General features: G+C 60.5%; 57 protein-coding genes (2 of these 57 only partly in view). 31 read left to right on the top strand and 26 right to left on the bottom strand.

Annotation, left to right across the window (positions count from 1 at the left end; genetic code table 11):
- Positions 1-340 carry the 5' portion of a TetR/AcrR family transcriptional regulator gene (locus ACFRFQ_RS14265; RefSeq protein ID WP_378658488.1) on the bottom strand. 257 nt of this gene lie to the left of the window's left edge, so 340 of the gene's 597 nt are visible here — the first part of the coding sequence; its start codon is at positions 338-340; its stop codon lies off the left edge, out of view.
- 68 nt (positions 341-408) lie between these two features.
- Here ACFRFQ_RS14265 and ACFRFQ_RS14260 point away from each other — a divergent pair, with 68 nt between their 5' ends.
- The 6 genes from ACFRFQ_RS14260 to ACFRFQ_RS14235 all read left to right on the top strand — a co-directional run bounded on the left by ACFRFQ_RS14260 (position 409) and on the right by ACFRFQ_RS14235 (position 6281).
- Positions 409-1095, top strand: a complete 687-nt coding sequence (locus ACFRFQ_RS14260) for an SDR family oxidoreductase (protein ID WP_378658486.1) — start codon at positions 409-411, stop codon at positions 1093-1095.
- A 136-nt stretch (positions 1096-1231) separates the two neighbouring features.
- Entirely contained in the window at positions 1232-3067 is a 1836-nt protein-coding gene (locus tag ACFRFQ_RS14255) for an acyl-CoA dehydrogenase (RefSeq protein WP_378658483.1), read from the top strand.
- Positions 3068-3120: 53 nt separating this feature from the next.
- A complete protein-coding gene (locus tag ACFRFQ_RS14250) occupies positions 3121-3495 on the top strand; it encodes a VOC family protein (protein WP_378658481.1) in 375 nt (124 codons plus the stop codon).
- A 42-nt stretch (positions 3496-3537) separates the two neighbouring features.
- Positions 3538-4014 carry a hypothetical protein gene (locus ACFRFQ_RS14245; RefSeq protein WP_378658478.1) on the top strand — a complete coding sequence of 159 codons (477 nt, stop codon included), beginning with the start codon at positions 3538-3540 and terminating at the stop codon, positions 4012-4014.
- Positions 4015-4204: 190 nt separating this feature from the next.
- Entirely contained in the window at positions 4205-5731 is a 1527-nt protein-coding gene (locus tag ACFRFQ_RS14240; protein WP_378658475.1) for an MFS transporter, read from the top strand.
- Positions 5718-6281, top strand: a complete 564-nt coding sequence (locus tag ACFRFQ_RS14235; protein WP_378658473.1) for a TetR/AcrR family transcriptional regulator — start codon at positions 5718-5720, stop codon at positions 6279-6281. The genes ACFRFQ_RS14240 and ACFRFQ_RS14235 overlap by 14 nt, the downstream gene beginning before the upstream one ends.
- Positions 6282-6419: 138 nt before the next feature.
- On the opposite strand, the gene ACFRFQ_RS14230 is transcribed toward ACFRFQ_RS14235, so the two are convergent.
- On the bottom strand, positions 6420-7103 hold the full coding sequence (locus ACFRFQ_RS14230) for a TetR/AcrR family transcriptional regulator C-terminal domain-containing protein (protein ID WP_378658470.1): 684 nt from the start codon (positions 7101-7103) through the stop codon (positions 6420-6422).
- A gap of 52 nt (positions 7104-7155) precedes the next feature.
- Here ACFRFQ_RS14230 and ACFRFQ_RS14225 point away from each other — a divergent pair, with 52 nt between their 5' ends.
- From ACFRFQ_RS14225 to ACFRFQ_RS14210, 4 genes are read left to right on the top strand one after another with little or no spacing between them, the layout of a single operon-like run.
- Positions 7156-8295 carry a hypothetical protein gene (locus tag ACFRFQ_RS14225; protein WP_378658467.1) on the top strand — a complete coding sequence of 380 codons (1140 nt, stop codon included), beginning with the start codon at positions 7156-7158 and terminating at the stop codon, positions 8293-8295.
- Positions 8296-8308: 13 nt separating this feature from the next.
- Positions 8309-8869, top strand: coding sequence for an ester cyclase (locus ACFRFQ_RS14220; RefSeq protein ID WP_138871037.1), 561 nt, complete (start codon positions 8309-8311; stop codon positions 8867-8869).
- 27 nt (positions 8870-8896) lie between these two features.
- Positions 8897-10453, top strand: coding sequence for a zinc-binding dehydrogenase (locus ACFRFQ_RS14215; protein ID WP_378658463.1), 1557 nt, complete (start codon positions 8897-8899; stop codon positions 10451-10453).
- Positions 10453-11253, top strand: a complete 801-nt coding sequence (locus ACFRFQ_RS14210; RefSeq protein ID WP_378658460.1) for an MBL fold metallo-hydrolase — start codon at positions 10453-10455, stop codon at positions 11251-11253. Before ACFRFQ_RS14215 ends, ACFRFQ_RS14210 begins: the two co-directional genes overlap by 1 nt.
- Positions 11254-11284: 31 nt before the next feature.
- Here the strand turns inward: ACFRFQ_RS14210 and ACFRFQ_RS14205 are convergent, their stop codons facing one another.
- Together ACFRFQ_RS14205 and ACFRFQ_RS14200 are read right to left on the bottom strand one after the other, a co-directional pair.
- Entirely contained in the window at positions 11285-12313 is a 1029-nt protein-coding gene (locus ACFRFQ_RS14205; protein WP_378658457.1) for an NAD(P)H-dependent flavin oxidoreductase, read from the bottom strand.
- 71 nt (positions 12314-12384) lie between these two features.
- Positions 12385-12693: a hypothetical protein gene (locus ACFRFQ_RS14200; RefSeq protein WP_378658454.1), complete on the bottom strand. Its 309-nt coding sequence runs from the start codon at positions 12691-12693 to the stop codon at positions 12385-12387.
- A 47-nt stretch (positions 12694-12740) separates the two neighbouring features.
- Here ACFRFQ_RS14200 and ACFRFQ_RS14195 point away from each other — a divergent pair, with 47 nt between their 5' ends.
- Entirely contained in the window at positions 12741-13439 is a 699-nt protein-coding gene (locus tag ACFRFQ_RS14195; RefSeq protein WP_378658451.1) for a hypothetical protein, read from the top strand.
- A gap of 19 nt (positions 13440-13458) precedes the next feature.
- Here ACFRFQ_RS14195 and ACFRFQ_RS14190 read toward each other — a convergent pair whose 3' ends face one another.
- Positions 13459-14088, bottom strand: coding sequence for a class I SAM-dependent methyltransferase (locus ACFRFQ_RS14190; RefSeq protein ID WP_378658586.1), 630 nt, complete (start codon positions 14086-14088; stop codon positions 13459-13461).
- A 112-nt stretch (positions 14089-14200) separates the two neighbouring features.
- Positions 14201-14665, bottom strand: coding sequence for a hypothetical protein (locus ACFRFQ_RS14185; protein ID WP_378658448.1), 465 nt, complete (start codon positions 14663-14665; stop codon positions 14201-14203).
- Between the two features lie 288 nt (positions 14666-14953).
- Here ACFRFQ_RS14185 and ACFRFQ_RS14180 point away from each other — a divergent pair, with 288 nt between their 5' ends.
- The 8 genes from ACFRFQ_RS14180 to ACFRFQ_RS14145 all read left to right on the top strand — a co-directional run bounded on the left by ACFRFQ_RS14180 (position 14954) and on the right by ACFRFQ_RS14145 (position 24435).
- Positions 14954-15802: a mycofactocin-coupled SDR family oxidoreductase gene (locus tag ACFRFQ_RS14180; RefSeq protein ID WP_378658445.1), complete on the top strand. Its 849-nt coding sequence runs from the start codon at positions 14954-14956 to the stop codon at positions 15800-15802.
- A gap of 64 nt (positions 15803-15866) precedes the next feature.
- Positions 15867-17039, top strand: coding sequence for a sensor histidine kinase (locus ACFRFQ_RS14175; protein WP_378658442.1), 1173 nt, complete (start codon positions 15867-15869; stop codon positions 17037-17039).
- Entirely contained in the window at positions 17036-17695 is a 660-nt protein-coding gene (locus ACFRFQ_RS14170; RefSeq protein WP_378658440.1) for a response regulator, read from the top strand. The genes ACFRFQ_RS14175 and ACFRFQ_RS14170 overlap by 4 nt, the downstream gene beginning before the upstream one ends.
- A gap of 154 nt (positions 17696-17849) precedes the next feature.
- Positions 17850-20078, top strand: a complete 2229-nt coding sequence (locus tag ACFRFQ_RS14165) for an MMPL family transporter (protein WP_378658437.1) — start codon at positions 17850-17852, stop codon at positions 20076-20078.
- Positions 20079-20163: 85 nt separating this feature from the next.
- On the top strand, positions 20164-20355 hold the full coding sequence (locus tag ACFRFQ_RS14160; RefSeq protein ID WP_378658434.1) for a hypothetical protein: 192 nt from the start codon (positions 20164-20166) through the stop codon (positions 20353-20355).
- Positions 20356-20564: 209 nt separating this feature from the next.
- Positions 20565-21806, top strand: a complete 1242-nt coding sequence (locus tag ACFRFQ_RS14155) for a M23 family metallopeptidase (protein ID WP_378658431.1) — start codon at positions 20565-20567, stop codon at positions 21804-21806.
- A gap of 11 nt (positions 21807-21817) precedes the next feature.
- Positions 21818-23101, top strand: coding sequence for a M23 family metallopeptidase (locus ACFRFQ_RS14150; protein WP_378658429.1), 1284 nt, complete (start codon positions 21818-21820; stop codon positions 23099-23101).
- Positions 23102-23274: 173 nt separating this feature from the next.
- On the top strand, positions 23275-24435 hold the full coding sequence (locus ACFRFQ_RS14145) for a serine hydrolase domain-containing protein (protein ID WP_378658426.1): 1161 nt from the start codon (positions 23275-23277) through the stop codon (positions 24433-24435).
- Positions 24436-24463: 28 nt separating this feature from the next.
- On the opposite strand, the gene ACFRFQ_RS14140 is transcribed toward ACFRFQ_RS14145, so the two are convergent.
- Positions 24464-24868 (bottom strand): SRPBCC family protein, encoded by a 405-nt coding sequence (locus tag ACFRFQ_RS14140; protein WP_378658423.1) that lies wholly within the window; start codon positions 24866-24868, stop codon positions 24464-24466.
- Positions 24869-24918: 50 nt separating this feature from the next.
- Positions 24919-26061: an epoxide hydrolase family protein gene (locus ACFRFQ_RS14135; protein WP_378658420.1), complete on the bottom strand. Its 1143-nt coding sequence runs from the start codon at positions 26059-26061 to the stop codon at positions 24919-24921.
- Between the two features lie 62 nt (positions 26062-26123).
- Here ACFRFQ_RS14135 and ACFRFQ_RS14130 point away from each other — a divergent pair, with 62 nt between their 5' ends.
- Together ACFRFQ_RS14130 and ACFRFQ_RS14125 are read left to right on the top strand one after the other, a co-directional pair.
- Entirely contained in the window at positions 26124-27089 is a 966-nt protein-coding gene (locus tag ACFRFQ_RS14130) for a helix-turn-helix transcriptional regulator (protein ID WP_378658417.1), read from the top strand.
- A 147-nt stretch (positions 27090-27236) separates the two neighbouring features.
- A complete protein-coding gene (locus tag ACFRFQ_RS14125) occupies positions 27237-27536 on the top strand; it encodes a hypothetical protein (protein WP_378658415.1) in 300 nt (99 codons plus the stop codon).
- A 181-nt stretch (positions 27537-27717) separates the two neighbouring features.
- Here the strand turns inward: ACFRFQ_RS14125 and ACFRFQ_RS14120 are convergent, their stop codons facing one another.
- From ACFRFQ_RS14120 to ACFRFQ_RS14075, 10 genes are all read right to left on the bottom strand, one after another.
- Complete coding sequence (locus ACFRFQ_RS14120) at positions 27718-28050, bottom strand: ScnB (protein WP_378658412.1); 333 nt, start codon at positions 28048-28050, stop codon at positions 27718-27720.
- Positions 28047-28742, bottom strand: coding sequence for a thiocyanate hydrolase subunit gamma (gene scnC, locus ACFRFQ_RS14115; RefSeq protein ID WP_378658409.1), 696 nt, complete (start codon positions 28740-28742; stop codon positions 28047-28049). The genes ACFRFQ_RS14120 and scnC overlap by 4 nt, the downstream gene beginning before the upstream one ends.
- 11 nt (positions 28743-28753) lie before the next feature.
- Positions 28754-29050 (bottom strand): SH3-like domain-containing protein, encoded by a 297-nt coding sequence (locus tag ACFRFQ_RS14110; RefSeq protein WP_378658406.1) that lies wholly within the window; start codon positions 29048-29050, stop codon positions 28754-28756.
- Complete coding sequence (locus tag ACFRFQ_RS14105) at positions 29050-29478, bottom strand: hypothetical protein (RefSeq protein WP_378658404.1); 429 nt, start codon at positions 29476-29478, stop codon at positions 29050-29052. The genes ACFRFQ_RS14110 and ACFRFQ_RS14105 overlap by 1 nt, the downstream gene beginning before the upstream one ends.
- A gap of 55 nt (positions 29479-29533) precedes the next feature.
- Positions 29534-30391, bottom strand: a complete 858-nt coding sequence (locus ACFRFQ_RS14100) for a CbtA family protein (protein WP_378658401.1) — start codon at positions 30389-30391, stop codon at positions 29534-29536.
- Positions 30382-30576, bottom strand: coding sequence for a CbtB-domain containing protein (locus ACFRFQ_RS14095; RefSeq protein ID WP_378658398.1), 195 nt, complete (start codon positions 30574-30576; stop codon positions 30382-30384). Before ACFRFQ_RS14095 ends, ACFRFQ_RS14100 begins: the two co-directional genes overlap by 10 nt.
- Positions 30577-31182: 606 nt before the next feature.
- Complete coding sequence (locus ACFRFQ_RS14090) at positions 31183-31557, bottom strand: DUF4259 domain-containing protein (RefSeq protein WP_378658396.1); 375 nt, start codon at positions 31555-31557, stop codon at positions 31183-31185.
- Positions 31558-31947: 390 nt separating this feature from the next.
- On the bottom strand, positions 31948-33432 hold the full coding sequence (locus tag ACFRFQ_RS14085; protein WP_378658393.1) for an AMP-binding protein: 1485 nt from the start codon (positions 33430-33432) through the stop codon (positions 31948-31950).
- The gene (locus ACFRFQ_RS14080; protein WP_378658390.1) at positions 33425-34750 is read right to left on the bottom strand and encodes an MFS transporter; all 1326 of its coding nucleotides are present in this window, start codon (positions 34748-34750) and stop codon (positions 33425-33427) included. The genes ACFRFQ_RS14085 and ACFRFQ_RS14080 overlap by 8 nt, the downstream gene beginning before the upstream one ends.
- Before the next feature lie 257 nt (positions 34751-35007).
- Positions 35008-36291, bottom strand: a complete 1284-nt coding sequence (locus tag ACFRFQ_RS14075; protein ID WP_378658387.1) for a PucR family transcriptional regulator — start codon at positions 36289-36291, stop codon at positions 35008-35010.
- Positions 36292-36527: 236 nt separating this feature from the next.
- On the opposite strand from ACFRFQ_RS14075, the gene ACFRFQ_RS14070 reads away from it, so the two are divergent.
- Together ACFRFQ_RS14070 and ACFRFQ_RS14065 are read left to right on the top strand one after the other, a co-directional pair.
- Entirely contained in the window at positions 36528-37184 is a 657-nt protein-coding gene (locus tag ACFRFQ_RS14070; RefSeq protein ID WP_378658385.1) for a TetR/AcrR family transcriptional regulator, read from the top strand.
- Complete coding sequence (locus tag ACFRFQ_RS14065) at positions 37181-38689, top strand: carboxylesterase/lipase family protein (protein ID WP_378658382.1); 1509 nt, start codon at positions 37181-37183, stop codon at positions 38687-38689. Before ACFRFQ_RS14070 ends, ACFRFQ_RS14065 begins: the two co-directional genes overlap by 4 nt.
- A gap of 103 nt (positions 38690-38792) precedes the next feature.
- Here ACFRFQ_RS14065 and ACFRFQ_RS14060 read toward each other — a convergent pair whose 3' ends face one another.
- On the bottom strand, positions 38793-39653 hold the full coding sequence (locus tag ACFRFQ_RS14060) for an alpha/beta hydrolase family protein (protein ID WP_378658379.1): 861 nt from the start codon (positions 39651-39653) through the stop codon (positions 38793-38795).
- A gap of 6 nt (positions 39654-39659) precedes the next feature.
- Positions 39660-39806: a hypothetical protein gene (locus ACFRFQ_RS14055; RefSeq protein WP_378658377.1), complete on the bottom strand. Its 147-nt coding sequence runs from the start codon at positions 39804-39806 to the stop codon at positions 39660-39662.
- A gap of 111 nt (positions 39807-39917) precedes the next feature.
- On the opposite strand from ACFRFQ_RS14055, the gene ACFRFQ_RS14050 reads away from it, so the two are divergent.
- Positions 39918-41300 carry a PucR family transcriptional regulator gene (locus ACFRFQ_RS14050; RefSeq protein ID WP_378658375.1) on the top strand — a complete coding sequence of 461 codons (1383 nt, stop codon included), beginning with the start codon at positions 39918-39920 and terminating at the stop codon, positions 41298-41300.
- A 34-nt stretch (positions 41301-41334) separates the two neighbouring features.
- On the opposite strand, the gene ACFRFQ_RS14045 is transcribed toward ACFRFQ_RS14050, so the two are convergent.
- Entirely contained in the window at positions 41335-41703 is a 369-nt protein-coding gene (locus tag ACFRFQ_RS14045; protein WP_378658372.1) for a hypothetical protein, read from the bottom strand.
- A 411-nt stretch (positions 41704-42114) separates the two neighbouring features.
- Here ACFRFQ_RS14045 and ACFRFQ_RS14040 point away from each other — a divergent pair, with 411 nt between their 5' ends.
- The 3 genes from ACFRFQ_RS14040 (at position 42115) to ACFRFQ_RS14030 (ending at position 46034) form a co-directional block, all read left to right on the top strand.
- Entirely contained in the window at positions 42115-43179 is a 1065-nt protein-coding gene (locus ACFRFQ_RS14040; RefSeq protein WP_378658369.1) for an ABC transporter ATP-binding protein, read from the top strand.
- A gap of 151 nt (positions 43180-43330) precedes the next feature.
- Positions 43331-44959, top strand: a complete 1629-nt coding sequence (locus ACFRFQ_RS14035) for an ABC transporter permease (protein WP_378658366.1) — start codon at positions 43331-43333, stop codon at positions 44957-44959.
- Between the two features lie 34 nt (positions 44960-44993).
- A complete protein-coding gene (locus ACFRFQ_RS14030) occupies positions 44994-46034 on the top strand; it encodes an ABC transporter substrate-binding protein (RefSeq protein ID WP_378658363.1) in 1041 nt (346 codons plus the stop codon).
- 108 nt (positions 46035-46142) lie between these two features.
- Here ACFRFQ_RS14030 and ACFRFQ_RS14025 read toward each other — a convergent pair whose 3' ends face one another.
- The 4 genes from ACFRFQ_RS14025 to ACFRFQ_RS14010 all read right to left on the bottom strand — a co-directional run bounded on the left by ACFRFQ_RS14025 (position 46143) and on the right by ACFRFQ_RS14010 (position 51996).
- Positions 46143-46991 carry a 3-hydroxybutyryl-CoA dehydrogenase gene (locus ACFRFQ_RS14025; RefSeq protein ID WP_378658361.1) on the bottom strand — a complete coding sequence of 283 codons (849 nt, stop codon included), beginning with the start codon at positions 46989-46991 and terminating at the stop codon, positions 46143-46145.
- A 58-nt stretch (positions 46992-47049) separates the two neighbouring features.
- Entirely contained in the window at positions 47050-49290 is a 2241-nt protein-coding gene (locus tag ACFRFQ_RS14020) for a malate synthase G (protein WP_378658358.1), read from the bottom strand.
- Between the two features lie 346 nt (positions 49291-49636).
- The gene (locus ACFRFQ_RS14015; RefSeq protein WP_378658355.1) at positions 49637-50485 is read right to left on the bottom strand and encodes an aldo/keto reductase; all 849 of its coding nucleotides are present in this window, start codon (positions 50483-50485) and stop codon (positions 49637-49639) included.
- Positions 50486-50574: 89 nt separating this feature from the next.
- Complete coding sequence (locus ACFRFQ_RS14010; protein ID WP_378658352.1) at positions 50575-51996, bottom strand: MFS transporter; 1422 nt, start codon at positions 51994-51996, stop codon at positions 50575-50577.
- Between the two features lie 366 nt (positions 51997-52362).
- On the opposite strand from ACFRFQ_RS14010, the gene ACFRFQ_RS14005 reads away from it, so the two are divergent.
- The 3 genes from ACFRFQ_RS14005 (at position 52363) to ACFRFQ_RS13995 (ending at position 55529) form a co-directional block, all read left to right on the top strand.
- Positions 52363-53391, top strand: a complete 1029-nt coding sequence (locus ACFRFQ_RS14005; protein WP_378658350.1) for a zinc-binding dehydrogenase — start codon at positions 52363-52365, stop codon at positions 53389-53391.
- Positions 53392-53620: 229 nt separating this feature from the next.
- Positions 53621-55087 carry an aldehyde dehydrogenase gene (locus tag ACFRFQ_RS14000; protein WP_378658347.1) on the top strand — a complete coding sequence of 489 codons (1467 nt, stop codon included), beginning with the start codon at positions 53621-53623 and terminating at the stop codon, positions 55085-55087.
- A 43-nt stretch (positions 55088-55130) separates the two neighbouring features.
- Positions 55131-55529 (top strand): cupin domain-containing protein, encoded by a 399-nt coding sequence (locus ACFRFQ_RS13995; RefSeq protein ID WP_378658345.1) that lies wholly within the window; start codon positions 55131-55133, stop codon positions 55527-55529.
- A gap of 133 nt (positions 55530-55662) precedes the next feature.
- Here ACFRFQ_RS13995 and ACFRFQ_RS13990 read toward each other — a convergent pair whose 3' ends face one another.
- Positions 55663-56424 (bottom strand): IclR family transcriptional regulator, encoded by a 762-nt coding sequence (locus ACFRFQ_RS13990; RefSeq protein ID WP_378658342.1) that lies wholly within the window; start codon positions 56422-56424, stop codon positions 55663-55665.
- Between the two features lie 326 nt (positions 56425-56750).
- Between ACFRFQ_RS13990 and ACFRFQ_RS13985 the strand changes: the two genes are divergently transcribed.
- A protein-coding gene (locus ACFRFQ_RS13985; RefSeq protein WP_378658339.1) for a CoA transferase crosses the window boundary here: on the top strand, positions 56751-57671 show its beginning. 1092 nt of this gene lie beyond the right edge of the window; only the first 921 of its 2013 coding nucleotides appear in the window; it begins with the start codon at positions 56751-56753; its stop codon lies off the right edge, out of view.

Here is a 57671-nt window from a genome sequence, read left to right as displayed (position 1 = left end):
TATCGCGATGCTCGACGGACAGATAGGTGTCGATCACAGACTGCTGGGCGGACTCACGTCGTTCCGCATCCTGTTCCAACCCGGATTTGTAGGTCTGCGCCAGTTCGGCAAATGCGTAGGCGGTGGCCTCGTCGATGAGCGCCTCCTTCGAGGCAAACTGCTTGTAGAAGCCACCATGGGTCAATCCGGACGCTTTCATCAGGTCGGCGACGCTGAGCTGAGTGCCCTGCTCTCGGAACAGGCGCGCGGCGGTTTTCACGACACGTCGACGGTTCTCTTCCGCTTGTTGTTGCGATACGCGGCCCATCAACCACACTTCCGTTTGGATTTCATTTGACATCTATCTTAGCGTGACTTTAGATTACATTCATAATCTAAATTACGACGTGCCTCAAACTGGGAGACATCATGAATCTGAACAATGCAGTTGCTGTCGTAACCGGCGCTAATCGAGGACTCGGACGGCACCTGGCCGCCGGACTCGTGGAGCGGGGAGCCAAGGTGTACGCAGCGGCGCGCAATCCGGAAACAGTCGATCTGCCCGGCGCCATCCCCCTACAGCTTGACGTGACCGACCAGGAGTCGATCAAGGCTGCCGCCCGCACCGCATCGGATGCGAATCTGCTCGTCAACAACGCAGGCATCTCCACCTCGACCCCGCTGGTTGCCGGCAGTATGGATGAAGTGCGCCGCGAGATGGACGTGAATTTCTACGGCCCACTCGCCGTGACCCGCGCCTTCGCGCCTGTCATCGAAAACAACAGCGGGGGAACGGTTCTCAACGTGCTCTCCGTACTGTCCTGGCTGCACCCCGCGGCACTCGGATCCTATGCCGCAGCCAAAGCAGCAGCGTGGGCGATGACGGACGCCGCTCGAGAAGAACTGGCGCCGCGCGGGATAGCCGTCTCGGCACTGCACGTTGCATACATGGACACCGACATGGCGGCCGGCGTGCCCGCCGAGCAGAAGATCGACCCAGCCGATGTGGCCGCGCAGGCGTTGGACGGCATCGAGAAAGACCTACTCGAGATCCTTGCAGACGACACCACTCGGTACATCAAGCGAAATCTTGCGTTTGCACCGAATTCGGAGTAGCCGTCGCGCGCTATTGTGCAGCAATGCCAGCTCCGTCGACTCTCGCATGGTCACATGTTCAACCTACGGTTGCGTACTGAAATCTTTGTGGGGCAGGCTTTCTTGTGTACTGATGACGAGCCGAGGTCGGAGAATCATGAGTCACTACAAGAGCAATGTCCGCGACATCGAGTTCAACTTGTTCGAAGTACTCGGGATCGGTGAACTGCTGGACGGTGGCGCCTACGGCGACCTCGATACCGATACCGTGCGCGACATCCTCGCCGAAGTCGCACGGCTGGCGGAGGGCCCCGTCGCCGCGTCCTTTGCCGATGCGGATCGGCACCCCGTCGAGTTCGATGCAGCGAACCACGCGGTCGTGGTCCCGGAACCACTCCGCAAAACCGTCCAGGCCGTGAACGAGGCAGGTTGGTCGAGGCTCGGACTCTCGGAGGGCATCGGTGGTGTACCGGCTCCCGCGCCGTTGGTCTGGGCGATCGGCGAGATGTTGATCGCGGCAAACGGATCGGCGAGCTTTTTCAACATGGGTCCACTGATGGCGAGCGTCCTCTACACCATCGGAAACGACCAGCAAAAGCATTGGGCGAAAGAAGGATTCGAGCGCGGCTGGGCCGCCACCATGGTACTGACCGAACCTGACGCCGGATCTGACGTAGGCGCGGGCCGGACGAAGGCCATCGCACAGGACGACGGGACCTGGCACATCGAGGGCGTCAAGCGGTTCATCTCCGGCGGCGACGTCGGTGACACTGCCGAGAACCTCTTCCACCTGGTGCTGGCCCGCCCTGAGGGCGCCGGTCCCGGAACCAAGGGCTTGAGTCTGTTCTACGTCCCGAAGTTCCATTTCCATCCGGAGACACTCGAACTCGGCGACCGCAACGGCGCGTATGTCACCGGCGTCGAGCACAAGATGGGCCTCAAGTCGTCCCCGACGTGCGAGATCACGTTCGGGGCCAGCGACGTTCCCGCGGTGGGTTGGCTCGTCGGCGATGTACACAACGGCATTGCTCAGATGTTCCAAGTGATTGAAAATGCCCGAATGATGGTGGGCACCAAGGCCGCCGGGACGCTGTCTACCGGATATCTCAACGCCCTCGCCTACGCCAAGGAACGCGTGCAAGGTGCAGACCTCACCGAACTGACAAACAAAACCGCACCCCGCGTGACCATCACCCACCACCCCGACGTGCGACGCAGCCTGGCGATGCAGAAGGCATACGCCGAGGGGCTCCGAGCCGTCTACCTGTACACCGCAGCACACCAGAATGCCGATGTCGCCGAACTGGTTTCCGGTGCCGACGCCGAATTGGCGGCGCGAGTGAACGACCTACTGCTGCCGATCGTCAAAGGCGTCGGCTCAGAGAAAGCCTACGAGCTGCTCACCGAGAGCCTGCAAACCCTCGGCGGTTCCGGTTATCTGCAGGATTATCCAATCGAGCAGTACATCCGCGATGCAAAGATCGACACGCTCTACGAGGGCACAACAGCAATCCAGGCGCAGGACTTCTTCTTTCGGAAGATCGCCCGCGACCGTGGCGTTGCGCTCGCACATGTAGCCGGTCAGGTGCGCCAGTTCATCGACAGCGGCGCAGGCAACGGAAGACTCAAGGCCGATCGGGTATTGCTCGAAACCGCCCTGAACGACGTGCAGGCGATGGCGGGGACACTGACCAGCTATCTGATGGCTTCCCAGGAACAGCCGTCCGAGTTGTACAAAGTGGGCCTTGCCTCGGTTCGCTTCCTGTACGCGGTGGGCGACTTGCTGATCGCCTGGCGACTACTCGTCCAAGCAGAGGTGGCGCTGACGGCGTTGGATCATGGAGCGTCGGCAAAAGAGCGGTCGTTCTATCGGGGCAAGGTCGTCATCGCGTCGTACTTCACCAAGAACATCCTGCCTATCCTGTCCTCGACGAAGGAAATCCTCGGCGCGATCGACAACGAGATCATGGAACTCGAGGAGGAGGCGTTCTAACAGAACGCTCCGAAACCACCGCGGTGTCGGGGACCGTCAGTAGTGTGGCGGACATGGTGGAACAGCAGATCAGTCTTGGATCCGTGAACATCGAGGCCGAGAATCCGGGCGAACTGGCCGAATTCTGGTCCGTGGTCATCGGGTCCGCTCCTTCCAGAAGTGGCGAGAGCGTCTACTTGCCGCCATCGAGCACAAGCGGATTCGCGATGTTCTTTCAGCCCTCGACGCGGCCGCGGGAGCACCAGGGCATCCATCTGGACCTCACAGTCCCGTGGGGCTCACGGCAAGCGGAGGTCGAGCGATTGGTAGCCCTCGGCGCAACTCATCGCTGGGACGTGCTCGACGAGGTGCCTCATGTTCAGTGGACAACCTTGGCCGACCCGGAAGGCAATCTCTTCTGCATTGCAGAACACCCGCCAACTACCTGACGTTGAGCGTTCCTGCTTTCAGGCGCTACAGGGGAGTGAAGCATGTACCTGCCCGAAATCGATTACGTCGACGTCTGGAGCTTCCCCATCATGGGACCGGACGCCGTAGACGACGTCCCTGCGAAATTCGTTGACGCCTGCCAAGCCGTGGGCCGAGATCTGCAGTGCCGCTGGCACGGCCCTTCTACCTACATGCAGAACTGCGTGTGGACGGTGTCGACGCTCGACGACGGCTACTGCCACCTCGCACTCGACGCCGGCCCGCGGCCACGGCATAAGACCGCGGGAACCAGCCCGCTGATGGGCTTCGGGTTCGGAGTGCCACACATCGAACAGACGCAAGAGCTGACAGCCCTGATCGCCGGAGAAGTCCAGGATCAGCTGGCCGGCGGACCTTCCTATGTGCAGTGGCCCATTGAAAAAAACCGATTGTTGATGCCGTCATTTCGAGACGGCCGCGCAGTGTGGGTGGTTCGCAGCTCGGATCGAGTAGTCGCCGAAATCGGCGCACTTGTTTGAGATGAGCACGCTGGCTGCGTGATTCAGGCCCGATCATACAAATGCGGCGGAATCGTGTTGGCGCCACGGCAAAACGACCGAACGTGTCAGGGAAGGGCACTCCGCCCCCTTGGGTAGTCGAGTTCTCCATGCTTACCCCTACAAACCACATGGATTATTTAACAGTTCAAATGGACTGTTAGGGTGAGGCATGCCAGAAACACATACGTCAGCATCTCCACGCGCCGGACGGCGCGAATGGTCAGCCTTGGCCGTACTCGTGCTGATCGTGGTGATGCTCACCGTCGACGGCACGGTGCTCTACCTGGCGGTTCCGTCACTGTCCGCCGATATCGAACCGAGCGCGACGCAGTTGCTGTGGATCGGCGACATCTACTCCTTTGTCCTCGCAGGCTTGCTGATCACGATGGGCAACCTCGCCGATCGAATCGGCCGCAAACGTTTGCTGCTCATCGGCGCCGCAGCATTCGGCCTTGCGTCGGTACTGGCTGCGTTCGCGCCGAATGCCGAAACACTCATCGCGGCCCGAGCCCTTCTCGGCGTCGCGGGCGCGACCTTGATGCCGTCGACCCTGTCGATCGTCCGAGCCATGTTCTCCGATGCCAAGCAACGCACAACGGCGATCGCAATCTGGGCTACCGGAGCCACCGCCGGCGCAGCCATCGGCCCGTTGGTGGGCGGTGTGTTGCTCGAGAACTTCTGGTGGGGTTCCGTCTTCCTGATCAATGTGCCCATCATGGTGCTGGTTCTGATCGCAGGACCAATTCTCATTCCCGAGTCTCGTGGAAATTCCACCAACCCAATCGATCTCGCCTCATCGGCGTTGTCGATTCTCGCGATCGTCACCCTCGTCTACGCCGTCAAGCACTGGGTGGGCAGCGGACTGGACTGGAGCGTCCCGGCCATCGCTCTCGCCGGCCTGATCGCCGGTTGGATCTTCGTGCGTCGACAGCTGCAACTCGAGTACCCACTCCTTGATGTCTCGTTGTTCCGCATGCCCGCATTCGCCGGCTCGGTGGCCGCCAACGGATTGTCGATCTTCGCGTTCATGGGATTATTGTTCTTCTTCTCCCAGTACCTCCAACTCGTCCGCGAGTACGGCCCGCTACAGGCCGGAATCGCCGAACTTCCGTCGACCATCGCATCGATGGCTGTGATCGCGTTCATCGGCGTGCTGGTCGCGCGACTCGGCGCCGGCAGAGCGATCGGTCTCGGACTGGCCACAGCCGCAGTGGGCCTCGCCGGCCTCGGCCTGACGGTCACTCAGTCCAGCTTCTGGGGAATCGGCATCTTCCTGGCAGTTCTAGGGCTCGGAATCGGTGTGTCGATGACTCTGTCCACCGACGCCGTAGTCTCCTCGGTTCCCAAGGAACGTGCAGGCGCCGCATCGTCGATCGCCGAAACCGCCTACGAACTGGGCGGCGCCCTCGGCATCGCAGTGCTCGGATCGATTCACTTGGCGATGTATCGCTCCAATCTCGATCTGCCGACCGGCACCGACCCGTCGGATGCCGCAGCGGCCGACGAATCCCTCGCTACCGTAGTCGCAACCGTCGACAGCACCGCCGTCATCACGCAGGCCCAATCCGCATTCACCACCGCAGTGCAGACGACCTCTTTCATCGCTGCGACCATCCTCGCACTTGCGGCCGCAGTGGCATGGCTGGTGATCCCTTCCCCGAAGGATGCCAAAATGGAATCTCATGAAGCTCACTGAGCGGGCCTCGACCCGCGACAAAGAACGAACACGCCGTGCAATTCTCGACGCAGCCGAGCGGACATTCTCCGAGCGGGGAGCAAATGTCAGCCTGGGTGACATCGCGACCGGTGCCGGTATCACCAAAGGTGGTCTCATGCACCACTTTCCCAGCCGTGAAGCCTTGGTATACGGCGTCATCGAACACAGCATCAGCCGAATGTGGGAAGAAGTTCACGCCAACATCGACCTGTCAGAGAACAGACCGGGAAAGTTTGCCCGCGGATACGTTCGAGCCCTCACCGGTGACAGCGACTATCTGACGAACGTCTTCAACCCGACTGCACTGATGGCCGTTCTCGGCAACACACCGGAAGTCGAGGAGCTGTACAGACGTGACGCTGAAAAATGGACCGCTGCCTTCACTGCTGACGGATTGCCCACCCCCAAGATGCTGGTAATCCGCTACGCCGCCGAAGGTCTCGCCATGGCGCAACCTAGTCAGTACCTCACAAACGAGGATCTGACGCTCACGCGCGCGGAATTGTTGGCACTTACCGAGGTGTCCTGACGCGACTCCTCGCAGGACAGGGAGACAGTCCACCCGGCCCGAAGTCCGTCACGGGAACGCTGACCGTTGCTCCGTCGACGGTACCTCCGGCATCGCGCCGCAACGACAGTGAACGCCGCCGCGGGCTCCCATCGTTGTTTACCGCGCCAGACGCGCTTCGAAGGCCGCCACCAACAGAGTCAATCCGTACTCGAACTCACGTTTGTGATCGATATCGGCAAGATACTGTGCCGCAGCACGGACATTCGGCAATCCGCCGTTTGCCAGAGCCTCACTACGCGCGGCCGCGGTCGAGCCACTTCGCGAAGCGAGTGTCATAGCCGAATCAACCTCACGCAGAAGCGTTCCGGTCATGAATGCCAGCATCGTACGAACTGCGTGGACAGCATCCTCGGGTGATGCGCCCGCGTTCATCAGCACCGACAACGCGGCATCGAGTGGCTCGAGCGTGGACAACGCTTCGATTGGTCTGGCAAGAATCAAACTCGCCGCTCGTGGGTGGTTCGACAGCACAGCATGACGAAACTCCCTTGCGATAGCAAGGATGTCATCCCCAAGCACACCCGTCGGCACCGGAACGACCATTCGCGCCAGAACACGCTCGACAACTGCGTCGAGCAGCGCCTCCTTGCCCGGGACATGGTTGTACAGACTCTTGGGATCAACACCGAGCTCGCGCGCAACCGTCCGCATGCTCACCGCTTCCGGACCACCGTCGTCGATTACTGACATCGCGGCATCGACGATGACGGAACGCGACAACCTCTCCCGCCCCGCAGGTGGCCTTCCACGCCGAATCGGCGAAACCGTCGCATCGCTCATAGTCGCCAGTATTGCACCTCTTGACATTTATACCCACGTCGTGGATAAAGGTGTGACGCACGATACCCACACTGTGGGTTTCACGATGCACGGCGGAGGCGACATGACGATCCAAGGCATAACAGCAACGGCGACCGACATCGGACGAAGAATCGATGTGCTGGAGTTCGACGGACCTGGCGATCCAGGATCAAACCTCGAACTGGCGCGCGTCCGGGGCGCCGACTTCCGAAAAGAGTTCGCTGCAACGGGAACGCCGACGCAGGTCGACACATGTGACCTTGTCTCACTCCCCTACCCGACACGATTCGGGTTGTTTCGCGCATCACGCGCCGTCGCCCCTCTTCTCTCGATCACCAACCGCATGTTGGTAATTCGCTGGAATGACAGCGACGGCCGGCCGCGAGTTCTGCTCTTCGAACCCAGCGATGTCGAACTCGGACGCAACACCGCGTACTTCGCGGAACTTACCCGCCGCACGCCCACCATGATCGGCAACCGCATGGTGACCGAGCATGGGCGCGTCGTCGATCACCTCGCCCGCCTCGGTATCGATCCGAGCGAGGTCGATTACCTCGTATTCGATCACTTGCACACACAAGACCTGCGCCGATGGGTCGGAACTTCCACCTTCCAAACAGATCTGGGCTGCCGCCCACCGGCGATGTTCCCCAACGCGAAAGTCATCGTGCAACGGGACGAGCTTCTGGCGATGTCCAATCTGCACCCGCTCCAGAAGCCGTGGTACCAAGCCGAGTCCTACACGGATCTGAATCCGAACGTATTCGCGCCGATCGACGGCTCAGTCCTGATCGGCCCGGGTGTCGCGTTGATCAAGACCCCTGGCCACGTCTTCGGGAATCAATCGCTGGTACTCAACACATCCACCGGCATCTGGGCCAGCAGCGAGAACGTCATCGCCGCCGAATGTCTGACCCCCGAACATTCGACGATGCCGGGGATCGCGCGATGGTCCACGCGCTGGCAACAAGAAGTCGTGCTCAACGCGAACACCATCGAAACGACTGCCCATCAGTACAACTCGGTCATCCTCGAGAAGGCGATCGTCGATCGCAGCCAGAAAGATTCACGCTTTCTTCAGTTCTTCCCCTCGAGCGAACTCACCCCGACGTGGACCGCTCCGGGAACGAAGCCGACCTTCTCGCACCAATCCATTACGCATCGCGCCTGAAACAGGAGATCTCATGTCACGCTTCACGCTCCCTCCCGAAGACGTACTCCGCGCACGAGAAAAATTGGTGCTGGACCACTTCCACGACGAGGTCCGCCAAGACTGGGACGACGTCCTCGAGACGTTCCCTCACCCCCACTACGAACTGATCGCCGGCATGATCGTGCATGACGGTGACGCCGAAGTGCGCGGCTACTACAACGACACGCGCGTGGCATTCCCCGACCAGGATCACGAAATCATTGCCTTCCGCCACAGCGTTGACGCCGTAATCGTCGAATTCTGGCTTTTGGGAACACAATTGGGCCCATATGGAAAGATCCCACCCACGGGAGGCAAACACCGTACCCGCATGAATGCCTACTTCATCTTCGACGAGGACGAAAACCTCGTGATCGAACGAATCTACTTCGACCGGCTCACCGTGTTGTCACAACTCCTCGGCACGTTGGACAAGAAGAACCCCAAAGACCTACTGACACTGGGACGGGCAGCGGTCGGCCTGCTGTCCATGTCAGGCGACGCCCCGGATCCTCGCCTGACGAATACCACCGCCCCCGACCTGTCCCACTGACACGCTCACAACACAGGAGAACCAGACATGCGCGCACTCATCGGCGGACTCGACGACAACTGGGTTATGAAGAAGGACAGTGATACTCCGGAGATGAAACTCGGCGCCCTTCGCGTCCGAGTGATGACGGCGGCCTTGAACCGGGCCGATCTGTACATGCTCGAAGGAACATACAACCCGAACATGAAGCAGGGCGACGTCTACCCGGCAGGGATGGAGTACGCCGGCGTCGTCGAAACCTCCAGTCCACTCGCTCCGCACCTCCCCGTCGGCACCCGCGTCATGGGAGTCACCATGGGCGCCTTCGCCGACTACGCACTCTGCGACCCGCGCATGGTCCTCCCTATCCCCGAACACCTGTCGTTCGAAGATGCCGCCGCTCTACCGGTCGCGCTTGCAACCGAGAATGACGCCCTCACCCGGGCAGGATTCTCGGCAGGCAAAAGTGTTCTGGTTGTTGGCGGAACGACGGCGATCGGGCTCAGCGCGATTCAACTCGCCAAGGCTCTCGGAGCCGCCACTGTCATCGCAACCACGACACGTTCGGACAAAAAACAACTTCTGCTGGATCTGGGATCCGACGTTGCAATCGACACGGCCACCGAAGATCTCACCCAACACGTACTCGACGCTACCGAGGGCGCGGGAGTCGACATCGTTCTGGACCACGTCGGCGGCGAACTGTTCGCGCGCCTCCCCGCCGCCACCAAGGTCGGCGGATCAATCGTCAATATCGGCCGTCTGGCTGGACCTGCGACCGCCCTCGATCTCGATCAGGTCGCGCTACGACGGATCAACATCATCGGAACCACTTTCAGCGTCCGTACCCAGGACGAACTCGCCGAAGTCTGCAGTGCGCTGAACGCAGAAGTCATGCCGGCCGTGGCTGCCGGAAAAATCACCCCTCACATCGACCGTGTCTATGCGGCGGAGGACGCGCACGACGCCGCAGAACGGCTGCGCGCCAACGCCGCCCTGGGCAAGATCGTGCTGTCCTTCGCGGAAAATGGGCCAAACGACGAATCGCAGCGAGCACCGGTCGCAAACTTTTTCGGAAGCATTGCGCAGCTCGGCTACGTTGTTCGCGACATCGATGCATCCCTGGAAGGGTTTGTTGCATCAGGTATCGGACCGTGGTTCCTCCTTCGAGGTGTGCAACCGGAAAACTTCACGTACAAAGGAGTTTCGTCGGCAATGGCAATGGATGTCGCGGTCGCCAACAGCGGCGACATCCAGATCGAGGTCATCTGCCCCGTCAACGACGAGCCGTCGATGTACCGGGACTTCCTCGACGCCGGCAACGAAGGCCTCCAGCACTTTGCCTACTGGACATCGGACTTCCAGACGCTGTACGACAAAGCCGTCGCCGCAGGCTTCACCGTCGGACAAGAAGGCCAACTCGGTGGTCCGACAGGACGATTCGCCTACCTCAACACCGAACACCATCCCGGCACCTGCGTCGAGATCTCCGACCTCGGTGGAGCAAAAGCCCAACTGTTCGACTACGTCAAGCTCGCGGCAGCTCACTGGGACGGATCCAATCCCGTACAGGTCATCGACCCCAACATGCTAGCGGCACACTGATGCGAGTCCACCACATCAACTGCGGCACAATGCATCCACGACGCACACCCGACGGTCTCGTGTGTCACGTGATCGTCGTGGAGACCGATAACGGCCTTGTTCTCGTCGATTCCGGCTTCGGACTGCAAGATGCCGTCGACCCGAAGAACCGCTTCGGACCCGCGCGGTTCTACGTCCGCCCCATCTTCGATCCCGAAGAGACAGCTCTCCGGCAGCTACCCCGCCTCGGCCTCGATCCCGCTGACGTCCGACACATTGTGTTGACTCACTTCGACGCAGACCACGTCGGAGGACTATCGGACTTCCCCGATGCTCACGTGCACCTCACCACCGCCGAAGCGACCGCGGCGCTGCACCCACTCACAGCCACCGAGAAACGACGATACCTCCCTGCCTTACGGGCGCACCATCCACGACTGACCGAGCACTCGTCGCTGCGAACCGACACGTGGAAAGGCTTCGCCGGTGCGACCGAACTGACCGACATCTCACCCGGCATCGTCCTCGTCAACCTGCCCGGACACAGTCGCGGGCACGCCGGCGTCGCCGTGGATGCAGGCGACCGTTGGATACTGCACGCCGGCGATTCCTTCTACCATCACGGCCAAGTCGACGGCACAGTCACGCCGCCCTTGGCCTTACGGATGATGGAACGCATCATTGCCCAAGATTGGGAACGAGTACAGGCCAATCACCAACGCCTCGAGGAGATATGGACGGCAAACGACCCCAACCTGGTCCTGGTCAACGCCCACGACCCCACACTCCTGAAGACTGCCCAATTACGCAACGGTCACTAGTCGACGGGAGTCCAGGAACGGAGTGAAGATATCAGTAGTTGGCCAATCGCGTGAGCACAGCCGCTGCTGGTTCCAGAGTGGCGTGGCGGTAGCCGGTGCCGGCCCACAGGTGCATTCGCTCCGGATCACTCTGGGCCACCGCGGCTTTACGCATCTGGTTGGTCAGGTGATGGATGGCCGGATATCCGATCGGCGCCTGTGCGTCGTAGCGGTCGATGAACTCGTTCCGGAGAGCACGAGCGGGACGACCCGTGAAAGCGCGTGTGACTACGGTGTTTCCGCGAGAAGTGTCGGCCAGAGCTGCCTTGTGAGCAGCCGAAGCGCCGCTCTCCTCGGTACGCAGCAGCACAGTACCGACTACCGCAGCCTCTGCTCCGGCGCGTAATGCCGCTGCGACGTCGGCGGAGGTCGCCAATCCACCAGCCGCCAACAACGGAACAGCCGTGCGATGGCGGATCTGTGCGATCAAGTCAGCGATCGGTACGTCAGCCGGAATCTGCTGGGGCGTCAGCGTTCCGGAGTGGCCACCGGCGGCAGACGCTTGGACAACAAGGAGATCAGCACCTGCGTCGACGGCAAGGTCGGCCTCGTCCGCAGAGGTTACTGACAGTACGACAAGCGAACCGGCAGCATGCAGCGCCTTGATCACTCCGGGCCCAGGAATGCCGAAGGTGAAGCTGACCACCGGAACCGGGTTGGCCAGGAGCAGATCGATCTTGTCCTCGAAATAGTCGTCGTCCTCGACCGGTTCGCCCTCGGCAAGTGTGACGCCGTAGCGATCCGCTTCGACCTGGATCGCCCTGGCATAGGTCCGGAAGGCGTCGGCGTCGGCAGGTACCGGGTTGGGGGCAAAGACATTGACGCCGAACGGCACTCCCTCAGCGCGCACCGTATCTATCTGGTCGGCCAAAGCCTGTGGCGTCTTGTACCCGGCGGCGAGGAAGCCGAGACCGCCGGCATGAGAGGCGGCCACGACGAGAGCCGGTGTTGACGCACCGCCTGCCATGGGGGCCGCGATGACAGGCACCTTCAGATTGAGATCGTGTGTGAGTGCACTCATTCGAACATCTCCAGTCCTACGACGGATAGTGCTCCGGCGGTTTCATCATCTGACATCAAAAACTACCCCCCTCATTCGACGTAGCCATCCGATGGCCCGGATCGAGATCGGAACGGCAATGCTACGGCGGCGACTGCCACAGCCAGGACGATGGCACTGCTGAGCAGCAGAGCATCGCAGTACCCGTCTCGTAGCAACGGAGTGACAACAAGTGGGCCGAAAATCTGACCGCCACGATCGCTTTGCTCCTGACTGATAGGCGCAACCTCCCGCCGTACGCATCTGGGCACGTAGCATCTGGGTTTGTGGAGCTGCGTCCACTGAGGTACTTCGCGGCCGTCGACGCCTTCACCCGGGACGTCACCGATCTCGGAATCCATGAAGACGGAATGTGGTTACCCAAGAACGACCCTTTCTGGAGGCATTGATGACACGACGCGTGATTCGCGTTTTCTGGGGACGACGGCCGGAGTCTGTCGAGATGGTGGCGACCCGGTGGCGCCAGACCTTGGAACAAGTCGAGTACCTGTTGCCTGAGGCGGTCAGTGGGCCGTGGCGACAGATCCACTCATCAGGACCGGACACTGCCGTGACCGTCGACCAATTGGTGCGCCTGCTCGAGATCGCGCAGGCAGCCGAAGACTGGTCCGATCGTGTGGGCATCGGACTGAGGCTCGCATCCGGCGGTGCTTCCGAATGGGGACTTGAACTCTCCGGGTTGGCCGGTGGCGAACCTGAAATTGTCCTTCAGTCGATGGTTCTTGCCGTCACCTCACCCGACATCGCCGAAGTTCCTGAGGGCGAACTACTTCGGATGCTTGCCACTGTGTGGGCGCCGGACTTCGGAGACGTCACCGACGACAACATCCTCGATGCTCTCGAAGACGAGGCGGGATATCTCATAAGTGATCCCGTTGTCGGCAGAGTCGGCTACCTCTCTGCCGCCCGCGCTGACGCGCTCCCCGTCGCCTTGGGAGTAGAAACTGCCGAAGTGCCGGGTGGGGGCGTGCTGTTACGGATCGGGGCGGCTGATGATATCCGTCCGGTCGTCAGAGTGTACGAGCGCCTCCGTAACGCTGGCGTGCTCGAGCCTCTTCCGCGTCCGCTGGATCGGGCAGTCTTCTGATGCCGTCTCGCGTCGACGTTTAACCGCCGATCTCAGGTGCGGTCTTTCCGCTCCGCCGCCGGGCAGTGATTGCGCCGTGGGGCCGGTAACCGCTCCCGGTTCGAGTATGTGTCTCGATCACTTCGAAGCCCGCTGTGACCAGTACCTGGCTGAGTTCGGCCACCGGCCAGCGATAGCCAGTTGTCGCAGCGTGATCAAAAGGCTCTACGGTTGTGCCGTTGAAGAAGCCAACGAGTAATCCACCACCGGGACGAATCACGCGGGCGAATTCCGCGAGCGGTGCCTCGATATCTTGCGGATTGTGGTGGATGAGCGAGTACCAGGACAGCACGCCACCCATTGATTCTGTCGCGGCGTCCAATGCTTCGAAGGCCCCGAGTCCGAAGGAAAGATTTGGGTACTGCACGCGGGCTCGTTCAACGAATTGAGGAACCAGATCGATCCCGCTCACAGCCAGTCCGCGCTGGGCCAAGAAGTCTGTCCACTGCCCCGGCCCGCACCCAGCGTCGAGCACGGCACCTGTCAGGGTGGCTGCCCAGCTGGCCACCAGTGCCTGATCGGATGGGTGCGTCGAATCTATGGAGCCGAAGAGATCCAGGTACTCCTGAGATCTGGCCGAGTACGACTCTCGGACGACGTCGCGGCGCATTTCTCTCGAATTCTCCACGTCGCCAATGATCGTCGATGTGTACCGATCTTCAACGGCAACGCGCCGACGCGAACGAACCCTTCTGCAGCCCTTCGGATCATGCTTCTCGTGTCTACTTGGCTTCTCCGTTCGCACCGTCATTGCGAGCTTCGATGGCCTCGATGGACTTCGTGAACTGCTTTCCCAGCACGCGGCTGCCGAAGAGCCCGAGTACCGATGCAAGAAGCCGTCCCTTGAGGTTCTTGCCATCGCGGACCACGACGGCATCTACGTCGGTGATCCCCGTGGGCTGCTGCGTGAGCGTGTAGGTGTGGCCTGAGGAACCGCCCCACAAGTTGGAGTCGGTGGTCGTCATCACGACGCGATGTGGGTCGGTCCAGTCGTAGTGCAGGCGTTCCCAGATGCCGCTAGAGCCCTCCGTGACATCAGCGTCATGTGGGCCTTCGTGGTGCACTTTGAGGTAGCTGTCTGCGCTGCGGCCGAAGATTTCCTCGCGACCCGGGCCGAAGTCGGTCAGGCCGGCAAGAACCTGCTCGGGCGTCGCGGTGGTCGTCTCGTGAAGATGGATCGTGGTCATGGCGCCTTCCTTGAACACTTGGAAAATCCGCTCCGGTTCCAAACTGAGTGGTACTCATCCAGCACACCACTCCGGCGAACGTAGGGAAAGAGGGCAGCTAACCAGAGGTACAGCAGCTCGATCACCGATCTCACTGGAGACAGCGATGCGAGATCTGCAGACACCACCCGGCAAAAGCGTCACATGTACTCCAAATGCAGTAGCCGAAGTTGATCCATCTGGACGATTCGCGCTTCGGATACGCGCGGCATCATCGGTAAAGCAACCAATCCACCCGAGGAGTGACCGATGGCCGCCGAGATACCCGAAGCCCCGATCCCCGACACACCCAACGCCCGCCGCTACGAAGGCAAGGTTGTCTTCATCACCGGAGCAGCCCGCGGACAAGGCCGCGCCGAAGCAGTCCGCTTCGCCGCTGAAGGCGCAGACATCATCGCCCTCGACATCTGTTCAGACTTACCCACCACCGAATACGCCGGCCCCACACCAGAAGACCTCGAGGAAACAGCGCGGCTGGTCAAGCAGCACGGCCGACGGATCATCACAAGCATCACCGACATCACCGATTTCGACGCCCTCAAAGCCGCGGTCGAACACGGAGTCGGCGAACTGGGCAGACTCGATGTGGTCGTCGCCAATGCCGGCATGACCACCGCCTCGCTGTCCTGGGAAATCGACCTCGATCACTGGCACGCGACCATCGACAACAACTTGCACGGTGCCTTCTACACCGCCAAAGCGACGGTGCCAATCTTGATCGAACAGGCGACCGGCGGCGCAATCGTCTTCACCAGTTCGGTCGCAGGGCTGAAAGGCCTTCCGTTTCTCGGTGACTACGCAGCGGCCAAGCACGGGGTAACAGGCCTGGCGAAGACGATGGCCAACGAACTGGCAAAATACCGAATTCGTGTCAACACCGTTCATCCCCACGGCGTCGCTACCGGTCTCACGGTCCCTGAACTGCATCAAAAGATGGAGACACGCCCGGACCTCGGATTGCTGTTCATGGGAAGCCTCCCCGACCAGGTCAGCCAGTCCGAAGACATCGCAGCAGCCGTTGCCTGGATCGCGTCCAACGAAGCCCGTCACGTCACCGGCATCCAACTGCCCGTAGACCTCGGACGCACCAACCGCTGACATTCGACGTACCACCGACGATGTTGTGGTCCTCGGCATCACTAACCGGGGGAGAATGGCGACTATGTCCTTGCTCGATTTCGAACACCTCATCCGGCGTCCGTGGTTCCGGCAGGCCTCAACTCTGGACCGGATAGCGCTGGTCGTCTCGATACTTGCCGTATGCACCGAGGCCACTCGGATGGTCATCGAGGACGCACCGCTCGGTGGGTACGTCGCGATCGCGGTCACCGCCCTAGGTGTCGCGATATCGAGGCGCCACTCATGGGCCGGTTTGATTGTTGTGCTGGCAGGTTCGGTAATCGATGCGGTCTTCTGGGATCCCCTGGTGCCGTGGACTGTTGCGGTCTTCACCGTCTTTTCCCTGACACTGCGTGGGACGTCCGGACTGGGCACCGGATTGGCCGCAGGTTCAGTCGCCTACGCAGCCTCCGCGTACGCGAACTCGGCCGGATTCTTCGACGCAGCCGCTATTGCAGGATTCGCTTCCGCGATAGCAGCGGCTGCAGCGGGCAACGCAGTGCGAAACCGCGACCGGTACTGGAAGGCACTCGAAGAACGCGCACTGGACACGATTGCCGCGCGCGAGAGTGAAACGAATCGTCGTGTCGCAGAAGAACGTGTGCGGATCGCTCGCGATCTCCACGACATGGTCGGACATGAAATCGCCGTAGTGAACATGAATCTTGGTGTGGCTGAAGTAAATCTGCCTCCTGATTCGCAGCGATCCCGGGACGCACTCGACGCGGCCCGCGCCGGCGTCACAGCGGTACTTCGTGAGACTCAGAGCATTCTCCAAGTTCTGCGCGGCGGTTCGAGCGCTGTCGAAGATCACACTCAACCCGTACCGGGAGTGGATCAGATCTCCGGGCTGATCGACTCCTACCGACGGATCGGTTTGAAGGTCAATGCCGAAATCGACACAGTCGTAGATAAATTGGATCCAACTGTCGACACGGCAATCTATCGAATTGTGCAGGAAGCGCTGACCAACGCGCATCGACACGGCAACGGTGACGTCGATCTGACGATCAAATCCGCAGTAGGTTTCATCGTCGCCGCGGTAACCAATCGACGTAGCAGTACCGGATCGAGAAATCTGCCGGGCGAAGGCTACGGTTTGGTGGGGATGCGTGAGCGTGCGACATCTGCTGGTGGGGTGCTCGATATCGGAGGCGACGAAACGATGTTCACAGTGACGGCGACTGTACCCATCCACGGCAGGTCGATCCGGTGATCCGGGTGATGATCGTCGACGACCAGGAAATGATTCGCCAAGGACTACGTGCCATCCTCGCCGCGAATGACCGTATCGAAGTCGTCGCCGACGTCGGCGACGGGTACCAGGCAGTCGAGGTGGCGAAGACCGACCAGATCGACGTCATTCTGATGGATATTCGTATGCCGGGCATCGACGGGGTGGAAACAATCCGTCGCATACGCGAATTCGCACCGACAGAGACGGTGAAGATTGTGGTGCTGACAACGTTCGATCACGATGCAACAGTGCTGACAGCACTGCAAGCCGGCGCTAACGGGTTCCTGAGCAAATCTGTCAGTCCTACGGAGTTGGCTGCGGGTATCGAAGCAGTTTCCAGTGGTGGTGGCGCGCTGTCGGGTTCAGCTGCAGCGTCGGTCATCAGCCATGTCTCCGAACAACCCGTGCGAGCCGTGGACACGGCCCTGGCTGCTCGGTTCGCTGCGCTTACTCCTCGTGAGCGTGAGGTGGTAATCGCTGCAGCTGAAGGCAAGAGCAATACCGAAATTGCCACCGTCATGTTCGTGTCTCCGTTCACCGTGAAGACTCATGCCAATCGCGCGATGGCCAAGGTGGGTGCTCGGGATCGGGCGCAGTTGATCGCGTTTGCATATCAGGCCGGGTTGCTCGCCTGATCGGACACCGTGTTGCGTCAGTTCTACTACATTTGCAGTAGTTTTTTCGGTCCCGATGTACGACGACTTTGGGACCTTCCGTAGGGAAACTGAAACAGTCCACTTCGCGCGTATTGCTGTGCGCGAGATGTTTTCACTTTCCTGTAGGAGAATTATGCCACTCGCATTAGCGTGGATCGGGCGATTCAGCGCCCGCCACCGACTCGTTGTTGTCCTCGCCTGGCTTGTCGCGTTGTTTGCGTTGACCGGAGTGTTGGTCTCGGGCGCGTCCTCGGACGAGAGTGCGTCTGCCTCGATTCCGGATACCCGAGCATCGCAGGCGATGGCTGTGATGAACGAGCAGTTTCCGTCGGATCAGCCCGAAAGATCGCCGGGCAGTTTACAGTTGGTGCTGCAGACAGCTGACGGCGCGAGCGCAACGGATCCCGGTGTCAGGAGTCAGATCGACGATGTACTCGGCGCCGCTGCGGCGGTCGCGGATGTCGCCTCGGTCAGCGATCCTTTCGAATCGTCGAATCCCTTTGTTTCAGTGGACAAGACAACCGTCGTCTCGACTCTGACATTCGCTGAGATGGACGAAGATCAGCAGCATGCCGCCTACGACGCTGTCGTAGCAGTCGTGGAAAGCGCTCCAGGCACGTTAGAGGCAGAAGTCGGTGGGCAACTCTTCGAACCGGCGACCTCAGTGGGCGGCATCGGTGAGATTGCGGGCATCCTCGTCGCCTTCGTCGTCCTGTTCCTTACCTTCGGTTCACTTCTCGCCGCAGGCGCGAACATGCTCGTCGCACTGAGCGGTGTCGCGGTCGGCACCGTGGGAGTCCTCGCTTACGGCACGATCAGTCCGATCGAACCGACCACCATCACTTTGGGCACCATGCTCGGCTTGGCTGTCGGTATCGACTACAGCCTCTTCATCCTCACCAGGTTCCGGGCCGAACTACGCGCGGGGCACACGATCGAGAGTGCAGTGGCGCGCGCAGTCGGCACAGCCGGAACGGCAGTCGTGTTCGCCGGCCTGACCGTGATCATCGCATTGGCGGGATTGAGTGTGGTCGGAATCAGCTTCATCACCGACATGGGCATGGGCGGCGCGTTCGGAGTTCTTGTCGCAGTATTGATGTCACTGACCTTGTTGCCGGTGTTGATGCGCTCCTTGGGTTTGCGGGCGTTGCCACGCAAAGAACGTCACATCGGCGCAGGCGTGCCTGCAGTCGGATCACACGCTGATGGTGAAAAGCGCGGCAGTGGCGCATTCTTCGCAGCCTGGGTCGGATTCCTGGTGCGGCGACCGGTGATCTCGATCGTCGCAGGCATCGGCGTCCTTCTGGTCGTGGCTATTCCGATGCTCGGGATGAAAACCGCGCAGAACGTTCCCGGCGGTCTTGATCCTTCGTCTACGCAGCGCCGTGCCTACGATCTGATCGTCGAAGAGTTCGGCGGCATACAGAGTCCGTTGATGGTGATCGCCGAGGGCGAGAGTGCCGCAACGAATACCGCTGCGGTGCAATCACAACTCGCCGAACTCGCCGGCGTGCAGAGCGTCGACCCGGGTGTGATCAGCGCAGACGGGACGACGGCATTGTTCCGACTTGTACCAACGGGTGGACCTATCGATGAGAGCACCGAGAACCTGGTCGACGAAATTCGGGACCGAGCCGACATTGCACCTGGTGTTCATCTCGAAGTGACTGGCGAGACCGCAATCGGCATCGACATGGACGCGGCACTGCATCAAGCGTTGATCAAATATGTAGTCGTTATCGTCCTTCTGTCCTTCGTGCTACTGACCATCATGTTCCGATCCTTGGTCGTACCGTTGATTGCCACACTCGGATACCTGCTCTCGGTCGGCGCCGCATTCGGTGGCAGTGTTGCGGTGTTCCAGTGGGGCTGGTTGGACGCGATCATTCCTGCACCGCAGGGTGATCCGATGCTCAGCGTCCTTCCGATCATTCTCGTCGGCGTGCTGTTCGGTTTGGCGATGGACTACCAGGTGTTCCTGGTCTCCCGCATCCAGGAAATGCATAGTAGAGGGCTCTCGCCCAAGGATGCGGTGGTATCCGGCTTCAAAACTTCTGGACCCGTTCTGGTGGCGGCAGCGGCGATCATGGTGTTCGTGTTCGCCGGTTTTGCAACCAGCACGATGGCGGTCGCGGCATCGATCGCATTCGGGTTGGTGGTCGGAGTCGTCGCGGACGCATTCATCGTTCGTATGATCCTGATGCCGGCGATGCTTGCGCTGCTGGGCAAGAGCGCATGGTGGCTCCCGCGCTGGCTCGACAAGATCATTCCCGACCTCGATGTCGAAGGCCGCGCACTCGACGATCATTCCGACGCGAAATCCGAGAATAATTCGGAGCGAGAATCGGTGCTGATTCCGTGACAACGGCTGCTTGACAGTGCATTTCGCGGGGGTGGCATCGAGCCACTCTCGCGGGGATCGAACGCCAAGCCCTTCAGGAGGGAAGATGGAAGACGATTTTGTGCGAATGACAAATTTGCTCAGCGCGATTCTTCAAGTTGAAATGTCGCTGGAGGAGCTGAAGGCAGCGGCTGATCTCTACGCCAGCTACCCGACTCCGATCAGTTCCGCGCTCGTGGAGCTGACACGCGCGCAGTTGGTCCTCGTTTCGCGAGAAGTGCCTCGAGTCGTTTACTGATATTCGCCACGGGCCCTCGCCGGATCGTCAATTTTTCGCATTGCCCGGGCGAATCCGAGGGTGAAGTAGGGGGTGAAACGGAGGGTGAAAAACGATGTCCAGATTCAAAATCCATTGATAAAAGCGGCATTTCGTGCATATGCTCAAACAACGCTGGACTGGCTGATTGAAGGCGGCGCGGAACTATCTATCGATAAAGGACACGACCCATGCGTAAAGCCTCGCTAGTCCTCGTTGCATGTGCCGCGCTACTGACGGCCTGTTCGTCAGCTGCCGATTCCACCGAATCGACGGCAGCATCCACCGTCGACCCCCGAGGCGGCATCCCGCCCGGCTATCCGCTTGATGCCGATGTGATGGCGCCACTTGTCATTACGACAATCGGACCGGAACCGATTCCGGTGACCGGCACCGACGGCAAGGTCCATGTCGCCTATGAACTATCGGTGCTCAATCTGTCGCCGCGGCCGGCAACGATCACCGCGCTCGACACGCTGGCAGGTGGGCCGGACGGCAAGGTCGTGGCGAGTCTGACCAAGGACGAAGTGCTCGCTCGGACATTCCCGTTGGCGAATTTCGATGCGGCGCCGGTCACCGACATCCCCGTCGGGGGCACTGTTGTATTGGTTCTAGACGGTGTCTACGACACCCGCGCCGATGTACCCGCTGAGGTGACCCACCGACTGGTCACCGCATATGGTCCTTTCATCACGCAGGATTCAGGACTCGATGCGAGGTATCCGGACACCGTGACTCAGATCGGTGGAGCTGTCACGACAGGCACGGGATCGCCCGTGAAGATCGGGCCACCGCTCGCCGGTGATGGTTGGGTAGCAGCCAACGGATGTTGCGTGATCACATCGCACCGCGGAGCAATGATGGCGGTGGGCGGACGGATCAGCGGAACCGAGCGTTACGCCGTCGACTGGATGCGTATCGATGTGAATAACCCAAAGCTGAGTTCCAGCGACGGTGACGGATCGCAGAACGAGGACTACTTCGCCTACGACGCACCGTTGTTGGCGGTAGCTGACGGCACGGTTGTGTCAGTAGTGTCCGATAAAAAGGACGAACCGCCGCACCACGTCAATCCGAATCTCACGTTCGATCAACTCGGCGGCAACTACGTGATCATCGATATCGGTGACGGCAATTACGCCTTCTATGCGCACATGATTCCGGGATCGGCATCAGTGAAGGTCGGGGACACCGTTTCGCGTGGTGAGGTGATCGGAGGCTTGGGCAACTCGGGCAATACCTCCGAGGTTCATCTGCACTTCCATATCTCTCGAGCCCCGACACCGTTGTCCAGCGACAACGTCCCTTACGAGATCGACGGTTTCACATTCGTGGGCTCGACGGCCACAGATGTCCTTGTGAAGGGACCGGATGCGGGCGGGCGAACCGATCAGCTTCCACTCAATCAGGATGTCGTCAACTTTCCCAAGTAAGGAGACCGCCAATGCGTAAGGCACCGCTCGTTCTTGTTGCCGCCGTTGCACTTTTGGCGGGCTGCTCGTCGTCGGTCGAATCCACCGAATCAAACGCATTCCCGGCATCGACAGCTGATCCCCGCGGCGGAGTTCCGCCGGGCTACCCCCTCGACAAAGATGTGGCGACCCCGTTGGTGATCACCACCCTCGGGCCTGATCCGATTCCGGTAACCGGCACCGACGGAAAGATCCACGTGGCCTATGAGATCCAGCTGTTCAACGTCACACCTCGTCCGGTGACGATCACGGAGGTCGAAACGCTCGCCGACGGGCCGGACGGCGAGGTTGTCACCACGGTGGGAGAAGCGGAGGTGGCGGCACGAACTCTCCAGTTCCCGGCGGCACCCGTTCCCGTCACCGATATTGCCGCGGGGCGCACGGTGGTGCTACTGCTCGATGACGTCTACGACAGTCGTGATGACGTTCCAGCTGAAGTGACGCACCGCATCACGGCTACGCTCGGCGCGGCGACGCCGGGATCGGAAGCGTTTGGCGCGTTGTACCCGGATGTCACTACCCAGATCGGTGGGGCGGTTCGGACGAGTGCGGCGTCGCCGGTTGTGATCGGGCCGCCGGTCGCCGGTGACGGTTGGATCGCCGACAACAGTTGTTGCGTGATGAACGCGCACCGCGGAGTGGTGCTGGCGTTGGGCGGCAGGATGAACGGTGCCGAGCGCTTCGGCATCGATTGGATGCAAACGGGTCAGGACAATGCGGTCGCTGTCGGTGACGGAACTCGTAACGAGGACTACTACGGATACGGCGCCGAACTCCTGGCGGTTGCCGATGGCACGATCGTGACTGTGGTGTCGGACAGACCGGATGTGCCGCCCAAGATTCTTCCCGAGGGCGTCACCTTCGACCAGCTGGCCGGAAACTACGTGATTATCGACATCGGCGACGGAAACTTCGCCTTCTATGCGCACATGATCCCGGGCAGCGTGTCGGTGAAGGTCGGCGACAAAGTCACTCGCGGGCAGGCTATCGGCAAACTCGGTAATTCGGGAAACACGACTGCGCCGCATCTGCACTTTCACCTGTCCCGAGCGCCGCTGCCGCTGTCGGGTGACAACGTCGCGTACGAGATCGATCGGTTCACATTCATCGGGGCCGTAGATGTGGAGGCCGCACCGACCGACGAGGGCATTTTTGTCACTGTCTCAGAGGGACCGAACGCCGGAGAGCGAACGAACCAACTCCCGCTCTATTCCACCCTGGTCAACTTTCGGGCATCCCCTGATGCTCCGAACTGATCGCCGATCATGCATACTGCTTCGCTCGTTCCTGTTGCAGTCGTTGCGATTCCGTCCGGATGCTCGTCATCTCCCGAACCGGTTTTGGATCAACTTGGAGGAAATTACATGATCATCGACATCGGCGGCGGAAACTTCGCTTTCTACGCTCACACGATTCCAGGTAGCACGTCATGAGGACGCTCGCAGCCACAACACTCGCGATTGCGGCGGTAACCTTGACAGCCTGCGCGAGCGGGGAAGCCAGCCAGACCAACTCGGCGTCAACCGAAGTCGCTGCGACACAGGGTTCGTTAGAGTCCGCCGTCCTCCCCATCGTCAATGAGCAGATGGAGGAAATGGGGATACCGGGAGTGGTTGCCGTTGTCGTAAGTCCCGATCGAGGCAGCTACGAGGTTGCGGCGGGTGTTGCGAATATCGACACAAACGAACCCATGAAGGTGGAGAACCACTTTCGGATCGGAAGTATCAGTAAGACGCTGACCGCGACGGTGGTTCTGCAACTGGCACAAGAAGGCAAGTTCGGGCTCGATGATCCACTGGCACCGTACTTTCCGGCGCTTGATACCAACGGGGCGACTATCAGGCAGGCACTCAACATGACGTCGGGTATCCCCACCTATACGCCCGATCAATTCCTCAATGATCTTGCGAACAATCCTGCGCGCGTGTGGACTCCGGAAGAACTCCTCGCAACAACGGTCGGTCAGCCGGCCGAATTTGCGGCAGGAGAGGGCTGGGACTACTCGAACACCAACTACGTGATGCTCGGCCTGATCGCCGAGCAGCACGGCGGTGCCTCACTCGGCGAACTCGTCACGGATCGCATCTTCACCCCTTTGCAGATGACCGGCTGTTCGATGCCCGCACAGGCGGATTCGACGATCCCCGCTCCGTACAGCCACGGTTATCAGTACGGCCCTGCGTGGGACAACCCGAGCCCGCCGGCTCCGAAACCGGATCTGATTGACGTAACGAGCTTCAATCCTTCCTGGGGATTCGGCGCGGGAGAAGCCATCTGCACCGCCGCGGACATGGCGATCTGGGCCCGCGCCCTTGTTGCCGGGGATCTCTTGGACCCCGAAATGCAAGGAGAACGACTCGACTTCGTTACCGAAGGAGCAATGCCCTACGGACTTGGCATCGCAAAGCTCAACGGACTCACCGGGCACCAGGGCCATATCACCGGCTTCCAAACCCAAACGGCGAGTCGCGCGTCCGACGGTACCGTCATCGTTGTTCTGACAAACGTCACGCAGGCACCTGACGGGGAGTTGCCGGCGACCAAGATATCGGAGCTGATCTCGCGGGCGATTCCCGTTCCGGAGAAGTAGTTTCTCAGCCGCTAGAACATCAAGCAGGCTATCGGGGCTCCATCGTCTGCTTGAAGATGTTCAGTCCGTAGTCCATTGCGGCGCCCATGGCGATAGCGAGCTCGTCCGGTTGCACGTCGTGGATCCAGACGAACCGGCTGCGGCCGTCACTGTGAGCGAAGACTTGCATCGATGCATTGTCGTGTGTCGGCGCCATAGTGTCGCCGATGACGGAGTAAGCGAGGCGGCGAGATTGGTCGTCGAGCGCGATGAGCCGTTCACGCGCGATAGTTCCGTCGGCGAAGGTGGCGATTCTGACGTCCGGTTCGTCGAGTCGGCTGTCGGTAACGAAGCCCGGTGCCATCCGGACAGGGCCGTCGGTGAAGTCGCTGATAACCGCCCACACCTCGGCGGGATCGGCATCGATGATGATTTCTTTCTGCACGGAAGCCATGACTGCTCTTTTCGGTAGTGGTGGGAAAATCGATGTCGTACGCGTCGTACTTACCAGCGGTAGTCGCCGAATGTGGCGCGCAAGTCCTCGACGATGAGGTCCGGCTCCTCCATGGCCGCGAAATGGCCTCCACGATCGAACTCGGTCCACCGCACGATGTTGTGATTGCGTTCGGCGATCCGGCGGACCGGGATACCGAGATCCTGCGGCAACACCGCGACAGCGACCGGCACATAGGTATCGGGCTCGGTCTGCCCCCACGTCCCGGCGCCTTCGTAGTAGTAGCGCGCCGACGACCCTGCCGTGCCATTGAGCCAATAGATCATGACGTTGGTCAGCATCGCGTCGCGATCGACGGCATCCTCCGGCACATCGGTCGAGTCGGTCCAGTCCTTGAATCGTTCGACGATCCAAGCCAGTTGCCCCACCGGGGAGTCTGCGAGGGCGTAGGACAGGGTCTGTGGGCGAGTGGCCTGCAGCAGTGCATACGCCCCGAGTTCGTACTGCGCACGCTGCGCCAGTTGCAGTGCCCGCTTCTCGGCGGGGTTGTCGAGGTCAACTGTTTCGGGAGTAACGGTAGCCGAGGCGATCATCGTCACATGCAGCGCCACAACGTGTTCCGGGTCGACCACTGCCAGTTCCCGCGAGATGGCCGCGCCGGTGTCTTCACCGTGCGCGCCATAGCGCTCGTAGCCGAGTCGGTGCATCAGCTCTGCCCAGGCCCGCGCAGCCCGGCTCGTCGACCAGCCGACCGCAGGCCCGGACAAACCGAAGCCGGGGATTGTCGGCACGACGACATCGAACGCGTCCTCGGCTCGTCCGCCGTGTGCGACCGGATCGGTCAGCGGACCGATCACGTCGAGGAACTCCACGATCGATCCCGGCCACCCGTGGGTGAGGATCAGCGGCACGGCGCCGGGCACCACGGACCGGACGTGAATGAAGTGCACATTGTGACCGTCGATTTCGGTGCGGAAGTGGGGGTACGCGTTCAGACGCGCCTCCTGCGCCCGCCAGTCGTACGTGGTGCGCCAATACCGCACCAACTCCTGGGTGTAGTCGAGGGGAATGCCCTGCGCCCAGCCGATTCCGGTGACACCGTCCGGCCAGCGGGTCTCGTCCAAGCGCCGATGCAGGTCATCGAGCTGTGCTTGGGAGACGTCGATGCGGAAGGGAGTGATTGCTTCGCTCATGAAAACCACGCTACGAGGCAATTAGGACAGCTTCTGCCCTAACTGTGGAGGAGAATGGCGATGTGTTGGAAACTTCGGCTCGACTGCTCGAACTCCTGTCACTTCTACAGACGCCCCGGGTATGGGCCGGCTCCGACCTGGCCGAACGTCTCGGCGTCGATGCCAGGACCATCCGCCGCGACATCGACAAACTGCGCACCCTCGGCTATTCGGTCCACGCGGTGGCCGGTACCGCGGGATACCGGCTCGGCGTCGGCACCAAGCTGCCGCCATTGCTGCTGAGCGACGACGAAGCGGTTGCGGTGGTACTCGGGCTGCGCACAGCTGCAGGCGGAACAGTTACCGGTATCGAGGAGAGTTCGCTGCGGGCGCTGGCAAAACTGGAGCAGCTCCTCCCTGCCCGAGTGCGACACCGGGTCTCGGCCTTGCAGGCTGCGACCGTTGCCGTGCCCGCCGGTGCTGCGGTCGTCGACCCGGCGATCCTGACTGCGATTGCCGCCGCGATCCGCGATCACGAACAACTCCGCTTCGACTACCGTACCCACACCGGCGCCGAGATCAGGCGGGTGACCGAACCACATCGGCTCGTCCACACCGGACGGCATTGGTACCTGGTCGGCTGGGACGTGGACAAGAACGATTGGCGAACCTTCCGCGTGGACCGCCTGCACCCACGTGTTCCCAACGGACCCCGCTTCAGCCCGCGCGAGGCATCGGATGTGGAACTGAGCCAGATGATTTCGCACGGAGTCAGCACCGCACCGTATCGCTATCAGGCACGGATCACTCTCGAGGTATCCGCGGCGGTAGCGGCGGATCGCATCCCGCCGACGGTAGGCGTCATCGAGGCGATCGACGACACGCAGTGCCTGCTGCACACGGGTTCGAACTCGCTCGACGAAATTGCCGTCTACACGGCACTTTTCGGATTCGAATTTCACGTCCACGAACCTCCCGAACTCATCGAGCACCTGCGCGCCCTCGCCGACCGCATCTCGGCGTCCATCGGACGCAGCACGGGCGAGTGACACCGAAATCACGCCACGATGAACGACACTGGATCGCGAGGACCGATGAACGACACTGGATCGCGAGGACCGTCGTCAACCTCGATTGACATTCCTGACGAGGGATACCGTGGAGGGGAATTCGACAAACACACACAAGGAGATTCCATGGCACTGTCCAAGACCGCCGTTTCCGCCCTTGCCGCAGGTGGCCTCGTCGGCGGCTATGCCGTCGCCAGGCAGAGCGGCAACCGTCAGCTCGGAGGCGCCGTGCTCGGCGTCGTCGGAGCCGTGTGCGGGACGCACTGGGCACGCACCAGTGGGCCGGCCCGCACCGCAGTACTCGTCGCCACCTACGTGGGCGCGTTCGGCGCCTCGCATCCACTGGCGAAGAAGATCGGCCCCTGGCCATCGGTCGGCGCCGTCGCTGCGGGCACTGCGGTGGCATCCCAGTTGATCAGCAAGTGACACCGCGCGATCCCGGCCCCTGTAGATAGTCCGTCAGAGTGCCCAGGACGGCTTCGAGGTTGGTCCGCCACTGTGGTTGGTCCGGCACTGTGTCAGCAGTGTTCGGACCGCCTTGTAGTCGACGACAGCGAGCGGCAGGTCGTCCGTTGCCCGGATCTCGCGCGGCCGTAGCGTTGCTCGCTCAGTCCCGATTAAGCCTCGCTCGTATCTCGGACATCTTGTCGTTCAACTCGTTCTCGTCGACGATGCCGCGGTCGATGAGGGTGTGTGCAGTACTGATCACCGACCGTGAGTGGACCGGAAACTTGCTGTAAGTGCTTTCACCCAGAGCATCTTCGGTCTGCCGACGGTCCAGGTTGTCCCAGGTGCCGCGCCAAGACAGACATTCGCACGTTGCCTGCATCGATGATTCCCAGGGTTCGGGTCTACGGTCGACGTCCGGCAACGCGCCTTCCCTCCCCTCGCCGGGGGCAAGGGTGCCCAACACAACGTCGTAACCTTCCGTGGTTCTCATGTCCGGCTCCCGGCAGTGGAAGGCGCTTCCGTCGCGGTCCACTCCGCGGAGGGCAACGCGACTCCGATCATGGTGTCGCGAGTGACGATCTTCTCGAGTTGCTCCTCCGTCCACCCCTCGGTACCGGGCGGACGCATAGGCATCACCATGAAACGAGACTTCTGATTCGAATCATGCACGCGTACTTCGATATCGGATGGAAAATGCAATCCGAACTCTGCAAGCACCTCGCGTGGCCGACGAACGAGTCGGCGACGATAGTTCGGCGTTCGATACCAATCGGGAGACATCCCGAGTACCGGCCGGGGGTAGCAGGAGCACAACGTACATACGATGACGTTATGCACCTTCGGCGTATTCTCAAGCACATAAAAATACGTGTAGTCGCTGGGCGTTCCGGTACCGGTCGGATCCGTCCAGTCGATCCCCACCTCTTTACTCGCCTCGGTACCGTTCTCGAGTAGACGCTTCTTGAACTCCGGGTCGGTCCATGCCTTCGCCACCATCCGCGAACCACCCGACGGGCCAATAGATTCCGCCCATTCCGAGAAGCGGCGGTGGTCCTCAGCGGAAAAGAGCCCCTTCTCGATCGAGAGTTCCCGTATCGCGAGTTCAAGCACTTCGAACTCGCTGACCTTGTCTTCCTCCTGGATGGGGGCATGTGCGTCCGAATGAGTGTGTGGATTACTCACGTCATCGTCTCCTAGTCATCCTTCTGAAGAGCCCGGAGCCAACCCTCCGCGCATTCGGTTTCCAACGTGTCGATGTCGAAGCCGGTATAGCGCGGCCAAAGGTCGGTCTGCTTGAAAGAGACCACATAGAACGGCTCCGTTCGGCCGATCTCCAGCCTGTCGAATGCCTCGTCCTCGGGGACCACCCAATCCGGCCGGGTATCGACAATTATTCCTGGCTGATCTCGTACGAATTCCTGTGTGCGAGTGTGGAATATGCTTGTCATATTCTTGACCACTACCCGATCACCGATCTTGAACTTGGCCATTATCTACTCGCTTCCTCGAGGCGCGCGCGAACCTCGTCGATTTTCGCGGACAATTCATCGAGTGATACAAGCCCTTTGTCGACTAGAAATTTTGCCGCCACGGTAGCCCAGCGTGCGTAATACGGAAGCCCGAAATACTGGGTTTCACCGAGATCAACTTCGGCGCGCCGGCGCATCTCGGCATTCCACGGACCGCGCCACGAAAGGCATTCGCACGTGACGTACGTGTTCATCTCCCAGGCTTCCTCCTCCTTTTCGACGTACTCCACAGGAAGGGCGGGCTGACCACCGACATCATGCAAGACGTGGCGCAGTACGTCGTACTGCGCATTCGTGATCGAAGGCGGAGAATCCTGTACCAAGTGGATAGCGGGAGTTATCTTTGCCAAGCCGTCTGTGAGGGCCTGGAATTCCGTGTGCGTGGCCATCGAGATCTCGTTCCGTGTTGATTCACATCATTTCTCAATTCTTCATGCTGAAGATTCAGGTTGACACGTTGCCTCCCAGTGGGATTGGTTCCACCACATTGGGCGTCGACTTGCGTGCCGATCGTTCGGCGAGTTGGGTCAGTACTGCAAATATCAGTCCGAGGGCCAACCACAGAGTTGCCTGGGTGGCGAGCGACGAAACCCTGAACTGCCATAGGAGAGTGGCGGGGAAATCTTGGCCAACTTCATTGATTGACGGCAGGAGGAGATATCCGATCGTGACGACGGCAATAAACGTAATGACCCCGCACACGACTTGAACGGTCCAAAGCCCCTGCCCCTCAGGGTATTGCGCTTCGACTCGCCGCATCGCAGGAATTCTGGCGGCGATTTTGGCGGTAAGGACCGAGATTGCCACGGCAAAAAGCCCGAGCATCACCGCACCCAACCAGAGGAGAGTTCGCTTGTCGAGAGTGTCCGGATCTCCGACAGCCGGCGGATTGGCAGGATATTTGAAGAACGGCACTGCATCGGTTGCGAGCCAGCACAATACAGCAAGGGAGAGAACAAAAGCAGCGCCCGGCAGCTTCGTAAAGCGTCGCAAATAGGTCGCGCCGAGCGCAAATATGGCGCCGAGCGCCAAGCCTGCCAACGTTGTGGCCAGGACGAGGCCGGCTCGCTGACCGCGGCGGTCGACCAGCGGCGCCGTGTCAGTTTGGTGACTGTGTGCGTCGGCAGCAGTTGAGTGCGCATCATGCGCAGGGGCAGTCTGCTCAGCTTCCTCGATCGCGATCGCAGCTTGGACGTGTGACTCGCCGAGGGCAAATGCAACTCCACCCGCGAGGAGTCCGGCAATCAGCCCGGCGATCAACCCACGTACCATCAGGTTCCTGACCGAGCCGACTAATGGCATGGAAGTCCCATCAAGTGCCGTCCGTCATGCATGAGTTCATGCATGTACATTCCGCTACGCGAAATGACGCCGGTATCGAAACCCACCAGGTAGAGAGTGAGAAGAGCGAGCAGAACGACACCGACGATGGCAAGCCCCGCGCCGATTCTGTCGAGTGGACGATCCGGACTGAGAACGAGGGTCATGGTTTCTCCTTGGAAATAGTCCAATCCCGTTGACCTGCGCATAGATCCGTCTACAGGCGCTGCGGCGCCTACTAATACATGCCCCACGCCGGTTCCACCAGCCAGGCCGCGCGGCTGAAATTTTGCGACTGGGAACTCGAGGGCCAAGACCCGTCGGACCTGCTCCAGCCGCTTCGGCTCACCGATCGCAAGACACTAACGACGTTACAGTGTTGGAGTGTCCGAGTCGACAGCTCGATTGCGTCTCAGATCGATAGTGCTTCAGTCCATGCGCTACTTGACTTTTGGCTAGAACCTGCGGTTCGATGCGACGAAATGGAAGCCTAAGTACAGGTGGCCGAGAAAGCTACCAGCACACGCAGATAGTTACAACCTTTGGCCACTGCACCATTGGTCGACCTCCGATCCGAGGGTACCTACTGCTCCGGTAAGCGCGTCAGCATCACGAAGGTTCGGAACGACGAATCCTATTGATCCGAACTTCCTTTCAGCGCTGAGCGCACTACGATCCGAAACATCTCAGTAGTGGCCTACGAGTCAGGTTCGATGCGTTGGTGCGACGATGTTAGGAAATCGTGACACCTCGCGAGCGCGATGCGGGACTCATTAGACTCGTTCCCGCTCCGCAGCGACGGCAACGGCCCGCGCGAACGTGTGGACGAGTACCGCCCGACGCGCGACCTTGTGGTCGTCGCCCGGCTCGAGTTCGTCGATGTACCCGTCCCACACGTGCAGGTATCGGTCACGCCAGTCGATCAGCACCGTCGTCGACGGAAAGGTCGCACCGACTCGTTGCGTCTGCACAATCTCGGTGAGGATCTCGAGCCAGGCCGGCACCATCTCCCCGCCCCACTCGTCCGGCTCCAGCCTCGAATCGTCCTCGAACTCGGCGGTGATGTCATCGACGATTCGGCCTGTCAGTATTCCCAGTCCATCCGCGGCGGTGTCACTGTCGAAGTTTCCCGGGCCCCAGACACCCATATGCCCTCCACTGCCGCTCGCGTCAATTTTCCGGTCGAGCCTATGGCGTCCCTGATGAGAACTCAAGAAGCACCAACTCACCCAACCGCGCATCGGTCCGACATGCTCCAGGTCTCGACTGACTTGAAGAAGCTCTGGACATTCTTCCTGGGACTGCTGACCGGTCGAGACTTCACAGGGCCCGAGATGCGGTTCCGGACGACACTCATCATGGCCTGAATCTCACCTTTGCCGTGGCCGGCCCTACCTACCCTGCGACCCCGTGCGAACGGTTGAATCACAGGGTAGGCAAGACGTTTCGGTCACAGCAACCCATCACATGACGCTGAGTCGCCTAAGGGCCGCACGCCGCAGTCGTCAAAAGCAGCGAGAGTTGCAGGGTTGCGCAAACTAAGCGATGCTTCCGGCCGCGGACGTAACCTGCTGACGCACTCTGCTCCGTTGCGTCTTGCCTGCTTCGTCTCGCAATGGGTAGTCGACACACTCGATCGATCGTGGGAACTTGTATGGCACAACACGTTCGCGCAGATGTGCCAGCAGCTCGTCGTCGCTGACGACGGCAGAGACATTCAGAACTGCATGGATCGTCTGTCCGTAGTCCGTAGAAGGCAATCCCACTACACACGCTGCGGTCACAGCAGGGTGCTCTTCCAATGCACTCTCCACCTCGGCCGGGTAGACATTGGACCCGCCGACCACGATCATGTCGGTTTTTCGGTCGGCCAGATACAGATAACCCTCCTCATCCAATCGGCCCAGATCCCCTACCGTCTCCCAACCATCAGCGCTTTGTTGAGCCGTCGATCCGATGTAGCGATACGGGCCGGCCTCGTTCTCACTGCGACGCATCCACAACTCACCGACCTGGCCTGGCCCGACGGCATTTCCAGCTTCGTCCCGCACTTCGATCTCACCGACGACAACGCGTCCGACCGTTCCCGGCCGCGCGAGCCAACCGTGACCGTCACCGATGACCAGAGAATGCGCTTCGGTCGCTGCAAACAACTCGAGCATCACATCCGGCCCGAAGTAGTCCAGACAGAATTCGCGTAGTGCTTGCGGACAATGCGCAGCCACAGTCATCACGGTACGTAACGACGTGAGGTCTGCGGCGTCTCGCACGGCTTCGGGCAGGGCGGCGATTCGGCTCAACATGGTAGGCACCGAATACATCCAATCGACGCGGTGCCGCCCGACAGCTTCGAGGGCGCTCTGGGCGTCGAATCGTTCCATGACGATCACGTGACAGCCTGTGAGAAGGGCTGCAGCGGTGCTGAACAACGGCCCGTTGTGGGAGAGCGGGCCAGTGGACAACAAGACACTGTTCGGGAGTATCCGAATCAGCGCGCCGAATCTGGCGAGAGCTTCGGTGGTCGCCTCTTCGGTCGACACGATGAGCTTTGGACGCCCTGTGCTCCCGCCGGAGGTGGGTGCCTTCAGGGAGGGGGCGATAGCGTCTGGCAACGGGGAGTCGGACAACTCGTCGGACGGCAAGAAGTCGGCCGGAACGGACAGGTAGCCGGCTTTCGCGGGCATTCCCACGACGAGTGTGGGATCCGCCAGTTCGATGATCGCGTCCAGTTCGCGCGCCGGCAGCCGGTGCGAAATCGGTTGCGGGGTCGCGCCGATCTTCCATACGGCGAGCGTCGATTCCAGAAATCCGACACCGTTCGGCAGAGCGATCGTGACGAACGAGCCCGGACGTGCCCCCATGTCCAGGTATGCCCTGGCGAGCCGGTTGGTACGCGATTCGAGCTCGGCGCGTGTGAGCACTGTTCCGCCGACGGTGATTGCAGGACGGTCGGGTGCTTCCGCGGCAAGTCGTGCCAGGGCAACCCCGATCGGCGTGCGACCACCCTTACCGTGTTCAAGCATTTCCACGACGCTCCAAATGACGGCTGATGGGGAAAGTGACAATGACGCCGATGACAGCAGCAAGCAGACACATGCCGGCAGGCGCGATGGAGCTAGACAATTGTTCGACCAACCAGAACGCGATCAACGGAGTGGTCGCGCCGGCAGTGATAGCACCCAGGTTCCAACCCAAAGCTGAACCGGTGTAGCGATTTTCGGCCTTGAACAGCATGGGCACGCTCGCCAGTACCGGAGCTCCCGCAGCAATCGCACCAGACATCAACGCGATATAGGCAATGAGAACCAGCCAGAGATTGCCTGTCGACATAGCGGCGAAGGCCGGCACCGCGATGATCGCAAAAACGATCATGAAGCCGCGTGTCACCCTCATCAATCCGACACGATCGGCAAGCCGACCAGCCAACAACGCCGCACCGCCGGCAGACAACATGGCCACCACCGCAATCCAGTACACAGCAGTCTTCGGCAACTCGAGAACACGAATCAGATGCACGCTGAGATAGCCCAGCCCGATGTAGGACGTGCCGTTCACAGCGATGCTCGCCACCGTCGTCAATACCAGGCCCCGCGTATCGTCGACCAACAGACTCTTCAGGGATCCCGTTGCATCCTTTTCAGACAGAGTCTCCTCCGACCGCGTGCGCAACCACAGGCAGAACAAGCACATCGGCAAGGTCAGCAGGAACGGAACCCGCCAACCCCACGACGCGAACTGTTCACTCGTCAACCCGAGAGAGACCAAACCGACAACCGCACCAGCGGCGGCGAAACCGACGGTGATACCAAGAGCGCTGGCCGCACCGTACGATCCACGCTTGCTCGCATCCGTGGACTCGGCGATGAACGTCATCGACCCGCCCAGTTCACCACCTGCAGACAACCCTTGGACTGCGCGCAGCAGGACCAACAACAGCGTGGCCCACACCCCGATACTCTCGTACGTCGGCAACAATCCGATTCCCGTACTGGCCAGCCCCATCGCCAACAGGGTTGTCAGCAATGCCTGCTTACGTCCGAAGCGATCACCGATCCGACCGAAGATCAGACCACCGAACGGGCGAAGCAAGAACCCGGTCGCGAACAGCAGCAACGCCGACATCAAAGCCGCTGTCGGATCCGCAGCAGGGAAGAACAACGGTGCAATCGTCACCGCCAGGAAGCCGTAAAGCGAGTAGTCGTAGTACTCGATCACCGTGCCGACGCCACCCGCCCAAGCCGCGCGTCGAGCGCGCGTCTCACTCGGCAACGAGGACGGCCTAACGGGGGCTTCCTGCGTCGCTGTCCGACTGGACACGACGGGAGACTGATTTTCAGTCATCGGGATTCTCCAGAACTCGTCAGAATGGCCCGGTTGTCACTATCACCGAGACCGAGGTCACATCGACCGAGGCCGAGACTGTCAGCGCACAGTTCCGACGGTCAAGCCACCCCAATCATTCGGCGAATGTTTTGTTGCCAGCCACAATTGAACAGCGACCGTCCACGCCGAAGTCCAATGTGCATCGCGAGTCACTCACGCGTCCACAGATACGAATCCGGGCACAACGCGGCTCCCATACGACCCGAGGATCAGTTCTACTTCTCCGCTGGCGGGTGGGTGGACGGCAACTTCGCGACCGCTCGACTGCCGTTCAGTCGCCTTGCCTCGGACGCAAGGTACAGCTCGACGACATCGAGTGGAGCCTTCAAATCTCGCTGCAGCAGATTCATCAGTTTGTTGAGGCGATACCGGACAGTGTTGGGATGGCAGTGCAAGGCAGCGGCGACTGCCTCGGTCGATCCGGCGCTGTCGAACCACGCCCGCAGCGTCCCGATGAGAACGTCCTGCTCCACCGTTGTCATGTCCCGCAAAGCTCCGAAAACATGCTGCTGCAGCCCGTTGGCGAGGTCTGGAGAACTGATGATCAGTGCGGCCACTTGCGCGGCGTCGAAATCAGTCACGATTTGCCGTCCCTCGCGACCGGCGTTACGGGCCAATCGCGCCTGAGTGACTGCCGCTGGGATAGTGCTCAGACCCGTAAAAGGTCGGCTGATACCGACCCGTCCGAGTTCGAGGCGCGCGACGTTCTGGATCAGGCGGCGCCTATCGGTACTGCCATTGAGAGCGATCAACCCGAGATCTGAACGAGATTCCGATTTCCAGACCGACCGGATAGCAAGATCGGCCAAGTCGACCCGCGCACTTTCGGGGGCATCCGTACCGCACATGACCGGATCTGTCGCAAGGACGACGAACGTGCCGGTCGAAGGCATCCGAAGCTGTCCGGCTACCTCTACCAGCGTCTGTTCCGAACCTGGGTCGCCGCTGAACAGCATGTTCAACAGCGATTGGCGTCTGCGATGGTTTCGTTGAAGCTGTTCACAGGCAACGGCCTGATACGCCGCAGCAAGCTCGTGTGCGTACATGTCGAACGCAGCCCACAGGACCGAGGCAGACCCAAGGAGTGCACGGCTTGCAGGCATCGGTCCGAACTCGCCGGAGTCCCGACGGTCCGATTCCTCGCAACCAGAGACAAGTTCCTCCCAGATGTACATGACACCGAGACGGTATGCAGACAAAACGGTTTCCAGCGGGAGTTCTTGCTCTGCCCTGCGGCGGCCGGTGGTGTGCGGAACAGTGAAGGCCAGCACACGGTTCAACCGAACACTGTCGATCAGACCGGCGATGTTGTCACTCACCGCGGCCGCCAGCTGGTCCAGAGGCATCACCATCTCGTAGGCGGTCTCTTGATCGCACAGCTTCGTAGCGATCCGAAGTGCTATTTCGTCTATTCGCGTGTTCATGCCGAGGCATACTTCGACCAGCCGACGGTCTACTGCTTCGCTGCACTCGGCGCCCTGCGTCTCCGCGGAAGTCACGCGGGCACCCACATCAATTTGTGCAGAGGACTCATCGGCACACGATCGCGCCGGGCCGATCCTGATCCTGTCGGGCCGAGGCCGTCGTCAGTACGGTTGCCAGATTCGTCACTAGATTCCCCTGCCAATCGATCGGTTTCCATCGAAAATCCCCTAGCTATCGGTTTGTATCGCATACGATAACAACCGATCGATCGGTAGGAAGGTTAAATCGCAGCATGACGAAGGAGTCTCGCGTGGATGTGTCGGTATGGAAACCGCGACGAGTGGTCGCAGGGCCCGCGGAACTACCAGAGGGTGTAGCACCTGTCGGAACGCGGGGGCGGATACTTCGGGCCGCACTGGCACTCTTCGCCGAATCCGGATACAGCGCGGTATCCATCCGGCGGATCGCCGCCGAGGTCGGAATCACCTCGGCGAGCCTGTACGCGCATTACCGATCCAAGGAACAGATTCTGGCCGAGCTGGTGCTGATCGGACACCGCGAGCTGCATGTACGGCTGACGAGCGCACTGGCAACCGCCGAACCCACAGCGGTGGCCCAGCTGTCCGCATTGGTTCGCGAGCATGTGTTGGTCCACACGGATTTTCCCCTGTTGGCTGTGGTGACGAACTCGGAGTTACACGCGCTACCGGAAGAGCTCGCCGCTCCCGCGTTGGAATTGCGGTCATCATGCAGCAGACTGCTGATCGGCTCGCTCGAACTCGGTGCCGACGCCGGGGTCTTCCGAATCGAGAACCTCCAATTGGGCGCGATAGCCATCGCCGGGATGGCCATGCAGGTGGCGCAGTGGTTCGGGCCGGACGCGCCGTTCGCCCCGAACGAGGTGGCCGACAACTACGTTCGCTACGCCCTCCGCATCGTCGGAGCGGACGAAGGAGCAGTGCAATGACGCGCGCCGTACAGAATGTGGTCGTCGCAACCACCGACGGAGCGGTGCGCGGCAGGACAGACGAGTCGACGGGTGTGGTCTCGTTCAAGGGAATTCCTTATGCGGCTGCACCGGTCGGCGCGCGACGGTTCGCTCCACCCCAGCCATGTCCGCGGTGGGACGGAGTGCGAGACGCGAACGAGTACGGACCCACCGCACCTGCCTCCCCGTATACGTCTCCATACGATGCGCTGATTTCCGAAGTGTTCATCCCTGGCGATGATTACCTGAACCTCAATGTGTGGACACCGGATACATACGGCACGGCGCCGGTGATGGTGTGGATCCACGGTGGTGCGTTCACCAACGGCTCCGGTTCGACCACCGCTTACGACGGCACCGCCTTCGCTCGCGACGGCGTTGTGCTGCTGACCATCAACTACCGACTCGGCGTCGACGGGTTCGGACATCTACACGGGCAGGCCACGAATCTCGGCCTGCGCGACCAAATTGCGGCGTTGCGCTGGGTTCGCGACAATATCGCCGCCTTCGGCGGTGACCCAACGGCTGTAACGGTATTCGGAGAATCCGCAGGCGCGATGAGCATCGGTGCGCTACTCGCCTCCCCACAAGCCGAAGGCCTGTTCCAGCGCGCAATCCTGCAGAGCGGCGCGGCCCACCACACGATACGGCCCGAAACCGCCGAGCTGGTCTCGGCGGAACTAGCTTCCCTGCTGGGGATTTCACCGACCCAGGAAGCCCTCGCCGCTGTGCCCACGGAACGGGTACTGGCCGCGCAGCAACAGTTGCGGGCCGCAGTGTCAGCCGATCCTGATCCGCGACGGTGGGGTGAGGTGACGCGCAACCTCATGCCGTTCGAGCCCGTGGTGGACGGCGAAGTACTCCCGGTCGCGCCGCCCGAAGCGATCACGTCCGGCGCCGGCTGCGACGTCGACGTGCTGATCGGGTGCAACACCGACGAATTCCGCTATTTCCTGGTTCCGGTCGGCGCGATCGACGCGATCACGGCCGAGCTGTCCCACGGCGCGGTCGCAGCGTACGGACTCGACCCCGATGTCGCGCTGCCCGTTTACCGAGAAGCCGATCCGAATGCCGGTCCCGGGGACCTGCTCGCGGCCGTCGGCACCGACTGGTTCTACCGGATACCGGCAATCCGGTTGGCCGAGGCGCATTCCGAGAATGGTCGTGGACGCACCTATCACTACGAATTTGCTTGGAAACCACCTACATTCGACGGCCGACTGGGTGCGTGCCATACCGCAGAGATCCCGTTCGTCTTCGACAACCTCGACCTCGGCGGGTTCGAGAACGTAGTGGGCGCTCGCCCGCCGCAGCAACTGGCAGACACAATGCATGCTGCGTGGATCGCATTCGCAACTCACGGCGACCCTGGCTGGGTGCCGTACACCGTTCGAGACCGAGCGACAATGTGCTTCGACACGACCTCCGCTGTGCGGACGGATCCGCATGCACCGCAACGGCAATTGTGGAGCGGCATCCGGTGACCACCGCTGACCTGTGCGCTCGTCGCCCCGCCGAAGAGCTTGTCTTCGGCGGGGCGACTGCACTGGGCGCAGCGTACAGTTCCACCAGCGCAGGACTTAACCGTCAGCCCGGGATCTGCAGGGCCAGATCGTTGCGGTCGAAGTCCGAGAACTGCTGGGTGTCAGTGCAGTATCCGCAGTTCGCGCCGAAGAACTCGGCGCGGGCGTTCGGATCGTCGAGTAGCCAGTATCGCAGCCACGCCGTGCTCGGTCCGCGCATATCACCGCCGGTGATCGACGTGCCGAAGTGCGGGGCGCCACGCACTTCCAGATACTCGGCGGGCACGTGATCGGCGTCCTCGTACATAGCCCGCACCACCGCCGGCCAGACGATTGCGTCAGCCTCACCGGCGAGATAGAGAACAGGCTCGTCGATGAGGTCGACATCGTTGAGCGGACCTGGCTGGATCGCGACGGCGGTGTCGACGCGGTCATCGATCGCAGCATTGATCGCGGCAGACCCTCCCTGTGAGTGTCCCACCGCACCAATGTGTTCCAAGTCGACCTTGCCGAAGAAGGCGCTCGATGGGCTGGCTGCCTTGCCCGCGATGAGGTCAATTCCCGACCGCATGGTGACGGCGAAGTTGCTCGCCGGGGTATTTGCGGCGACCACGATGAATCCGTGGCTGGCGTAGTGGCGCAACAACGAGGTATACGCACCGGGGAGCACACCGGTTCCGTTCCCCCAGATCACAACAGGGTGCTTCTCGCCTCGTGCGCCGAGCTCACGCGGGTAGTACAGAGTATGTACCAGCCCGATCGAGACGTTCGGCGTGTACGGCCCCTCACCCACCCAGTCGTGCCCGACACTCGGAATACCGGGCGTCTCGGCGGCCGCCGTTCCGGCCGGGCCTGCAAGTCCGAATGTCACGCACAGCGCAACCGTCGCTGCAGCATTCGCGAACAGTTTGAGAGAGTTTCGCATGAAGGTCTACCTTTCGAAGTTGATCGGCACGGTCAGTCGACGAGACTGGACCGCATACGAATCGAGCCCCTGGCTCGCGAACTGTGCCACACCACGCACGCCAGTGCTGCGTGCCGCACGTTTGACGAACCCGCCGGAGATTCCGCCGTCCATGACCGGTCCGGCAAGATCGAATTTGTCGATCCCGGAGTGACGCGTATTACATACTCGCCGGAAAGCGACGGATCGTCGTTGTTCAAGGGAACCGACTATCGGAGAAGTGTTGTGCCTGTACACAAAATCATCGTTCTCGGCGGCCGACCGGTCGCCGATCAGCTCGCCCAGCGCACCCATACGATCGTGGCGGAGACAGTCGCTTTGATATTGCAGAAAGTGCCGTTCTATCGGTTACTGCCGGCAGAAGCGGTACGTAGTGACGTCGCGGCAATCATCCTGTGCAACTTCGAGGCGTTCGTCGCGAGCTTGCGGTCGTCGCAGGCGACAAAGGAGGAGCGATTGGTGCGGATCCGCGAATCGGCGCGGCGGCGGGTAGAGGAACTGGTACCGCTGGCGGAGGTGCTGCACGCGTATCACTTCGCGGTGGAGCACTGGTGGAATTTGATCGGTGACCTCGCCGGACCCGAGGACACCGCCGACCTGTCTCGGGCCGGGGCGCTGCTGCACAAGCACCTGCAGGCAGCCACAACCGCGGTCCTGGCGGGTTACGGCTCTGATCCGGCGCTTCACGGCGAGGACGACCCAGCGCGGCGAGAGTTGTTTCTGGAGTTGACGTCCGGATCGAATGCAACGGGCACGGCGGATCGGTTCGGCGTCAATCTTCCGCGCCGGTACTGGGTGCTGTCGCTCCACGTCGGACCTCACCCTGACGAGCGATCAGCCGATATCGACGCTGTAGTAGCAGAACGCCGGAAGGTACGGCGATTGCAACGCGAACTGGACAACATCGGCCGCGACCACACGTTGAGTGTGCTCACCGGCACCGGCGGCGGTGTCCTGATCCCGATTCTCGAGCCCGGTGCGGGAGTGGACGACTGGCAGAACTGCCCTCAGTACGCGCAACTGAACCGGAACATGCGGGACATGGAACGGACAATCGGAGCTCAGGTCTTGGCGGCAGTATCGGTGGCCGCGCCACCGGAAGTGGCACTAGCGTACAAACAGACCCAGGAGCTACTCGACGTCGCCCGTCGCTGCGGGCACGGCAACGGCACCGTGCGACTCCGAGACCTTGCGCTCGAATATCACCTGACCCGACCGAGCGCAGCGACGCCGTTGCTCGCAGACCTTCTGTCGCCGTTGGAATTCCACCCGGTCTTGCTCGAGACCCTGGAGTCGTACCTCGATGCGGGGTGCGACAAGTCTGCCGCGGCTGCTGCGTTGCACGTGCATCCGAACACGGTGGTCTACAGGCTGCGGAAGGTTGCCACACTCACCGGCTTGGACGTCGGCACAGCACCGGACCTGATGCGGCTCCTTGCGGCAGTGGCGGCGCGGCGGGTGGTGGATGTGGCCCAGGTGGCTCGAGCCTCGAACGACGTAGGTTCGCCTCGACGACGACGCATCGATCAGGTCTCAGCTTCCAATGACGCGCGGCGTCTTCCACTGCTCTGCGAGATCTGTACGGCCGACAGTATGGGACCGACGTAAGTACACGGACGGTCCGCGCCTTTTCGAAAACGAGTCACAGAGCGCGAGTCAGTTCCAGTTCGTAGGGGATTCCTGAAACGCCTCGATGGAAAGAATGGCGAAGCGCGCTGTCGCCTCTCGGCCTGGGGGGCGTCGATGACAGTCCTCGCCCCGCGAGCAGGACGAGCACAAGGTCGTCGATAACGAAGTCGCGGCGCAGCTGGCCGGCCGCTCGAGCCCGTCCCGCCAGTTCTGCGAGCATCCGGAGCAGCGAAGCGCGATGAGCGGAGAAGGTATCGATCTCTGTGCTCGCGGACATGAACGCGTCCACGAACCCTTGGTTCCGGACGTCGATCATGCTGCTCCGCTCGATGGCCGAACAGAACGCTTGCCACGGATCGGGATCGGCGCAGCCGTCGTCCACTATGGCCAGATTCCACCGAGTGATCCGATGACATGCCCTTCGACAGCACCGGAACCGTAAGGCAGAGTCCGCCTATTCAAGACCGCGGCATGATCGGTGACCGGCCTTCGAACGAAGCGCTCCACTCTGTTGTCCTCAAGCCCCGCTCTGGCACGAACCGACGCGCCTCATAATCCGATTGCCGTGGGTGTCGCGTCACCCCTTGTGCGATGCACCTGGGTCGCGTAGGTTCCATGTGATCTTAACCACGTACGGATGTACGCATATATGGACGATCTTAAGGGGCAATCTGTGAGCGGATCAGTGTTAAGTCAAGATGCGCGGCCGAGAACCGAGAACACGGACCAGCGGGGGTCGATACAAGTACGAATCGAAGGGCTGGTGAAATCTTTTGGCTCCAAAAAAGATTCGGTGACGATTCTCGATGATATTTCGCTAGACGTGCAGCGCGGTGAGCTCTTGGTATTGCTGGGCCCGAGCGGTTGCGGAAAGACAACTCTACTCAGATGCCTCGTCGGTCTCGAACGCCCGGATTCCGGCCGAATCGCACTCGGGGATTCGACGGTCATGGACGCTTCCGATCGGGTTTTCGTTCCCCCCAACAAACGCGACGTTGGGATGGTCTTCCAGAACTACGCCCTGTGGCCTCACATGAAGATTGCAGACAATGTCGCGTATCCATTGAAGTCTCGAAAAATGCGCCGTGAGTTGGCCTCTGGCCGAGTGAAAGAGGTGCTGGATGTGGTTCAGTGCTCGCACTTGGCCGATCGATACCCGCCGCAACTCAGTGGAGGACAACAGCAGCGAGTCTCGTTGGCGAGAGCATTGGCGGTGCGTCCGGCGCTGATGTTGCTGGACGAACCGCTGAGCAATCTGGATGCATTACTTCGGATCGATCTACGCACACAGATGCGCATGCTTCATCGGCAACTGAAGTTCACTGCCGTCTACGTCACCCATGACCAGGAGGAGGCAATGGCTCTCGGTACGAGGGTTGCCGTGATGAAGGCGGGAAAGTTCGAACAGATCGGCACCCCTGACGAGGTTTATCGATACCCGGCAACAGAATATGTTGCCGACTTTCTCGGCGCACGAAACACATTCGATATCTCGGTCTCCGATGGTCTCGTCGATATCGCTGACACGAAATTCGTCGGGGTCGCGGCTGCGGACGTTTCCGGGACGCACACGCTTCGTTTCAGAGATGGCGACCTAGCCGTTCGAGGGGCTGGGGAGAACATTGCGCAAGATGACCAGACCCTGTGGATTCCGAATGCGATCTTGGAGGAAGTGTTGCCGTCGGGCGAGTTCGTCGAGCACGTAGTCCGTATCGATGATCGACGGATTTACATCAAAGTGCTTGCCAAGCAATCAAATCTACGGCCTGGACAGCTCGTCGACGTAGGTTTCGATCCTTCAGGGTCACTCTGCTACGACTCCGACGGTCGCCTTGTCCGCCACTGGACCTCCCTGTAGCCCCAACCTCGTCACCTCAGAACGGAAGATGTCGATGCAACTATTGGACGAGCCAGAGATCTCGGCGCCGCCACCGCAGCAGGTACCAACTCCTCGGAGAGGGTGGCCAGCAACCCCGTGGTTGAGCCAGATAGGTTGGATACTGCTGGTCGTGGCGCTGGCGGCGGCGGTTCTACTTCCCCTCATTCCGCTTCAATTACGAGCATGGGCCGACGGTGGCGATGGGTTCCGTCGGTTCGCCTCCATGCCGAACCTGGGGAAGATACTCTTCACCACTCTCCAACTCGGCGTCGGAGCTCTCGTAGTCGGCATGGTCATCGGCACGATACTTGCATTGTGCACGTACACGATGTCGCCGAAGGCGCGTTCGTTCCTCGAATTCACCCCCGTGCTTCCGATGATCGTTCCTGCCGTGGCTCATGTGGTCGGCTTTGTCTTCCTCTTTTCGCCCGACAACGGCTACGTGAACATGCTGCTGCGCGCCACCCCGTTCTTCGACGACGCAGAGACTGGCCCGATCAACGTGTACACCACTCAGTGGATCATCTTCTACACCGGAACACATTTGGCCTCATTCGTGTACATGTTCATTTACACCGGTCTGCGAAACCTCGGATCCGGATACACACTTGCAGCCCGAGTGAACGGTGCCAGCGCTGTGAGGGCATTGTTCACCGTCACCTTGCCTCTGCTCAGGCCCTCGTTCGTCTACGCCGGGATCATGGTTTTCCTTCTTGCTCTCGGGCAGTTCACCGGACCGTTGATTCTCGGAAGCCGCGAGGGCGTCACCGTACTGACGACGCGAATGTACGATGTCAGCTCCGAGCACCCGATTGACTACGCATTGGCTGCGGCGATGGGTTCTCCGTTAATCGTCTTAGCCATTTTCTTGATCATTTTTCAACGAAAAATGCTGGGAAATCAGAACCGTTTCGTCGGCGAAGGTACGTCCTCGATCGATCACCGCACTATCAATCCTTGGCTGAGCAAGCTATCGGCCTCGGTGGTGATCGCGTATGTCACCGTTGCAGCTGTTCTTCCGATCTTGGCCCTCGTATATGTGGCTTTGTCTCCGTATTGGAGTGGATCGTTCAATTTGGATGGGTTGACGCTGACAAATTTCAGCACCGTCCTCTCCGATGTGAAGGTGTCCAATGCGATTGTCACGACTCTGACCGTGTCGGTCATCGGAGTTGCAATAGTTATTCCTATCGGAATGCTGATTGCGCTGGGGATCTACAACCGCGACCGATTGCCGAAGCTGGTGGGAGGCCTGCTGGACGTCCTCGCGAATCTGCCCCTGACCGTCCCGGCTGCGCTTCTGGGCTTCGGGTTTCTCTTCTCGATGGCCTCACCTGAGGTGGGGCTGTACGGCACCAGCATCAGCTTGATACTGGCCTACATAATCATCATGATTCCCTATTCTGTGCGATACCAGTCCGCAACTCTCGTCGCCATGGGCAGACAAACGGTCGAGGCGTCCCAAGTCGCCGGAGCCGGGCCTATACGTACTTTCCTCATGGTCATCCTCCCGTTGGCTCGCGCAGGGATCGTGTCTTCGGCCGCGATCATGTTCGTTCTGCTCTCGCATGAATTCGCGGTGTCGCTACTACTGCGATCTCCCGGAACCAATGTTCTGTCGGTTGTCCTCTACGACGAGTACAACAGCGGGACCTACCCCCGAGTGGCGGTTATCGCGCTGTTGATGACTGTCGTGACGGCGGTCGGTGTCATCGTGGCCATGTTGTTCGGTGGCCGGCGAGCTTTGGAAAAGCTTTGATGCGGCATTCACTACGACATACCGGAGGACGAAAATGAAACAGTCCCGGCGTTACACGCGCCTCATTGGTGGAGTAGCCGTTGCCGTCATTGCAATCGGGTCTGCAGTTGGTTGTGGCCGCTCCGAAGTAGCCACGCCGGTTTTGAACGGAACATGGGGCGAGGTGGTTTCGGCAGCCCAGAACGAGGGCCGCATCGTACTGTTCAACGGAACCGATCGCGCTCCTGCACAACGGGTTTCGGAAGCATTCAACGAAAAGTATCCGAACATCGAAGTCCAGATCGAACAGGGCACGAAGGACATGTTGGCCCGCGTGTCCGCACAGATAGACACGGGTATCGACGGCGCCGACGTATTCCTGACCTCCGACGAATCCTTCTTCACCAGTCGCCCGGACGAATTCCTTCCGACGGTCGGCCCTGGTGTCGAAGGCATCTATCCGGAATCGTGGGTTGTGGAGGGCGCAGTCGCCAACTTCAGTGCGTCCCCGTACTCAACTTTCGTGTGGAATACCGACCGATACCCCCAAGGGATCGACGACTGGGACGACTTCCTCGATCCCGACCTGAAAGGTTCTCTGGCGATACGCGGCAACTCGACACGCAGTTCCATCGGCTTCATCGAGTTTCTGGAAAGCCAGTTCGGCCCCGACTACCTTCAGGCAATCGGCAATCAGGATCCGAAACTGTATCCGTCCGCACAACCTATCGTTCAGGCCGTCGCTGCAGGCGAGGCCAAGGCCTCCATGATCGCCATTCCGTCATCGGTGCAGGATCTGAAAGAAGCCGGCGCGCCCATCGACTACCACATTCCCGACGAAGGGTTCGGGCTTGAACACCAAGCGGGCGCCCTGACCAGCGCACATCGCCCCAACGCCGCCATGGTGTTCGTCGATTTTCTGCTCTCACCCGAAGGGCAGGCTGCATGGATAGGATCCGGATTGGGATCTGTAGCCCGTGACGGTGTCCCGCGCGCACTCGATCTGAGCCGATACACAATGCTCGATGCGTCGAAGTACTCCAGTTCTGATGTGTCCGCGTGGCAAGCCAGAATTGCGTCGATCTTCCATCAGTGACCACCACATAGGCCCTCGGGTGTCCGCCTGGACGCGCGTGAATGTTGCGGTCGTGGCATGTGTTGTGCCACGAGCATTCTGCTCGCGGCGCAACACATGCCACGGTGATCAGTCGTACGCGTAAAAGCCTCGACCGGTCTTCTTACCCAGTCGACCGGCATCGACCATTCTCTTCAACAGCACGGGCGCTGCAAACTGAGTTTCAGCGAATTCCGTGTACAGAGACTCTGCAATTGCCAGGACTACGTCCAGGCCGATCGTGTCCGTCAAGGTCAGTGGCCCCATGGGATACCCGCAACCCCCCTTCATCGCTGCATCGACGTCGTCAGCGGACGCATATCCGGATTCGACCATTCGTATCGCCGCGCAAAGATAGGGGATGAGCAGTGCGTTCACGATGAAGCCTGCCCTGTCACCTGCGTGTACTACGGTCTTGCGAAGCTTCGTGGCGACGAAGTCGCTGATCTGCTGCACGACATCAGGGCTGGTTATCAACGAGGGAATAACCTCGACGAGAGGCATAGCCGGTACCGGGTTGAAGAAATGTACCCCGACCACGCGCTCGGAATGCCAACAGTTCTTCCCCACCCTCGCGATCGGAATCGATGAGGTGTTGGTTGCCAGGATGGCCGAAGATGCCACGATCCCATCGAGCTGCTCGAAGATCGAGTTCTTGACTACTTCGTTTTCCGATGCAGCTTCGATGACCAACTCGCGGTCTGCCAAGTCTGCGATGGCCGTGGTGACATGTACGCGCGACATCGATTCCAGAGCGATGGTCTCATCGATACGGCCCGTGGCAGCCTTGCGTGCGAGGGAGCCCGAGATGCGCTGACGCGAGGCCTCGGCAACATCGTCCGATGTTTCGAGCAACAGTACCTCTGTGCCCGACACCGCACACACCTCCGCGATACCGGCGCCCATGGTGCCGCCGCCAACAATCCCGATCTTGTGCATCGTCACATTCCTTGTCTTGTACATTGCAGTGGTCGAATTTCGGTTCCCACACATCCCGTCACAAGGCGTTCTTCGCTTTGTATTCCCGGCGGCGTCGGTGCAGGATCGGTTCGGTGTATCCGTTCGGCTGGCTGGTGCCGAGGAAGATCAGTTCGCTGGCCGCTTTGAAGGCGATGTTGGTATCGAAGTCCGGGGCCAGGTTCTTGTACGTCGGATCGGAAGCATTCTGGCGGTCGACCACCGGTGCCATACGCTTCAACGATTCCCGCACCTGATCTTCGGTCACGATTCCGTGCCGGATCCAGTTCGCGAGGAACTGGCTCGAAATCCGAAGTGTGGCACGATCTTCCATCAAGGCAATATCGTTGATGTCAGGAACCTTTGAACAACCGACACCGTGATCGATCCACCGCACGACGTATCCGAGGATCAACTGGCTATTGTTGTCGAGCTCCTGCTGTTTCTGCTCGTCGGCCCAGTCGGTGGCTGGTGCGAGCGGGATCTGGAGGATCTCGTCGACGCTCACACGTTTTGCTTTCGCGATTTCTTCCTGCCGGACGACGACATCGACCTTGTGATAATGCAAGGCATGCAGCGTTGCCGCGGCCGGAGAGGGAACCCAGGCGGTGTTCGCGCCGGCGTTGAGGTGGCCGATCTTCTGCTCGAGCATGTCGTGCATGAGATCGGGCATGGCCCACATGCCTTTACCGATCTGGGCTTTACCCTCGAACCCGGCAGCGAGGCCGGTGTCGACGTTGAAATCCTCGTAGGCCTTGATCCACGTCTGGGCTTTCATCTCGGCCTTCGGCACGACCGGGCCGGCTTCCATCGAAGTGTGGATCTCATCGCCGGTGCGGTCGAGGAAACCGGTGTTGATGAACACCACCCGCTCCTTCACGGCCTCGATCGCCGCCTTCAAGTTCACCGTGGTGCGGCGTTCTTCGTCCATGATGCCGACCTTGATCGTGTTGACCGGAAGCCCGAGAACTTCCTCGACACGGCCGAACAACTCAGCGGTGAAGGCAACCTCGTCGGGTCCATGCATCTTCGGCTTGACGATGTACAACGCCCCAGTGCGCGAGTTCTTCAGCACGTTGTCCGATGTAAGCGAATGCAGACCGGCCAGCGAAGTGAACAGTGCATCGAGAATCCCCTCGGGAACCTCTTCGCCGTCTGGGTCGAGGATCGCATCCGAAGTCATCAGATGCCCGACGTTGCGCACGAATAACAGTGAACGGCCATGCAGGGTTAGGTCAGAACCGTCGATGCCGGTGTAGGTTCGGTCCTGGTTCAGTGTGCGGGTAAAGGTCTTGCCTCCCTTGGTGACATCCTCGGTGAGATCGCCGCGCATCAACCCCAGCCAGTTGCGATATCCGAGGACCTTGTCGTCGGCATCAACGGCGGCGACGGAATCCTCGAAGTCCATGATCGTTGTGACCGCGGATTCGAGCAGCACGTCCTTCACGCCAGCCGCGTCGGTCTTCCCGATCGAGCTCTCGGGGTCGACCTGGATCTCAAAGTGCAACCCGTTGTGCACCAGCAGAATCGCCGACGGTGAATCCGCGGAACCATGGTAGCCGCGCAGCTGTGCCGGATCCGCCAATCCGACAGTCGAGCCGTCGGCGAGGGTAACTGTCAGAGACGCTGCGTCCACCACATACTTGGTGGTCCCGACATGTGAACCCGACACCAAGGGAGCAGCCTCGTCAAGGAAGTCGCGGGCGAACGCGATCACCTTGTCGCCTCGAATCTTGTTGTAGCTTGCGCCTTTTTCTGCACCACCGGTCTCAGGAATGGCATCGGTGCCATAGAGGGCGTCGTACAGCGATCCCCAGCGGGCGTTGGAGGCGTTAATCGCAAATCGTGCGTTGAGCACGGGAACCACCAACTGCGGGCCGGCGGTCGATGTGATCTCGTTGTCCACGCCTGCAGTGGATATCTGGAAGTCGGCGGGTTCGTCGAGGATGTAACCAATCGCCTTCAGAAACACTCGATAATCGGTCCGCCCGTAGTGCATGTCTGTTCGTAAGGGGCCAGGATCGGGCGAGAACGCGGAGTAGTGAGGGTGTTCTCGGTTTACTCGACGATGTTCACGGTGCCACGCGTCGATCTTGTGTTGTAGGTCGTCCCGGACGGCCAACAGTGCTTTGTTTTTCGGGGTCAGGCCGGTAATGACACTTTCAGCGCCTGCCCAAAACTTCTCCGGATCGATTCCTGTGCCGGGAATGGCTTCATCGATTACGAAGTCGTACAACGTTTTTGCAACACTTATGTTGCCGACTTTTGTGTAGTTGGTCATGTTCGTACTTCTCTGTGGTGTGGACGGCTGTGGGGTGTTCGTTGGTGGGGATGACCGAGAAGTGTGTGAGCCTCTTCAGCGCCACGGTGTGCCATACGTACAGGACGGGGCCTCTGACAACTGGAAACTCCCACCTCAGCAGGACAGCAGTAGAAGAATTCAGAGAAGCTGCTGTTACCCGAAGCAGCGTCGCGAACGAATGACCGTCCTACCCTGCCGTCAGTCTCAGTCGAAGTGTGCGGCAGTGACAATCAGTGATTGCGCATGGAACTCGTTGTGTCAGTATGTTTCCGCACGGCGCGGCCGCCCTCGATTCCGTCGGGGCGCCGCAGAAGCGCCAGATCACTCACGTGTCAAACTGTGTCAGGGCTAGCCGTTCGGCAGTGAGCGGATCACTGTGGTCAACGATGAGGTACCGGTCGGTGTCCAGCGTTGCGATCTGCGCCATCTCGTGATCTGTGAGCGTGAAGTCGTTGACAGTGAAGTTCTCTCGCATCCGTTCTTCGCGAGCGCTTTTGGGAATGACTGCTATTCCGCGTTGGAGTAGCCAACGCAGCGCTACCTGAGCAGATGATTTGTCGTGGGCTGCACCGATCGCTCGCAGTATCCCGTTGTCGAAGAATCCATTGCGCCCCTCCGCAAGTGGTCCCCATGCCTCGAGCTGAACGCCGCGCGAGAGCATGAGCTCCTGGTATTGCCGTTGTTGACAAAATACGTGTGTCTCGAGTTGGTTGACGGCGGGAACGATGGTGCTGTGCATGATCAAATCGATCAGTCGATCCGGGTGGAAATTGCTCACACCGATTGCCCGCGTCACACCGGACTCGTTGAGTTTTTCCAGCGCCCGCCAACTCCCGTAATAGTCCCCGAAAGGCTTATGTACGAGATACAGATCGAGATAGTCCAGACCGAGCCGGTCGAGGGACCTGCCGAAGGCACGCTTGGCCGGCTCCTCGCCTTGGTCCTGCACCCACAGCTTCGTCGTGACGAAGAATTCGTGACGGGGGATGCCACTTGCGGCTAGTGCCCGTCCGACCTCCCGCTCGTTTTCGTAGGTGGCTGCAGTGTCGAACAATCGATATCCGATCTCTATGGCGTCTTCGACAATTCGTTGAGTCTGCTTGTCGGGTATCTGAAAGACGCCGCATCCCAGTGCGGGCATCTCGATTCCGTTGTTCAACTGCACAGTTGTCATGGGGTCCCTTTCGGTCGATGGAGCTTCGAGGGTGTCTGTATCGCACAGCGAACATGGACGACAGCGGGCCATCGGCCCGCCTCATGCATTCAGAGTGTCGCTACCGTGTGCGTTCTTTTGGGGGTCATGGTGTCGCGCGCGAAGACGATTCCGATCAGTAGTACGCAGCCGGTGGCGGCGATGAACCATCCTGTGCGATGCAGCCCGTCGTCGTTGATTTCGTCGCCGGTACAGATTTTGAGAACCACAACAGCCAGATTGGCTCCGATGAACTGCGCTGTGCGGTACATCCCGATGGCGGTCCCCACTTCGGTGACCGTTGTGGATGCATTGATCAGGTTTTGGTTGCCGATATTGTTGAAACCATTCGGCAAGCCCAGTACTGCCGCAACGAGTAGCAAAACCACCACCGGGGTGGTTGTTCGTTCGATAAATACGATCAGCAGCCCGCCGATCGCGAGAGCAGCAGTACCGAAAAGCAAGGTGGTCCGCGCCCCGTAACGTCGGTAGGTGTACGCACCGACAATGGTAGCGACGACGCTGACACCGGCGACAGGAAGCATAACCAGTCCGGCGTGAGTGGCACTCATCCCGCGGGAGTACTGCAACCACTGCGGGATTCCGAAGAATATGCAGTAGAAAGCGGTCTGCGTGACCAACGACCGGGTCAGAGTGGCCCGCAGTGGGTGGTTGCGATGAATGGCTCGTATGTCGAGGAACGGTTCGGGAGCACGCATCTCCCACCAGACGAAGACTGCCGTTCCCGCTGTCGCTGCAGGTAGTAGTGGCCAGATGGGTTCATCCCGCAGGGACACCAGGAAGCCCATGGTGGAGGTCAACGTGACCAAGAACAATGCGATGCCGACGAGGTCGAACATCGTGTGTACGGGATGTTCCTTCTCCCGCGGTTTGACACCGGACGGTCCAAGATCGGCGAGGAGGACAGATGCGGCACTGATGGCGACAACAGGGAGATTGACCCATAGGATGGATTGCCATCCAAGTGACCCGACCAGCAAACCACCAACAGTGGGGCCGAGGGCCGCTACCGACTGCCCCGTCGCGGTCAGGACGGTCAGCGCCGATCTGGTCTGTCGCCGGTAGCGTTCGGCATACGTGCGGACCATGGTCATCGCGTTGGGCATCTGCGCCGAGATTCCGGTGCCGAGTACAGCGTACGCGGCGATCAACCAACCGATATTCGGTGCGAGCATTCCTATAATCGATCCGGCTGCGACCAGGGCCAGTCCGCCGAGATACACCCGTTTGGCTCCAACGAGAGCGCCGAGGCGGCCCGTTGTGGTTGCGTTGACGGCGGTGGCTATGTACATGGCCGAAATGACCCACGACACTCCTGACGTACCGAATTGGGCTCCGATAGCGACAATGGCCACGGCGATCATCGACGAGTTGAGGGGTTGCAGCAATGTTCCGGTGGCCAATGCCCCGGTCACTTGTGCTGGGATCGGAGGTGCCGTGGAGTGTGTCGACGAATTCTTAGACGGGGTCATCGCATGCTCGGTTCGATTGCGAACTGGCGCATCGGCGGGCGACCTCGATCGTTGACTGCACCGTTGGTGCATTTCGAGCCCATTCGCGAGTCGCGACCACAGTTGTCGAGTTCGGTCATAGGCACTCGTCCCTCACGCTGTTGTTCCCAATCTCGAGTTGCTCTTGACGTACGTCACATCTTCGCAATAACGTACGTACATTCACAATATCGAACATACTCACGCTTGCTCGATGTCGGGCGACTTTCCGGAAAGCGATCGACAGACCTACGCTGCGACGACTACACCGTTGCCTGTGCCGACATCTCACGTAGAGGGTGTGCTCACCACAAACTGTGAGCGGAACCGACGAGAAGGATTACGACCATGCAGGGACTTGTGTTCACCGGCGACCGAAGTGTGGAACTCCGCGAGTTCAACGATCCGATCCCTGGGCCAGGGGAAGTTATAGTCAAGATTCGAGCGTCCGGCATGTGCGGCAGCGACCTGCACGTCTACCGGGGTTCGGCAGTCACGTCATCCCCGCAGCTACTCATCCAGGGCCACGAACCGTGCGGTGAAATCGTCGAGCTCGGGCCGGGGGTGTCGGCACGCGCAGCCGCCGTCGGCGACCGCGTGATGATTCATCACTATTGGGGATGCGGCACCTGTGTGCAGTGCCGGTCGGGCTGGCCTCAGCTGTGCACGACCGAAGAACCGCGCGTGCCCACTCTCAACGAACATGGTGCACACGCGCAGTTCATGAAAATTCCCCTGATCCAAACCATGCCCTTACCGGATACGCTCAGCTTCGAGACGGGCGCCGCGATCGGATGCGGTACCGGGACCGCCTGGGGCGCCCTGACCCGCATGGGCGATTTGACCGGAAAAACGCTCACGATCTTCGGGCAAGGTCCAGTGGGATTGTCGGCGACGATGTTTGCGGCCTCGCTCGGCGCAAGAGTCATTGCCGTCGACATCAACGACACCAGGCTAGAGCAAGCCCGTGCCTTCGGCGCTGACACAGTTGTCAACTCCTCCGCCGGGGATGCTGTCGACGCCGTTCGCGCGGCGACATCCGGACAAGGCTCGCAACTGGTGATGGAGACTTCTGGGGTCACCCCGGTCGCAGCTCAAGCGCTGGAAGCGGTGGCAACGTGGGGCACGGTGTGCTTCATCGGCATCGGAGCGAACGTGGAGTTCAACACTCGGGACACGTTGCGACGACAGCTCACGCTTCTGACGTCATGGACCTTGTCCACTGTTGATCAGATTCGATGCGCGGACTACGTCGATGCCCACCAGCTACCTGTCGACGAGCTGTTCACACATCGATGGGCCTTGAACGAGGCATCTGAGGCCTACCAGTGGTTCGACAAGCAGGATGCAGGCAAGGGCGTCTTCGTGTTCGACTGACCCGGTTTAGACGGTTGACACACCCATTTGTACCTAATATCGTACGAGCATTCATAATAAAGAACGTACTCTGGATGTGAGAGCGCGCTGGGCCGGTTACCCGATCTCATTGCGCGGGTAATGCGGGTCGGTGCGCACCAGGGCTTTTCTGCCCTCGTTCTGCAAGTTCGATCGCAAAGCGCGTCACGACGGGCGAGCCCTGATCCCATCCATAGCGACAAGGAGAACAATGGCTGAGGAATGGACCAAATCGCACGATGTGCTGTTCATCGGGGGTGAGTGGGTACGGTCGACAGGGACCGAACGCATCGAGGTCATATCGCCGTGGAGTGAGCAGGTCATCGGGTCGGTGCCCTCTGCAACGCGATCCGACGTGGATCGAGCTGTCGCTGCCGCGCGGAACGCGTTAGACCATGGGGAATGGGGGCGCACCTCTCCCGAAGATCGGGTTGAGGCACTGCGAACAGTCCGCACACTTCTCGCTGACAGGCAAGATGAGTTCGCGGCTCTGATCACAGAGGAGATGGGCAGTCCGATCTCCCAATCGGGTCCGATTCAGGTCGGTGTTCCGCTCGACATTTTGGATTCCTACATCGAACTGGCGGGCACGTACCCGTTTCGAGAGGTCCGTACCTCCGCTACACGCAGCGCGCTGGTCACTCGTGAGCCAGTCGGCGTCGTAGCTGCCATCGTTCCATGGAATGTCCCGCTCACCGTGGCGGTCATCAAACTAACACCTGCCCTGGTCGCGGGATGCACCGTAGTACTGAAACCGGCTCCGGAAACCCCACTGAGTGCATACGCACTCGCATCGGTCTTCGAACAGGCAGGACTTCCCGCTGGGGTGGTCAACGTAGTTCCAGCCGACCGAGAATCCAGCGAATACCTGGTCTCTCATCCGCAGGTCGACAAAGTCACGTTCACCGGGTCTACCGCCGTCGGCCGTCATATCGCGGCGTTGTGCGGACAAAATCTCAAACGCTCCACCTTGGAACTGGGTGGAAAGTCGGCCGCAATCATCCTCGACGACGCCGATTTGGATCAGACTGTCGAAGCGCTGCGTCTGGGATCGCTGCGCAACAGCGGTCAGGTGTGCAGCCTCAAGACACGCCTGCTTGTCTCGCACCGCCGCCACGACGAGTTCATCGATCGACTCAAGCATCTCGTCGAATCCATGCCGGTCGGAGACCCGAGAGATCCTGCCACCCAGATAGGGCCGATGGTGACGGCCAGGCAGCAGAGCGCGGTAGCCAACTACATCGACATCGGCCGTAGCGAAGGAGCAGTGACGGTTCTCGGCGGCCCCGAAACGTCATACGAACATGGATGGTTCGTCACCCCAACGGTTTTCACCGATGTGAAGCCCGACATGCGAATTGCTCAGGAAGAGATCTTCGGACCCGTTCTGGCAGTGATTCCCTACGACGACGAGAGGACAGCGATTGCCGTCGCGAACGATTCCGCATACGGATTGAACGGCTCCGTCTTCACCACGGATCTTGACCACGGACTCGACGTGGCCGCACAGATTCGTACCGGAACCATCGAAATCAACGGCAACTCAGTCGGTTTCCATGCCCCAGTGGGGGGATTCAAAGCCAGCGGCATAGGACGCGAAGCTGGGCATGAGGGTATCGAAGCGTATGTCGAACCAAAATCCTACGGATTGCCGCCGGCATACGCGGCATCGCTGTAGACGAGCCCAGCCGCAGAAACAAGAAACGGAAAGGACGATCACGATGCTAACCATCGTCAAACGAGGAGACGGCAGCGATTCTGCTCGCTCCGAAGGGCCGTACACGGGCGAAATGTGGCGCGATTTGGTACAACAAGACGCTAATGGGAACTCGTTCGGAAAAGTGTTCTTCACGCCGTGCGCTCGCACGTATTGGCACAGCCACCCGGGAGGCCAACTCCTCATCGTGGAACATGGAGAAGGCCTCGTCGGAGACGAGAACGGCACTTACAAGATTGGGGTGGGAGATTACGTCTGGACCCCACCCAACACCCGGCACTGGCACGGTGCGACATCGGGTCGATCGATGCTGCACACAGCCGTGACCTTTGGCGGGGCAACGTGGGAAGAAGAAGTGCCCGAGGAGCATTACCTCGAAGCAAACAGTAGCGCCAAGAGCTGAGCGGAGGGGAGGCCGGCGCGCATAGGCGGCCTCCCCTTTCGTATCGACCTTTGCCGTGCAACGAAACTCGATCGGTCCCCGAGCCAACAACGCCACTGGCTGGCTACACGGGCGAAAGCCGATCCGACCGGCCTCAGCTGTCCTTAAGAGAAGTGTTAGACAGTCCCCGAGCGACTGTTGCTACGCGTTCGGCGATCACATCAATTCTGTCGATCATCCGCGCCGAAGGTCCAGCCAAGCCAATCGCGAGAGTTACTTCAGGTCCACCGATGATGATCGGGCTGGCCACACCGTACAGTTCGGGATCGGTCTCTCCCCGATTGATGGCAACGCCCGACGCACGAATGAGCGCGACCTCGTCCAGTATCGCCTTCTGCTGTTGCGGATCCGGATACTTACGACGAAGGTAGGCATCGCGCCGCCGGGGGGACATGTATGCCACGAACACTTTTCCGTAGCTTCCTGGCCACATCGGACGCCGCTCATGCAGTGGCGGAGAGGCTCGAATTGTCTGGTTCGGTTCCACGACATCGATGTTGATAACCGAGTCGCCCGCCGAGGTGGCAAGGATGGCTGTCTCGTTCCATTCGGCCGCCAATTGCTCGAGCGTGTGGCGATATGCCGCAGTGATCGCTTGACCACCGAGAGCAAGCATCGACACCGCCGGACCCTGAAAGTAGCGGCCGGCATGCTCCCGCAAATGACCAGTCGCCACCAAACCGCGAGCCAATCCGTGGATCGACGATTTCGGTGCACCGAGCATGTCAGACAGATCTGCCAGCCGAAGACCCGTGGGTTCGCTGGCAACGACCATTTCGAGAATTGTCATCACTCGACTGACTGTCCGGTGCTCGTTACTGCCAGCAGTGACTGCTTCGGTATTCAGCGTGGTCATCGAGCGCCCCTCCGTTCCATGGTCCCTTCACACGAGAAGCTTAGGTCGTGCCGTGCCGGGCGGCCCTACGGCACAACCCATGGCACGCACCGCACCGACCTCGAAGTAAGGCCCCGACGAACTTCTCTCTCGAAGAATAACAGTGTCAACCTTAGAAAATGTTTGTAATGACGAATACTTGTCCGTTATTATGTATGAATCTTACCTCGAGCTTGGTCCGATGAGCTGCGTTCGTCACAACGTACAAGCGCTGGACAACTCGATTCAAAGCCATTGTCGCCGGACGGTCTGTGGGCGATGTCAACGCGTAGAGAAGGATCCCGATCATGACGTCAGGATTGACGACCACCGCAGCCCCCTCAGTCAAGGATCTCAATAGTTTGCCGTGGCTCTCACACGTGCGTGTCCGCCTTCTAGATTCCTCGCCTACCCTCGATGTCGCGCACAGGGTGCTCGAACAGCTCGGGGCCGACGTGTCTACGGATACAGCGGTCGATGCTGCCGATATCGTTCTGGCCGACCGTATTCGGGGCAGAGGTTATTCGGCGAACAGAACAGCAGCACAGTATCTCGCCGACGTCGCTACAAAGAATCGATCGGTGTGGGTTACCGCGAGCGCCTACGGGCTCGAAAGCTCGCGCGCCGATGTTCCAGCGTCCGAGCTGACCCTTCTTGCTGCCGGCGGCATTCTCGGGCACTCGCGCATCGGAGCTCAGTGGGCTCCGACAGTTACGCCGGGAAAGCTCGCGTCGAAGTTGATCGGCTACGTCGTAGCGGTGTCTGCGCTGCACGCCCTGCACTCCTTTCAGGCAGACGGTAAGCCAGTACATGTCGATGTAGCCGGACAGGGCGCAGTGGTCGCCACCGGTCTGGCTCTCGAGATGGCCCACGCATTAGGAGAGAGCCCCGAGGAAGGCGGCAGCGCCCGATATGGCGCTCCCTCAGGCTTCTACGACTGCCTCGACGGTGCGGTCTACGTGCTTGCACTCGAGGATCATCAGTGGCGGGCATTCGCAACCGCACTGGCCCCTCTGATGGATTCGGTCCCGACATTAGAAGATGCTCGCGACCATTCCGACTACGTCAATACCCGACTCGCAGAATGGACTTCGAGCCGAACAATAGAAGAATGCGAAGGCATTCTTCAGCGCGCCGGTGTGCCATGCACCGCGGTAAACACCGTTGCTTCCTTCGTGGAGAGGGCGCAACGTCAGGGACGATCGATCGAACTACGCGGTGAGAACCCG

The sequence above is a fragment of the Rhodococcus sp. NPDC056743 genome, from assembly GCF_042790355.1.
In the GTDB taxonomy this organism is placed as follows: Bacteria; Actinomycetota; Actinomycetes; order Mycobacteriales; family Mycobacteriaceae; genus Rhodococcus_F.
The sequence above is the reverse complement of the archived record's forward strand: the minus strand, read 5'-3'. Positions and strand labels throughout refer to the sequence as shown.

Coding starts and splice junctions, on each gene's coding strand:
- ACFRFQ_RS14260 (WP_378658486.1), top strand. CDS start 409: ATGAATCTGAACAATGCAGTTGCTGTCGTAACCGGCGCTAATCGAGGA.
- ACFRFQ_RS14255 (WP_378658483.1), top strand. CDS start 1,232: ATGAGTCACTACAAGAGCAATGTCCGCGACATCGAGTTCAACTTGTTC.
- ACFRFQ_RS14250 (WP_378658481.1), top strand. CDS start 3,121: ATGGTGGAACAGCAGATCAGTCTTGGATCCGTGAACATCGAGGCCGAG.
- ACFRFQ_RS14245 (WP_378658478.1), top strand. CDS start 3,538: ATGTACCTGCCCGAAATCGATTACGTCGACGTCTGGAGCTTCCCCATC.
- ACFRFQ_RS14240 (WP_378658475.1), top strand. CDS start 4,205: ATGCCAGAAACACATACGTCAGCATCTCCACGCGCCGGACGGCGCGAA.
- ACFRFQ_RS14235 (WP_378658473.1), top strand. CDS start 5,718: ATGAAGCTCACTGAGCGGGCCTCGACCCGCGACAAAGAACGAACACGC.
- ACFRFQ_RS14230 (WP_378658470.1), bottom strand. CDS start 7,103: ATGAGCGATGCGACGGTTTCGCCGATTCGGCGTGGAAGGCCACCTGCG.
- ACFRFQ_RS14220 (WP_138871037.1), top strand. CDS start 8,309: ATGTCACGCTTCACGCTCCCTCCCGAAGACGTACTCCGCGCACGAGAA.
- ACFRFQ_RS14215 (WP_378658463.1), top strand. CDS start 8,897: ATGCGCGCACTCATCGGCGGACTCGACGACAACTGGGTTATGAAGAAG.
- ACFRFQ_RS14210 (WP_378658460.1), top strand. CDS start 10,453: ATGCGAGTCCACCACATCAACTGCGGCACAATGCATCCACGACGCACA.
- ACFRFQ_RS14205 (WP_378658457.1), bottom strand. CDS start 12,313: ATGAGTGCACTCACACACGATCTCAATCTGAAGGTGCCTGTCATCGCG.
- ACFRFQ_RS14200 (WP_378658454.1), bottom strand. CDS start 12,693: ATGGATTCCGAGATCGGTGACGTCCCGGGTGAAGGCGTCGACGGCCGC.
- ACFRFQ_RS14195 (WP_378658451.1), top strand. CDS start 12,741: ATGACACGACGCGTGATTCGCGTTTTCTGGGGACGACGGCCGGAGTCT.
- ACFRFQ_RS14190 (WP_378658586.1), bottom strand. CDS start 14,088: ATGCGCCGCGACGTCGTCCGAGAGTCGTACTCGGCCAGATCTCAGGAG.
- ACFRFQ_RS14185 (WP_378658448.1), bottom strand. CDS start 14,665: ATGACCACGATCCATCTTCACGAGACGACCACCGCGACGCCCGAGCAG.
- ACFRFQ_RS14180 (WP_378658445.1), top strand. CDS start 14,954: ATGGCCGCCGAGATACCCGAAGCCCCGATCCCCGACACACCCAACGCC.
- ACFRFQ_RS14175 (WP_378658442.1), top strand. CDS start 15,867: ATGTCCTTGCTCGATTTCGAACACCTCATCCGGCGTCCGTGGTTCCGG.
- ACFRFQ_RS14165 (WP_378658437.1), top strand. CDS start 17,850: ATGCCACTCGCATTAGCGTGGATCGGGCGATTCAGCGCCCGCCACCGA.
- ACFRFQ_RS14160 (WP_378658434.1), top strand. CDS start 20,164: ATGGAAGACGATTTTGTGCGAATGACAAATTTGCTCAGCGCGATTCTT.
- ACFRFQ_RS14155 (WP_378658431.1), top strand. CDS start 20,565: ATGCGTAAAGCCTCGCTAGTCCTCGTTGCATGTGCCGCGCTACTGACG.
- ACFRFQ_RS14150 (WP_378658429.1), top strand. CDS start 21,818: ATGCGTAAGGCACCGCTCGTTCTTGTTGCCGCCGTTGCACTTTTGGCG.
- ACFRFQ_RS14145 (WP_378658426.1), top strand. CDS start 23,275: ATGAGGACGCTCGCAGCCACAACACTCGCGATTGCGGCGGTAACCTTG.
- ACFRFQ_RS14140 (WP_378658423.1), bottom strand. CDS start 24,868: ATGGCTTCCGTGCAGAAAGAAATCATCATCGATGCCGATCCCGCCGAG.
- ACFRFQ_RS14135 (WP_378658420.1), bottom strand. CDS start 26,061: ATGAGCGAAGCAATCACTCCCTTCCGCATCGACGTCTCCCAAGCACAG.
- ACFRFQ_RS14125 (WP_378658415.1), top strand. CDS start 27,237: ATGGCACTGTCCAAGACCGCCGTTTCCGCCCTTGCCGCAGGTGGCCTC.
- ACFRFQ_RS14120 (WP_378658412.1), bottom strand. CDS start 28,050: ATGAGAACCACGGAAGGTTACGACGTTGTGTTGGGCACCCTTGCCCCC.
- ACFRFQ_RS14110 (WP_378658406.1), bottom strand. CDS start 29,050: ATGGCCAAGTTCAAGATCGGTGATCGGGTAGTGGTCAAGAATATGACA.
- ACFRFQ_RS14105 (WP_378658404.1), bottom strand. CDS start 29,478: ATGGCCACGCACACGGAATTCCAGGCCCTCACAGACGGCTTGGCAAAG.
- ACFRFQ_RS14100 (WP_378658401.1), bottom strand. CDS start 30,391: ATGCCATTAGTCGGCTCGGTCAGGAACCTGATGGTACGTGGGTTGATC.
- ACFRFQ_RS14095 (WP_378658398.1), bottom strand. CDS start 30,576: ATGACCCTCGTTCTCAGTCCGGATCGTCCACTCGACAGAATCGGCGCG.
- ACFRFQ_RS14090 (WP_378658396.1), bottom strand. CDS start 31,557: ATGGGTGTCTGGGGCCCGGGAAACTTCGACAGTGACACCGCCGCGGAT.
- ACFRFQ_RS14085 (WP_378658393.1), bottom strand. CDS start 33,432: ATGCTTGAACACGGTAAGGGTGGTCGCACGCCGATCGGGGTTGCCCTG.
- ACFRFQ_RS14080 (WP_378658390.1), bottom strand. CDS start 34,750: ATGACTGAAAATCAGTCTCCCGTCGTGTCCAGTCGGACAGCGACGCAG.
- ACFRFQ_RS14065 (WP_378658382.1), top strand. CDS start 37,181: ATGACGCGCGCCGTACAGAATGTGGTCGTCGCAACCACCGACGGAGCG.
- ACFRFQ_RS14060 (WP_378658379.1), bottom strand. CDS start 39,653: ATGCGAAACTCTCTCAAACTGTTCGCGAATGCTGCAGCGACGGTTGCG.
- ACFRFQ_RS14055 (WP_378658377.1), bottom strand. CDS start 39,806: ATGGACGGCGGAATCTCCGGCGGGTTCGTCAAACGTGCGGCACGCAGC.
- ACFRFQ_RS14030 (WP_378658363.1), top strand. CDS start 44,994: ATGAAACAGTCCCGGCGTTACACGCGCCTCATTGGTGGAGTAGCCGTT.
- ACFRFQ_RS14025 (WP_378658361.1), bottom strand. CDS start 46,991: ATGCACAAGATCGGGATTGTTGGCGGCGGCACCATGGGCGCCGGTATC.
- ACFRFQ_RS14020 (WP_378658358.1), bottom strand. CDS start 49,290: ATGACCAACTACACAAAAGTCGGCAACATAAGTGTTGCAAAAACGTTG.
- ACFRFQ_RS14015 (WP_378658355.1), bottom strand. CDS start 50,485: ATGACAACTGTGCAGTTGAACAACGGAATCGAGATGCCCGCACTGGGA.
- ACFRFQ_RS14010 (WP_378658352.1), bottom strand. CDS start 51,996: ATGACCCCGTCTAAGAATTCGTCGACACACTCCACGGCACCTCCGATC.
- ACFRFQ_RS14005 (WP_378658350.1), top strand. CDS start 52,363: ATGCAGGGACTTGTGTTCACCGGCGACCGAAGTGTGGAACTCCGCGAG.
- ACFRFQ_RS14000 (WP_378658347.1), top strand. CDS start 53,621: ATGGCTGAGGAATGGACCAAATCGCACGATGTGCTGTTCATCGGGGGT.
- ACFRFQ_RS13995 (WP_378658345.1), top strand. CDS start 55,131: ATGCTAACCATCGTCAAACGAGGAGACGGCAGCGATTCTGCTCGCTCC.
- ACFRFQ_RS13990 (WP_378658342.1), bottom strand. CDS start 56,424: ATGACCACGCTGAATACCGAAGCAGTCACTGCTGGCAGTAACGAGCAC.